Origin of the sequence: Nonomuraea terrae (assembly GCF_004348995.1) — a bacterium.
Classification (GTDB): Bacteria; Actinomycetota; Actinomycetes; order Streptosporangiales; family Streptosporangiaceae; genus Nonomuraea; species Nonomuraea terrae.
The window spans coordinates 1-57,671 of record NZ_SMKQ01000007.1; the positions used below are offsets into that span (position 1 = coordinate 1).

Consider the following 57,671-nt stretch of genomic DNA (forward strand, 5'->3'; position numbering starts at 1 on the left):
CCGCCACCCCAGGAACACCGATCCCCGAGATCGCCGGACCCCGTAAGGAGATCATGGCCGAGGCGGGCCGGCTCCTCGGTGCCCGCCGAGGCATCAAGGTCGTCGGCGTCGACGGGGCCGGCATCCCCGACGCCGAGATCGCCGCCAACGGCGGGTTCCTGCCCAGCCCCCATGCCAGGCTCGCCGGACCCACTTTCCAGGAGTGGCTCGAGACCCAGCCCTGAGCTGACCTTGCCCTTGTTCTCGGAACTCCACCACCCGGGGCCCGGAGAACAAGGGCTCCCCCCCGAACCTCACTCTCGGGGACTCAGCGGCTGCCTTTCCGGACGACATCTTCGGAAGGGGGGCTCGCTCATGCCCGTCACCACGATCGACACGACGACCGCACGCGTTCTCGTCGATCCGCAGAACCTCGTCGTCGGCCTCCCCATCACCCCCACCGGCTCGGAGGCGGTGGGGGGTGCGGTCGAACTGGCTGACGCCTTCCACCACCACGGTGCTCCGGTCGTCCTGGCCCGCCTCACGGCCAGGGCGGACGGATCAGATGCCGCGCCCGCGAGCGGCTCGTGCCCGCGTACGTGATCTGCCGCTATGAGGACGTCCGCCAGGTGCTGGCGGATCCGGCCCGGTTCAGCAGCGCCCTGACACCGTTCGCGGGATCCGGGCAGATGAACGCCGACGAGCTGGCCACGATGCGGGCCGGGCAGCTGATCGGGTTCGATCCGCCCGAGCACACGCGGTTGCGCCGGATGCTCACCCCCGAGTTCACGGTACGGCGGATGCGCAGGCTGGAGCCGCGGATCAACGAGATCGTCCAGACGGCTTCGGATGATCTGGAGAGGGCCGGCAAGCCGGCCGATCTGGTGGCGCACTTCGCGCTGCCGGTGCCGTCGCTGATGATCCGCGAGGATCCGGCGCGGGTCGAGCCCGCCGTGGAAGAGCTGTTGCGCTGGCTGTCCGTCGTGCAGTCGCTGCCGCCGCGCACGACCACGACGGATGTGGAGATCGCCGGGCACGCCATCCCCGCGGGATCGCTCGTGATCCGCTCGTTTCCCGCGCCAACCGCGACCCCGGCTTCGTCGACGATCCCGAGACACTCGACGTCACCCGGGGAGCCGCCGGTCACGTCGCCTTCGGCCATGGTGTGCACCACTGCCTCGGGGCGCCGCTGGCGCGGATGGAGATGCGCATCGCCTTCCCCGCACTGCTGCGGCGCTTCCCCGGCGTCGCCCTGGCCGATCCGTACGAGCAGGTGGACTTCCGAGTCTTCAGCCTCGTGTACTGCGTACACACGCTGCGGGTGACCTGGTGAGAACCGAGCCCGACAGCCGTCGGGCTCGGTTCTGGAGGCTCCACCGCGCGTCGCCTCGGCGCACCGCGCTTTCGATACGCCGATGTGACGTCGATCTACGAGACGTGCTCGTCCCAGTTCGGCTCATCCGGATTGCTGGCCGCCGGCAGGCCCAAGGTTGGACCGGCCGAAGGAGGCACCCGCTAACGGGACTTTTCGTTCGGATGCTCGTCATGCCCCAGCACCACGGCAGATGCCGCCTCCAGCCTTCCGGTGGTCAGTCGCTACTGGCCGTTCCGGTCCTTTCGGGCCATTTCGGTTGCTCAGGCGAAATCAGCCGGCGGGCTTGCCGAACCAGCGGGAGAGGTGGTCGTCCAGGTCCTGCTGTTCGTCGCCGATCCAGGCGACGTGGCCGTCGGGGCGTAGCAGGACGCACGGGACATCCAGCACCGCAGTGGGATCCGCGAGGTAGTCGACCTGGTCTGACCAGCCGCCGACCGTCAGGCGTTCGGTGCGGTCCAGCAGCAGGCCGCGGCCGCGATGCAGCAGACCGTAGAGGTGGCCCTGTTTGACGTCGATGTCGCGCAGGCGGCGGCCGAGCAGGTCGGGGCCTTCGCCGAAGTCGTAGCGGATGCCGATCGCGGTGATCTTCTCGATCAGAAGGCGGTTCACCTCGTCGAAGTCCATCAGTTCGGTGAGCAGCCTGCGCACGGCCTGCGGGCCCGGTTCGGGCGACAGCAGCTCCGTCTGGGCGCGGGTGTTGTCCAGCACGTCCTCGGCGACCGGATGACGTTCGGCCTGGTAGGTGTCCAGCAGTGTTTCCGGGGCCCAGCCGCGGACTTGTGCGGCCAGTTTCCAGCCGAGGTTGAAGGCGTCCTGAACGCCCAGGTTGAGGCCCTGTCCGCCGATGGGTGGATGGATGTGTGCCGCATCGCCGGCCAGCAACACCCGCCCGACCCGATAACGTTCGGCCAGCCGGGTGGCGTCCCCGAAGCGGGACATCCAGCGCGGGGAGTGCACGCCGAAATCGGTTCCGGCGATGGCGCGCAACTGTTGTTTGAAATCCTCGAGGGTGGGCGGTTTCGCGCGGTCGCTGACTCCCGCGGCGGGGACTACGACGCTATGGACGCCTTCGCCGAAGGGCTGGAGCCAGAATCGCTGATAGGGCTGGCGGATCTCGCTCACCTTGGCGGCGATCTCCTCCTGCGGCACGCCCACTTCCATCTCGCCCATCAGCGTCTCGGTCCGTGAGGGCTCGCCGGGGAAGCCGACACCGAGCAGTTTACGCACCGTGCTGCGCCCGCCGTCGCAGCCGACGAGGTAGCGCGAACGCAGCTGTTCCCCGTCGGCCAGCTCGACGGTCACACCCTCGTCGTCCTGCTCGAACCCGGCGACCGCGCAACCGCGCCGGACCTGCGCACCCAGTTCGATCGCATGTTCTTCCAGCAGACGTTCGATCACCGGCTGCGGGATGCCCAGCAGATAGGCGTACGCGGAATCCAGGCCCTTGGGCGCGGGTTTGGGGATGGCGGCGAAGAAACCGCCGGCCGGACGCTGTCTTCCGTGCTGGAGAATGCGATCCAGCAGTCCGCGCATGGCCATCAGCTCGAGACTGCGAATATGCAGACCGACTATGCGGACGAACGACGCGGCCTGGGTTCTCTTCTCCAGAACGAGTACCCGCACATCGTGCAGCCGCAGCTCGGCGGCCAGCATCGCACCGGTCGGCCCGCACCCGGCAATGATCACATCGAAGATGAAGGGCGCGCGATCGGCGCCGGAGGCCGGCGACCAGCGAACTCCGGGGACGTCGCCCACCGTGGAGTCACGCTCGACCCTGTCGTTCGACGGCGGCTCGGCGGTGACCTGCTGAGAGTGCATAGGTGTTGCCTTTCGGGAGTGCCTGGTTGGCGAGGCGCTCCCGGCGACACCTACGTCAGTCGCCCGATCGTGACGGGAAGGGGGAGCACCCACATCGATACAGCGTTCATGGGTCTCACCTCCTCGGGCGGTGTCACGGTCGCCTGCAAGCTACAAGCCCGTGCATCAGCCCGTCCAATCCTTTTCCAGCCACGTGATCACGACTCCGAACGGGCCCGTGCGGTCGCGGAGCGAATCCGGCGTGACGGCCCGGCCGCCCCCAAGGCGGACCGGGATCTCCGTAGGCGCCGCCCTGATGAGGTTCACTTGTGGCCGCTACGCGAACTGGTCGTAGGCGAGCTTGACGACCAGCGCGATGACGAATCACCAGTCCCAGGCCGAATGGCGTGAACGGCCCCAGGCTAGAAATCTACAATGTAAAGGGCAGCATCTTGGATAAGCCACACTAGGTCACACTCACAACACATACGAACGGGCTTCGCCCGTACGCCTCCGACAACCCAGAGCCCCACACGCCGTGCCTGGCGGGCTCGGCGCCGTGCGGGAAACGGTGGGCGTCGTCCACGAGGGCTGTATCCCGGGCCCGTGACGGCGCAGAGGTCGGGTAGCCGCGCGCGGGGAGTGGCCATGACGCTCTCCCAGGTGTTCCAGCGCCGGCGATGAAGGCCTTTCCTGTATGGCTTTGTACGCACTCGCCGTGGTGTGTGGATTTCGACGTATAACGAGGTGGCGGCTCCGCTCTAACGTCTGGAACGTCCGAACGAGACGACTCCGCAGCGTTGAGAATGGGAGCTTCGATGAACACCATGCAGAAGATCGGCGACAAGGGCATTTCGTGGCAGCGCGTGGCCGGCCGCGCGGTGATGGGCGTGGCGACCGCGGCTTTGGCCATCGGCGCGATGTCGGTGCCGGCCGGAGCCTCGGCCATCTCCGCCTCCACTGTTTCGACCCTTTCCACTGGTTCCACGGCCTCGGCGAGTCAGGCGAGAAGCTACTACTTCGCCTCCGTGCTCCTGGGCAGGAACGAGGTCCGCGAGAAGGGCAAGAAGGTGAACGACCGGAACGGGCTGGCTGTCGCCAAGTTCCGTATCCAGGGCAACCGCCTGTACTTCCTCGTGCAGTGGAAGAACGTCGCCAGGCCCACCGCGTTCCACATTCACCGCGGCAAGGCGGGCGTGAACGGCCCCGTCGTGATCGACCTGCTGGCCAACGGCAAGACCCGCGGTAACACGAGCGTCGGCTCCGTCGTCGTCAAGGATGGCGGCGTGCTCAACGGGATCAAGGCCAATCCGAAGAACTGGTACGCCAACCTGCACACCAAGCAGTTCGCCGACGGCGCGGTTCGCGGGCAGCTCGTCAAGGGCGGCCGCTGGTAGGGACCGCGAGTTCGGGCGCGTCCATGAGGTCAGGGGTGCTCGCCGGGATGCCGTACGGCATGGGTCCAGGTCCTACGATTCCGTCATGAAAAGCGAAATATTAACGATCGTCGGATATGTGATCGGCATGATGGTCACTCCGGTCGTCGGCGGCTGGGCGAGCACGTGGTTCGGCGGGAGTGCGGTCTTCGTCATGGTGGACTTGTTGTTCGGGCTGGCTCTCCTCGTCGCCCTCGTACGGTTGCCCTTCCGCTTCTTGGCGGCACGGAGGGCCAAGGCGTCCGCCGCGACGCCGGTGTCCTGACGCGCTAGTCGTCGGGGAGGCCGCGTAGTTCCTTGCGGGACGGCACGCCGAGTTTGCGCAGCGCGTTCGCGACGTGGCTTTCCACCGTCCGTCGCGACAGGTACAGGACGTCCGCGATCTCCTGGTTCGTCTTGCCGGTTGCCGCGAGCCGGGCCACCTCGCGCTCCCGTACGGACAACGTCTGCCCGTGGGACGGCCGACCACCCCGCCACGGGTACGGGATCGGCACCCCGTTGCGGCGCATGATCCGGCAGATGCGGGCGATGTCACGATCGGCTCCCAGCTCGCCGTACGCCCGTAGCGAGCCCTCCAACAGCGGTCCGCCGCCGGGTGCGCCGCTCTCGCAACGCCGGCGGCCCAGGCGTTCGCCGGCGAGCGCCTCCTGGTAGCGCAGCCCGGCTTCCCGCAAGGTCGTACGGGCTTCGTCCAGGAGTGCGTCGGCGCGAGCGGCGTCCGGAGGGCCTGCCAGGACGGCGAGGGCGGTCAGCAGTGCCGCGCGTGCGAGCGGCGCGTCGGCCCCGTCGATCCCGGCGCGCAACTCCTCGGCTGCCGCCTTGGCCACCGCCTTGGCCACCGCCTCGGCGTCTGCCTGGTTCGGCCCGCCGCGCGCGTGGAGGGCTTCCACCAGGCACAGTACGCTCTCGGCGCCCCACACCCAGGTGCCCTTGGCGCGGACGAGGGCGAGCGCGGCGGAGGCGTGCGCGACCGCAGCCTCGGTGTCGTCCAGGGTGAGCGCCAGCCGTGACAGCGCCGTACGGGCGGCGACCAGTGGCCAGACCGCTCCCACCTGTCCGGCGACCTCGACCACCTCGTCCAGGCACGCCTGGGCTTCCTCGGCCGGGCCGGTCGCGGTCAGCAGCGCGCCGCGCAGCAGCCGTGAGTCCAGCGACGCGGCGGGGAACGCGGACGTGGCCCGGACGAGGCGGGCGGCGCGGCGGTGGAGGCCGTCCCAGCGTCCGGCGGCGTGCTCGACGGCGGTGCTGACCAGCTCGGCGACCTGCGCGACCCGCAGGTACTCGGCCTGGTCCGCGACCTGGCGGCCTTCGGCGAGCAGCGCCTCGGCGCGGTCGAGCCGGCCGATGTGCAGGGCGGCTTGGGCCCAGTTGAGGCAGGCGCGGGCGTGCTCCCTGGGGTTGGCCCGTAACCGGTTGTCGCGCAGCAGTTCGTCGATCAGTCGCCAGCTGTCCGGGTCGCCCTGCTCGACCAGGAGCGACGCACGGGCGATCCGTACGGAGATGAAGGCGTCGCCGTCGCCGCTGCGGCGGGCGGCCTCCTCCGCCTGGTCGCAGCGGGCGGTGTGCTCGCTGACGTGCCGGTCCGCGACCGTTTCCGGCGCGGCCAGCACGGCGAGCGCGCGCGACAGCAGTTCGGGCCGGGTCGCGAGGTCGTCGATGGCGTTCTCGATCTGCAGGTAGCCCGCCCGGGCCTCGCCGTGCTGGCGCAGCAGGCGGCCGAGTGCGAAGCGCAGCTCCCCGCGTACGGGGGCGGGCAGGGGTTCGGTGGCGAGCAGGCACTGCAGGATGGGGACGGCCTCCTCGTGGGCCAGCCCGTCCACTGCCGTACGGCCGAGTTTGACGGCGAGCCGGACGCGGACGTCGCTCGCCAGTTCCCGGACGTTCAGCGCTTGGAGGAGGAAGCGGGCGGCTGTGGCGTCGTTGCCGTGGGAGAGCGCGGTGTCGGCGGCGGCCTCGGCGTTGGTGACGAAGTCGGCCGTGCGTCCGGCGTGCCGGAAGTGGTGGGCCAGCCGGGCCACGGGGCGGGGGCCTGGGCCGGACTCGAGGGACCGCGCGGTGCGTAGGTGCAGCCAGCGGCGGCCGGGCATGGGGACGGACTCGTACACGATCTGCCTGGCGAGTGCGTGCCGGAACCGGCAGTGGCCGTCTTCCTCGTGCAGCAGCCCGACCGCCTGGGCCTTGGCGAGGGCTCGCGCGACCTCGGGCGGGCTGTGTTGGCTGACCTCCGCCAGGATGCGGTCGTCCGGTGTCATGCCGATGACGGCGGCGGCCGTGAGGATGTCGCGGGCCGGGTCGTCGAGGGACGACAGGCGCTGCAGGACGACGTCGCGCAGCACGGTCGGCACGGCGAGGTCGGCGAGCGCGCCGGGGTGAGCCGGGATCTCGCTCGCGGGCAGGCGTTCGAGCAGTGTGCGCAGCACCTCCTCCACGACGAACGGGATGCCGCCGGTCTTCTCGTAGAGCGGTTCGGCGAACGTGCGGGGGAGGTCGGTCTTGAGGATGGCGCGCGCGAGCTGCTGAACCTCGGGGAGCTTCAGGGGCGCGAGGCTGATGGTGCGCGCGGGTCCGGACGGGGCCCGGGCGAACGCCTCGCGGATCGGCAGCACGCCGGACTCGGTGCGGGCGGTGAGGATCACCGTCAGGTCGCGGGGCATGTGCGCGGCGAGGAAGGCGAGGAAGTCATGGGTGCTGCCGTCGGCCCAGTGCACGTCCTCCAGGACGAGCACCAGCGGGGCGAGGTGGTCGAGCAGCGCGACGGCGGCGCGGAACACCCGGTGTCGCTCGGCTCGTTGGTCGGGCAGCGGGGGAAGGGGTGGGGGCAGGTGCGCGGCGATCTCGGGCAGCAGCGGCGCGAGCGCTCCCATGACGGGGTTCGGCGGCTTGGAGTGTGCCAGTTCGGCTTCGGCGAGGCGGAACGCGTCGAGCAGCGGTGACAGCGGCAGCGGTTCCTGGAGTTGCTCGCACTGGCCCACGATTCGTCGCGTCCGGGTCAGGTCGGGCGTCGCGAGCAGTTCGGCGACCAGGCGGCTTTTGCCAATGCCCGCTTCGCCCTCGACCAGGGCGAGGGAGGGACGGGAGCCGGCGGTCGCGCGCAGGAGGGACAGCTCCGCGCGCCGGCCGACGAGGGCGTCGGAGAGTGAGCCCGTGGGGGCGGGGCCCGGGGGCATGCAACCACCCCCAACCTGAGCTCTTGGTGGCGTATCAGCTCGAACAGGTTACCGGATCTTTGGCTTCCGTTAAGTACCGCCCAAAAATCCGTATGCGGTACGGATGCCGCATACGTGTAGCGCTCCCTAGCCTCAGCGATCGTCCGCGTGACGCGCGGAGACGCACAGAGGGGCGACGATGCATCAGTCCACATCCCCGGCAATCCCCAAACGGCTGGCGGTGACCGCGGCCTTGACGGCGCTGGTGGCGTCAGGGCTCGCCTGGCCCGCACCGGCCGGCGCGACGGCCGGCATGACGGCCGGCGCCGAGGAGCCGAAGACCTATATCGTGCAGATGGCCCCCGAGCCTGTCGCGACCTACGAAGGCGACGTGGCCGGGCTGGCCAGGACCAAGCCCGAGCAGGGCGAGAAGATCTCGCCCCGCTCCGCGAAGGTCCGCGACTACGTCGGCCACCTCAAGGGTCGGCACGACGCCGCGCTGAAGCAGACCGGCGGCAAGAAGATCTATGACTACGTGTACTCCTTCGGCGGGTTCGCCGCCCGCATGACCGCCGCGGAAGCGGCGGAGATGCGCGCGTTACCCGACGTGGTGGCGGTCACCGAGGACAAGAAGGTCTCGGTGGCGACCTCCTCGACACCGTCGTTCCTCGGCCTCGACGCCCGCGGCGGCCTCTGGGACCAGCTCGGCGGCCCGAGCGGCGGCCAGAAGGGCGGTGCCGGCGAGGGCCTCGTCATCGGCGTGATCGACAGCGGCATCTGGCCGACGAGCGAGAGTTTCGCCGACCCGGCCCCGCACGGCAAGCCGTACGCGAAGCTTCGCGACTTCACCGGCACGTGCGACGAGAGCGGCCCGGACAACTCCTGGGACGCCTCCCTGTGCAACGGCAAGATCGTCGCGGCCCGGCACTTCAACGAGGCCTGGGGCGGCGACCAGGGGCTCAAGGAGTTCATGCCGTGGGAGTTCGCGTCGCCGCGTGACTACAACGGCCACGGCACCCACACCGCCTCGACCGCCGGAGGCAACCACGACGTGCGGGTGACCGGCCCCGCGGCGGGCTTCGGCGAGATCAGCGGCATCGCGCCGCGCGCCCGGATCGCCGCGTACAAGGCCCTGTGGTCGGCCGAGGACGCTTCCACGGCCAATGGCTACACCTCCGACCTGGTGGCCGCCATCGACCAGGCGGTCGCCGACGGCGTGGACGTCATCAACTACTCGGTCTCCGGGACGAGCACCGACTTCCTCGACCCGGCCGAGATCGCCTTCCTGGCCGCCGCCGACGCGGGCGTGTTCGTCTCCGCGGCGGGCGGCAACAGCGGTCCGGCCGCGTCCACGGTGGCGCACCCGTCCCCGTGGATCACCACGGTGGCCGCGGGCACGCACAACCGCTCCACGCTGGGTTCGGTGAAGCTGGGGAACGGCGCCACGCTCAGCGGCGCCTCGCTGGCCCCCGCCGCGGCGGGCCCGGCGCCGCTCATCGACGCCTCCGCGGCGGGGCTGCCCGGCGCCGACCCGGCGAAGGCGGCGCAGTGCTGGGCCGCCCGCGACAACGGCGGCACGGCGGTGCTCGACCCGGCCAAGGTCAACGGCAAGATCGTGGTCTGCGACCGTGGCGTGACCCCCCGGGTCAACAAGAGCGTCGCGGTGTCGGAGGCCGGCGGCGTCGGCACCGTCCTCGTCAACATCGCCGAGGAGGAGTCGCTCAACACCGACCTGACCGGCATCCCCACCGTGCACCTGGCGATGAAGGACCGGCAGGCGATCAAGGACTACGCGGCCACCAGCGGCGCCACCGCCACGATCCAGCAGGCCGTCATCACGACCACGACCCCTGCGCCGTACACCGCCGAGTTCTCCTCGCGCGGACCGATCACCGCGGCCGGCGGCGACGTCCTCAAGCCGGATGTCATCGCGCCCGGCCAGGACATTCTCGCGGCGTTCGCCCCTCCGGGCGCGAACGGGCTGGAGTTCAACGTCTCCAGCGGCACCTCGATGGCCGCTCCGCACATCGCCGGCCTCGCCGCGCTGCTGAAGGACCTGCACCCCGGCTGGTCGCCGATGGCGATCAAGTCGGCCCTCATGACCACCGGCACCGACGTCAAGGACGGCCCGGCCACCGAACCGTCGGTGATCTTCAGCCAGGGTGCCGGTCACGCCGCCCCGAACCGGGCCGCCGACCCGGGCCTGGTCTACGACAGCGGAACCGACGACTGGATCGCGTTCCTGTGCGGCACCACGAGGGGTGTGACCCAGGAGGCCTGCGACGAGCTGAAGGGCGAGGGTCACTCGTTCGACGCGAGCGACCTGAACACCCCTTCGGTCGCCGTCGGCCGCTTGCCCGGCACGCAGATGGTGACCCGCAAGGTGACCAACGTCGGCCGTTCGACCGCCACGTACACCGCCTCGATCACCGGCCTGCCCGGGATCAAGGCCGAGGTGTCGCCGGGCAAGCTGAGGCTCAAGAAGGGCGAGACCAAGTCGTTCACCGTCACGTTCACGCGCACCAGCGCGCCGCTGAACGCGTACGCGGGCGGCTACCTCACCTGGAACGAGCACGACAAGCACGCCGTCCGCATCCCGATGGTGGTGCGCCCGGTCCAGGAGAACTGGGCGGCCTCGTACGGCGTCACCGGCGGCTCGGACTCCGGCGAGTTCGTCGTCCTCGACCCCAAGGGGGAGCGGGTTTACGTGACCGGCGTCAGCTACGGCACCTCGCCCGGGCAGCTCAGCCCGTCCATCGCCACGATCGCCTACGACGCGGCGACCGGTGTCGAGGTGTGGCGCAAGAGCTACGTCGGCCCGGCGAAGGCGTACGACGAGCCGTCCGGCCTGCGGATCAGCCCTGACGGCAGCAGGCTTTTCGTCGTCGGCGGCAGCAGCGGCACCGATTCCGGCATCGACGCCGTGACGATCGCGTACGACAGCGCCTCCGGCGAGGAGCTGTGGACGCGCCGGCACACCGAGCAGGGAGCCTTCTCCGACCATGCCGGCGACGCGGCCGTCTCGCCGGACGGCAGGACGGTCTACGTCACCGGCATGACCTCGCCCGGCGAGGGTGACAAGAACGACTACTTCACGGTCGCGTACGACGCCGCCACCGGCGAGCAGTCCTGGTTCGTCCGGTACGACGGCAAGGGGTCGAGCACGGACGACGCGCGCAAGGTCGTTCTGACGCCGGACGGGTCCAAGGTCTTCGTCACCGGTCAGAGCGCGGGGCCGGAGGGCACCGGCCTGACCGACTGGGGCACCGTCGCCTACGACGCCGCCACCGGCGAGCAGTTGTGGGACGCCGGCCACAACGGCGACGACAACGGCCTCGACATCCCCTCCGCCATGGCGGTCACCGCCGACGGCAAGGCGGTCGTCGTGACGGGCGCCGGCAGCAACCCCGGAACGCTGACAGACTTCGAGACGATCGCCTACGACACCGCCACGGGCCGGCAGCTCTGGACGGACCGTTACGACGGCCCGGCGCACGAGAGCGACACCCCGCACGACATCACCGTCGCGCCCGGCGGCACGGTGTACGTCACCGGCAACAGCACCGGCGAGGGCAGCGGGGGCGACTACACCACGATCGCCTACAACCCGGCCACGGGGGAGCGGCTGTGGCTGCAGCGCTTCGACGGCCAGGCGAAGAACGAGGACTACGCCTGGAACGTCCGGGTGACGCCCGACGGCGGCAAGGTCGTCGTCGCCGGCCAGAGCTCGGACGACCAGTCCAAGGGCACCGACTACGTGACCGTCGCCTACGACGCGGTCAGCGGCGAACCGGTCTGGACGGGGCGTTACGACGGTGAGGTCGCCGCGGCCGACGCCGCGCGCGGCCTGGCCGTCGACGCCACCGCGAAGGACGGTGTCCGGGTGTTCGTGACCGGCTCCAGCGGCACGGGCGGCACCCCGCCCAACGCCACGGAGGTGGACATGGTCACCGTCGCCTACTTCAAGCCCTGGTCCTGACCGAGGGTGTGACGGAACCCCGCGCGAGTAAGCTCGCGCGGGGTTTCGCGTCTCGCGCGGGATTGCGCTGACTCAGCGTGCTCGGTCCGTACGACTTGCCGACCACACGTGCTCCGCCACCGCGAGCAGGACGATGACGGCGACGACGATGACGAGATGGACGCCGTAGGGCAGCGGGAGGATGGAGGGGTTGCCGGCCCGCCGGCCCAGCGCCGGCACGGTCGGGAGGGTGGCCGCGGCAAGTGTTCCCGCCAGGATCAGGGTGGTCCGTACGGGCCGGGGCCAGCGGCTGGTGAACCTCGCGGCGACGGTCTTGATGATCATTGGCGTGTTTCCGCTCGAAGGGGACGACGTACGGACCAGCCGATCAGCACGGCCAGTGCGGCCGCGGCGTAGAAAGCGGTCGCGGGGCTGTCGGTGGCTGCCGGTCCGGTGGCGTAGGCGATGGCGCCTGCCAGGGCCGCGCCCAGCCATTCCCACCGCCCGTCCATGGCGGCCAGCGCGACGACCAGGAGCGCGTACCATGAGTATCCGGGTGTGAACAGCAGCAGGAGCGAGCCGCTGACCAGCAGCGCACCTTGCCAGGGCCGCTCCGCGTCGCCGTACCGCAGGACGGCCAGGACGACCAGGGCCAGCAGCAGGGCTGCGGAACAGGGGGCCCAGGAGTCCGGCATGAGCAAGCGCAGGACGGCGTAGCGGTTGCCGCCGCCGACGTAGCGTTCCTCCTGCAGGTAGCCCGGCAGGTAGCCCGCCACCGACGCCTTCGACAACAGCACGTACGGCAGATAGGACAGCGTGACCACGAGTGTGGCGGGCACGACGATGCCGAGCAGGCGCCGCCACGCCACCCCGTTCGCCAGCACGCCTGACAAGGCGCCGGGCAGCGCCGTGGCGGGCAGCAGCTTGGCCGCGACGGCGGCCCCGAGTAACGCGCCGCGAGAGCGAACCGCGCCGAAGGCCAGCACCACCAGCAGCACGCCGAGCATGTCGACGTGCGCGTTGTTCACGGCCTCGACCGGTACGGCCGGGCACCACGCCCAGTACGCCGCCCGCCGCGCGCCCGCGAGCCGCGACAGCGCCAGCAGCGTGAGAACGGCCATCGCCCAGCCGCCGAGCTGCAGTGCTTTGTGCCGGGAGCCCTCCGGTGACAGCCAGTGGACCAGCAGGAAGTAGCCCTGCGCGAGCGGAGGGTAGATCGTGGGCACGGTGGGACGGTTGATCCTGGTGCAGCCACCGCCGGGCAGCGGCCACAGGACGGGGCCCCCGCAGTCGGCAGGGAAGAGCCAGTCGTCGCGCAGTCCGGCGAGCGCCGGGTCGGCGGGTGGATGGTCGTAGGGCGAGATGCCCGCTGCCTGCACCCGGCCGTCCCAGGCGTACCGGAAGGAGTCGGTGCTGCTGCTCGGGGGCGTCACCAGCCCGATTGTCGCCAGCACGATGCCGCCGACGACGACCAGGGGGCCCAGGCGCCGTTCCGGCACTCTCCGGGCCCACCACACAGCGGTCGCGAACAGCGCCCAGGCCAGCAGGTACCAGCCCAGCACGGGCGGTCCCGCCACCATCCTGGTCACGACGGCCGCCAGCGCGACAAGCATCGTCCCGGCAACGAACAGGTCCCGTCTCACAGTGCGCAGCCAACCACTCCGGGCCCGGTTCGTGGCCGTCACGGCGTCCGCCGTTCGCCGTCGGTAAGAACCCTTACGAACCGAGAACGTCGCCACGGCCCGCGAGTGGGCGGATGCCGTCGGATCGCTCGTGACGAGTGGGCCCTGGCGCCTCGAATCCGGTCGGGGCAGAACGTCTGGTGATTCTCTTTCTGCGGGGGTGTCGAATGGCGTCGAGCCCGTTCGTAGTCAAGGTGAGAGGCCGGCGACGGGCCGGTCGCCACTCACCGGAGGTCCACGATGTCCGTCGTCACCGTCGCTCCCGCGCAGCCGCTGATCACCGGTGGGGCGCGCCTGGAGCGGGAGGCCCGAGATGAGAGGACAAGGGGCGTGCACACCAGGGACCAGGAGAGCGTGAGCGCCACCCTGACCGTCGCCGCGCCCGCCGCGAGGGTGTTCGCGGTGCTGGCGGACCCGACGGCCCATGCCGCGATCGATGGCACCGGCTGGGTTCAGGAAGCTGTCGACCGGGCGCCGCTGACCGAGGCGGGGCAGATTTTCCGGATGGGCATGTATCACGCCGACCATCCGGACCATGACTACCAGGTGGTCAACAAGGTCGAGGTGCTCGACCCGCCGCGCGCCATCGGCTGGCTGACGGGGGAGGAGAAGGGCGACGGTCACCTGGAGTTCGGCGGCTGGCTGTGGCGTTACGACCTCGCGCCGCTGGGTCCGTCCGAGACTGGGGTCACGCTCACCTACGACTGGTCGGCGGTGCCGCAGGCCATCCGGGAGTACATCCAGTTCCCGCCGTTCGGCCCCGAGCATCTCACCAACTCCCTGCACCACCTCGCCGAGCTTGTCGCGGCCGCAGGCCGGTGATATGCGCGGACAGCTCACCGCTGCCGAGGCCGCCGAGCGGCAGGCGGCGCATCCGGGGCGGCCGGACTCCAGGAGTCCGACGGCGATGAGTTCCGCCGTGGTGTCTCGTCTGTATCGACACACCCGATCAACCCGCAATCGAGGAGAGCATCATGCCCGCTACCTACACCTTCGACGTCTTTTCCAGCCTTGACGGCTTCGGCGCCGCCGGCGGCGACTGGACCGGTTACTGGGGCAAGCAAGGCCCCGACCTCCTGAACCACCGCCTCGCCCTGTACGGCGAGGAGCAGCAGATGGTCTTCGGGGCCAACACGTATCGGGCGTTCGCGCGGATGCTGGCCTCGAGCACCGAGGAGTCCGAGGTGCGTGACCCATGGGTCACCCGGATGAGGAGCCTGCCGGCAACGGTGGTGTCGACCACGCTGGAAGGACCCCTCGACTGGCCGGACGCGACCGTCGTGAGCGGTGACGCCGTCGATGTCGTCGCGCGGCTCAAGGAGAAGTCCGAGGTGCCGTTGCGCTCGCACGGCAGCCTGTCGATGAACCGGGCGCTGATGGCCGCCGGCCTGGTCGACCGCGTCCAGGTGACGCTCTTCCCGGTGATCACCGGTCAGACCGGACTGGACCCGATCTTCCGGGGTGCGGCCGACTTCGACCTCGAGCTGATCGAGAGCCGGACGCTCGACGGCAACATCCAGGAGCTCATCTACCGGCCCACTCTGCACGTCTGAGTCCGTCCACGCACCCCCACCCCGTCACGTTGCCGCCGACCGACATGCCGACCGCTCTCCTGGCCGCTGGTCACGCGGCTTGCTGATCACCTCCCGATTCGCCGGGTCGACGTGGTGATGCCGAGAGTTCGCGGATGCGGTCGGATCGCTCGCGACGAGCAGGCCGTACTCGCCTCGGACGGGGCGAGTACGGCCGAGCGGGGGACCTCGCCGAGCGCGGAAGGCCTTGGGCGGGTGCGGAGGCGGTGATGGCGTAGAACCCGGTCAAGGAGTGCACCTCCAACACTGATGGTCGATCGATTTGATGTGTATCACCCTGTTCGGCCTCCCTAGTGTTGACCTCATGACGACCGTGACACCGTTCTTCTTCGTCGACGTCTTCGCTGAGCGCCCGCTGACCGGTAACCCGCTGGCGCTGGTGCCGGACGCGGACGGACTGACTTCGGACCAGATGCGCGACATCGCCCGCGAGTTCAACCAATCCGAGACCACCTTCCTGCTGCAGCCCACCCAACCGGGGGCCGCATGGCGGCTGCGGTCGTTCACTCCGATCGGCGCCGAAGTCGACGGTGCCGGGCACAACGCACTCGGCGCCTGGCTGTGGCTCGCCGACCAGGGACTGACTGGAGACGAACCGTCACGGACACTGATGCAGGAGATCGGCGGGGACGTGCTGCCGGTCGAGGTCGTCCGCCAGGCCGGAAGGGGCGTCCGGATTGTGATGGAACAGTCCTCACCCGTGTTCGGGCCCGTAGTGGAAGACGCACATCGCCTCGCTGCCGCACTCGGACTCAGGCCCGAACACCTTTCCACCGATCAGCCGGCGCAGGTCGTCTCCACGGGAGTCGCCCACTTGCTCGTCCCGCTGGCCGATCGCCGGGCCGTCGACGTCACCGCCGCCGATACGCGGGCCTTGGCTGCGATCCTGGCCGAGGTGGGCGCCGAAGGCTGCTACGTCTACACCAGCGCACCCGGGGAGCCCCAGGCGGACGCCTACAGCCGGTTCTTCAATCCCACCGTGGGCATCGTCGAGGATCCGGCCACCGGCACGGCCGCGGGTCCGCTCGCCGCCCTGCTCGCCCGTACCCAACGGATCGACGGGGGTCTGGTCGTCATCGAGCAAGGCCACAAGCTCGGGCGGCCCAGCCGGATCCAGGTCGAGGTCGACGGCGACCGCGTACGGATCTCCGGGTCCGGGATCATCACCGCTCGCGGAGAGCTCAGGCTCGTATGAAGCCCCGAGAACCACGATGGCCGTCGACAGCCGCCCTTGTCGCGGGCCAGAATCGGGTGGCGCATCCACGCAGCGGCCGGAGGAGGTGTTCTTGATCTGCCCCGCGTCGCTCCCGCCGGGGCCGTGCTGCCGCCGTCGAGCGCGTTGAGCACCGCGGTGTAGGCCCTCTCCGCTCCCGAACGTGTCCCCAGCCGCCCGGTAGGTGCGTGACCCCTATTGAGCGGGGCCGAGGCTGTGGCGGAGACATTCGAGGTCGGCGAACGGGGACCGGCAAAGCGGGGCGGGATCTTCGCTCCTGCCTGCCACTCAGTCGAGGCAGAACTCGTTGCCCTCAACGTCCTGCATGACCAGGCAGGACTCGTTCACCTCATCGGCGGGCAGGAGCCGCACGCGCTGCGCGCCGAGCGGGATCAGCCGCGCGCATTCGGCCTCAAGGGCCGCCAGGCGTTCCTCGCCCACCAGCCCGGTGCCGACCCGCACGTCAAGGTGCAGCCGATTCTTGACGACCTTGCCTTCGGGAACGCGCTGGAAGTACAGCCGCGGCCCCGCGCCCGAGGGATCGCTGCATACGAACCATGAATCCCGCTGCTCAGGCGGCAGCGTGCGATTGAAGTCGTCCCAACTGGCGAACCCCTCCGGTGGCGGTGGTGCGACGTACCCCAGCACCTCGCACCAGAAACGACCGACGTGCTCAGGTGATGCGCAGTCGAAGGTGACTTGAATCTGCCTGACTGATGCTCCCACGGACCAATCGTCCCATAAGTTGCCATACGTCCCGAATCGCCACTCGGAACGTCGGGCAGACCATACGATCGCCAGGGTCGATCACGGCGACCGTTCTTGATCGCGCACGACGTTGTTCCCCCCAGGGTGTCGGGACTGCACCGTTTGTCGACATGCGCTGCGCGCGTCCCATGAAGTCGTTGGAGGCAGGAAGGCCGATCGGCAGGCGGCGGCTGCTGGCCTTCCTCGCCAAGGACCGCCCACGGATGGCGCAGGCTGAGTGGTGCGGCAGGTGGGTGCTCGGGAAAGGCGGGCATCCGGGCTTGGTGCGCACCTGTTCGTCGGCGCCGTGTGAGTGATCGCTCCTATCGGTCTGTGGTCGTCGAAGACCGAGCGTTACAGGGCTCAGGCGATGGCCGTAGCGAGCTCATCGCCTGGTCGACCGTTTGTTCGGGCCAATCTCCGATCTCCTACCGGATCCTGCCCAGCCACGCCTCCAGGGTGAGCATCTCCGGGTACCGCTCGCGGAGCGCGGCGATATTGGCCTGGTACCCCTTCCCGTTCAACCAGTCGAACATGTTCGCCATCTCCTCCGCCTCGGCCCGCAGTTCCTCGATCGGCTGCCGCTCGAAGCGGGTCGGAATGCCGTCGGCCTTGGTGAACACCTCGGCGATCTGCCGCATGCTCAGCTCGTCGCCGGCGATCTCTATCTTCTTGCCGATGAACTCGGCCGGCTTGTCGAACGCGTCCGCGGCGATCCGGCCGATGTCGACGAGCGCGATCATCTGCAGCGAGGTGTCGGCGTCCAGCGCGATCGAACCAACCCGCTCGCCGTTCTCCGCCTCCGGCACCATGTACAGCCAGTTCTCCATGAAGAACACCGGCCGCAGCACGGTCGCGGGCACGCCGATGGCATCGATGTGCGCCTCGATCTCCGCCTTGGTCTCGAAGTGCGCGACGCCGGACTTGCGCCCGGCGGCGCCGACGGAGCTGTAGACCAGGTGCGTGACGCCCGCGGCTTCGGCCGCGTCGGCGACGTTCCTGCCCTGCCGCACCTCGATCGCGGGGTTCGGGTCGGTCAAGTCGACGGGCTGCACGCTGAAGACGCCGTGCACGCCCCGCGCTGCCGCGCGCAGCGACTCGGGGCCGTCGAGGTCACCGGTGACCAGTTCCGCGCCGAGCGCCTTGAGCTCCTTGGCTCCCTGCTTGTCCGGGTCACGGACGAGGGCGCGCACCGCCCAGCCGTCGTCGAGCAGCCTGCGGGCAACGGCGCCGCCCTGGCCGCCAGTCGCGCCCGTGACCAGGACGGTCCTCTTGTTCGACACTGCGAGTTCCTTTCGTGGATGTCATGGTGAAGCCGGTTCCGGCGGAAGCCGGCGGGGGGTGGGGGCATGCTTGAGCCGATCAGGGGCAGCCCCGCGAGCGGTCGGACGCAGGCGGGTCACGCGGAGTGAGCCGGATGACGCACCAGCCCGGTGACCTCGTGGCTGCGCGACAGTGCCTCAACCACTCGGCTGCCCACGTTTCCGACCGCGGTGACACGCGTCGTTCTCAGCTCCCTCGGACACCTCGCCGTTCCAGCGCCCACAGCACGAACATCCCGCAGGCCAGCACGCCCCCCAGGACGCTCACTGCCGTCCAGCCGCCACGCACCCACGCCACCGCGGCCAGTGCCGAGCCTGCGGCACCGCCGGCGAAGAAGGCCGTCATCAGCGCGGAGTTCAGCCGGTTGCGGACCTCCGGGCGTAGTGCGTAGATGACGTTCTGGTTGCTGTTGAGCACGGCCTGGTGCGCCATGTTGAGGACGATCACCCCGCCGAGGAGCCACCCAAGCGAGCTCTCGCCCGCGCCGATCAGCAGCCAGGACGCGGCAAGCGCGGCGCTGCCGATCCCGGTGACCCGTTGCACGTAGCCGCGGTCGGCCAGCCGGCCGGCCACCGTCGTTGCCACCGTGCCCACCGCACCCACCAGCCCGAGCAGCCCGATCGCCCCCTCGGACCAGCCGTACTCCGGGCCGGCGAGCAGGAAGGTCACGGACGTCCACAGCACGTTGAACGATGCGAGCGACAGGGCGGCGATGCCGGCCCGCCACCGCAACACGGGCTCATGGCGGAACAGCGCGATCGTTGAGCGCAACAGCGCCGGGTACGACAGCCCGATCGGGGTGTGCAGGGGCGGTAGAAAGCGCCACAGCAGCACTGTCACTCCGGCGATGAGGATCGCGCTCACCCAGTAGACCGTCCGCCAGCCACCGAGTTCGGCGAGCCCTCCCGCGACCGTACGGGACAACAACGCGCCCAGCATCAGCCCGCTCGTCACCGTGCCGATCACTCGGCCACGCTGCGCCGGTGCCGCGAGCGTAGCGGCGTACGGCACCACGACCTGGGCCGCCACCGAGGTCAATGCGGTGAGCACGGTTCCGGCCAGCAGCAGTGCTCCGTTGGGCGCGGTCGCCGAGACCAGCAGGAACACCGCGGTGGCCGCGTACAGCATGACAGCGAGCCTGCGGCGTTCCACCAGGTCACCGAGCGGCACGAGCAGGATGAGCCCCAGCCCGTAACCGACTTGCGCGGCCGTCACGATCATTCCGGCCATCGTGGTGCTGAGCTGTAGTTCCCGGCCGAGCAGGTCCAGCAGTGGCTGGGCAAAGTAGTTGTTCGCCACCGAAAGCCCCGTCGCCGCGGACATCAGGAGCAGCAGCCCGCGGCTCAGCGGCGCGCCACCGTCTGGTGCCTCGGCGGCCTTGTGGTGTGTCGTGAGGCGCGGAGCGCCTGATCCGGCCGCGTTCGTCATGCCCCTAGCCTCGGCCATCGACGATCAATGAGTCCAATGCATGTTTGTCACGCCAGCGATCGTGATTCAAGATGAATACGTGGAGCTACAGCAGATGCGCTATGTGGTCGCCGTGGCGGAGACGGCGAACTTCACCCGTGCCGCCGAACGTTGCCGGGTCGTCCAGTCCGCACTGAGCCACCAGATCGCCCGGTTGGAACGAGAACTCGGTGCCCGGCTCTTCGACCGCACCAGCCGCCGGGTCAGACTCACCCCCGCCGGCGAAGCGTTCCTGCCCGCTGCCCGGCAGGCTCTCGACGCCGCCGAACGGGCGCGTGCCGAGGTGGCGGCGGCCTCGGGGGAGCTTCGCGGCCGGCTCGCCATCGGCACCATCCCCACCGTCACGGCGGTCGACCTGCCGGGCGCGCTGAAAAGCTTTCACGTGCGCCATCCGCAGGTGCGGATCACTCTGCGCGTGGGTTCGAGCGACGAACTGGCCGAACAGGTACGGCAGAGCACGCTGGACATCGCGTTCCTCGGGCTGCCGCCGGACGTACAGCCGAAGGGCGTCCGAGGGCGCGCCCTGGCGCAGGGTGAGCTGGTCGCGGTGGTGGCGCCCGGCCACCCGCTGGCTGACGCGGCCGACGTGGATCTGCGCCGGCTGTCGAGCGAGGTGTTCGTGGACTTTCCCGCCGGTACGGCCGCGCGCGCTCAGTCGGACGAGGCGTTCGCCGCTGCCGGCGTCAGCCGTGAGGTCGCCTTCGAGATAACGAACGCGGACCTCCTGGCGCGGCTGGTCCGGCTGGGTCTGGGCATCGGCATGATGCCCGCCGCCTTCGCACCCGAACTCCGCGATGTGCACGTCGTCGAGCTCCGTGATCCACCCACCCGGGTGGAGCACCTGATCTGGAGCCGCCTGCGCACCTCACCGGCCGCCGCCGCGTTCCTGGACGTTTTGCACATCCCGGCAGACCAGATACGCGAGAGGCGGAATACGGAAGGTACGGATCCGCGACAGGTCCCGCCCCAGGGATCACCAGAATCCGATTAGTCCGAATCACAGAGCGCTGCCAACGCTCGTGATCACACGGATTCGCTCGGGCTGACGACGAACCAGGCCACGCACCAGCATGCCTTCCGGATCGTGGGCGACGAAGATGCCCAGCGCGCCGTGGTGCCAGCGCGCCGACGCGATCTCACCCCTCACCTAGCCCGTCCGCTGCCGATGGTCGGCGCGGGGCACGATGGCGGCATCATCGAGGGGGTGCCTGCGCCGGATGGCCGGCACCGTGGATTTCCTGTGCCGGGAGGAGACTGATCCGTACCTCGTCCTCGACGGATACCCGGCAATATGCTCTATTTCGGTGCGTGGAAGCCGCCGATCTTCTGCTCGAGCAGTTCGGCCAGCCGCAGCGGGGTGCGGTCCTCGAACATCGGACCGATGAGCTGCACTCCCACCGGCAGACCCTCGGGGGACCGACCCGCTGGTACGGCGGTGGCGGGCAGGCCGGGCATGGTGGCCAGGCCGGCCCAGACGAGCTGGTCGAAGTACGGGTACTCGACGCCGTCGATGTCGATGCGCCGTTCCAACGGATTGGGGTCGTGGTCGTGCGGGAACGCGGGCGTCGGCGTGATCGGGCACACCACGGCGTCGAACTCGGCGAACAGCTGCCGCCAGCCGTGGCGGTGGACCTCGCGGCGGTTGTTCGCCTCAATCCAGTCGCGGTGGCTGAACAGCATGGCGCGCAGCCGCACGGCGTCAAGACTCTGGTCGTCCGCGCTCAGTCCGGCGGCGCGGGTCCGCAGCTGCTCGTGCGGTTCGATGGGAAAACGCGCAACGGAGCCCGAAATCAGCAACTGCATGTAGAGCGTCGCGGCTTCGGTCAGATCGGGCAGCAGCGGACTGTGCCGTCCGACGCGGGCGCCGCCGTCGAGGAGCGCGGCGGCCACCCGGTTCACGCCCGCCCGCACGGCGGACCCGGTCGGAATGAGCGGATGCTCGTCGAGGACCAAGACCCGGAAATCGCAGAGCCGCTCGTGGCGGGCGGGCGGCAGTGCCGAACGGTGCGCCACCCCGAGCGTCAGCGGGTCCGGTCCGGCCATGACGTCGAGCAGGAGCGTGAGGTCGCGGGCGGTGCGCGCCATCGGACCGACGACGGCGAGGTCGAGGTCGACCGGCAATGCCGGCTCGGACGGCGGGACCATACCGCGGTTGGCCGCCAGTCCGAGCGTCGGCTTGTGCGCGTAGACGCCGCAGAAATGCGCGGGGGTGCGCAGCGAGCCGGCGATGTCGGAGCCGATGGACAGCGCGCCGAACCCGGACGCCAGGGCCGCCGCCGACCCGCCGGAGGATCCGCCCGGCGTGCGACCGTGATCCCACGGGTTGTTGGTGGTGCCGTAGATCTCGTTGAAGCTCTGGATATCTTGCAGCCCCAACGGCACATTGGTCTTGCCGAGCACCACCGCGCCCGCGGCCTTGAGTCGCGACACCTGTACCGCGTCCTCAGCCGGCACATATTTCCGGTGCGGCGGCATGCCCCAGGTCGTCGGCAGCCCGGCGATGTTGTACGACTCCTTGACCGTCACCGGAATGCCGAGCAGCGGCCGGTCCTCACCACGCGCGCGGGCCTGGTCGGCACCGCGCGCGGCGGCCCGCGCACGGTCGAAGTCCGGCACGCAAATAGCGTTGATCACCTTGTCGTCCCGCTCGATACGGGCGATCGCCTCGTCGGTCAGTTCCACCGAGCTCACTTCACCGGCACGCAATGCAGCTGCGAGGTCTTCGGCCGCCCGAAAATTCCATTCCATGGAGTTGACTTTAACGGCCTGTCGCAAACGCTTGTCCCCACACGCGTCGCCCGCATTCGCCGGAAAAGCCGAAACGGTCACGTTCACTGGCCGAAGTTGCGCACTCGTTTTGCCGTCCAAAACGGTCCACCCCAGGTCAGCGGGGTCGGCGGCAGGTCGACTCCACTGGCAAGGGCATGGAATGCCGCTTCGCGCAACGAGATAGACATCTCAATTCTCATCATGTATCTCTCCGGCCACTGACTATTTGCTCGACTGCTGGCCATAGCGTGCGGGGATTGTCCAGTAAAAGGGGTAACTCATTTTAGATCGGTTCTATCGAGATGGCTGAGGGTCAGCGGCCTTCGAAGCGGGCGCGGCCGGCTCATGCACCCGGACGCGCCGCGTCGGCCATCACCGCGGACCGAAGCTCGCGCCGGGGGCGGCTCAGGGCGTCATTCCCAGCTCGCGCAACTGCGCGGGGAGGGGCTCGTGCGGGAGTCCCTTCGCTGCCTCGCCAAGGTGGGCGGGGGCAATGCTCGCCGAGTCGTCGGCCGATCTCCTCGAACTCGGACCGCCATGCTCCAGCAGTATGGGTCCATCATCGCCCCGCAACGCCCTTCGCCTCCCTTAGAGATCGATCTTCACCGGCAAAGCATCCTCGGCGGGATGCTGATCCTGAGCTGTGACTCATGTCTCCCCTTGAGGGCCGATGAGCTTCCGGGTGGTCCTGTGTCAACACCTTCGGACAAGGAAGGAAATGACCATGCTGAACTTCCCGCAGGGTGACGTGCGATTGCTGGAAACGGACATCGCGCAGCGCCTGCTGCACTCGACGATTCCCGCACGTCTCGCGTACGTGGCGACCGACGGGACACCTAGAGTGATGTCGACCTGGTACGTCTGGGTGGACGAGGAACTCGTCATGGCGACGTACGTCAAGTGCCCCCCCATGGGGATCACCCGCCCGGCCCGGCGGCTGCGTGCCCTGCGTGCCAACCCCGACGTCGCGATCACCATCGACACCGAGCCCCAGCCCCCGGACGTGCTCCTGTTGCGCGGTCGCGTCTCCATCACCGAAGTCGACGGCATGGTGCCCGAGCAGGCTCAGGCGGCGCACCGTTTCCTGGGAGAGGAAGGCGGGGCCGGCTACGTCGCCCAAGCCGATCACCCCGAAACGAGGATGGCCCGCATCGCCCTCCGCCCCACTTGGGTAGGCGTCCTCAACTACCAGGCCCGCCTCCCCGGCATCATGGGCGCCTGACTGCGGCAGGAGGGAGTTCATCGTGCTGCCCCGGCCTACGCCTCCGCTTGGATGATCTACTCCTCCAAGCGGAGGCGTAGACCGGGGCAGAAGAAGGCCGCTACTCAAGATGAAAATGCTCAGTACTGTACGCCTCCGGCGAGATCGACACGGATACCTGTAGCGAGGCCCGCGAACGCCTTGCCGCCCACCGCCCGAGGCCCCGGTGAGCGGACTTCGTGGCCGCCGGCTGCCGCTGATCGTGCTGGTCGCCTCGATCGCCGCGCTCATCGCCTCTGTTGTGTGGGTCGCGGGCGCCGGCTTCCCGTGGCGGCCCGGTCCAGGGGTGATGGGTGTGAAATCGGGCGAAGGACCGGTGCGCACCTTGCCTGATGCCGACCGCGCCGCGAGCCGCTTCGCCGACAGGTGGCGCACGCCTTCATCGAGGCTCCCGTACGGGAGTGGATCACCCATTTGATCTACTTCTCAAACAGACTCCAGAGCGGCCGGTCCCGCGCATCCGGACGGCAAGGCGCCATTGACCGGTTTGCCGGAAAAGTTTACTTTGATGGCCTGGAAAGCGCTTTCTGATCAGATTCTCCCCCGAGAGCCCCCCATCCATCGGGAGCGCCATGAGACGCCCTGTCCGGAAATCCCCCTCCGTGTTCACCGCCGTCCTGCTCGTCCTCGCCCTCGTGCTGGGGCAGGTGACGCCCGCCCAGGCCGCGGCCGCGCGGTTCCGCGTGCTGGTCTTCTCCAAGGTCACGAACTTCCACCACGACTCGATCCCCGCCGGCATCGCCGCGATCGAGAAGCTCGGGGCCGACCACGACTTCGAGGTCGAAGCCACCGACGACGCGGGCGCCTTCACCGGCGACAACCTCGCTCGCTTCCAGGCCATCGTGTTCAACAACACCAACTCCACCCCGGAGTCGGGCGACCTGCTGAACGCCGACCAGCGCGCCGCGCTGCAGAAGTTCGTGCGCGATGGCGGCGGCTGGGTCGGGCTGCACGCCGCGTCGGCCAGTGAGCGCGACTGGCCATGGTACGAGGGTCTGGTCGGCGCGATCTTCGACCAGCACCCGGCGATCCAGGTCGGCCGGGTCAAGGTGCTCGACCATGCCCACCCTTCGACCAAGGACCTGCCGGACCTCTGGGAACGCACCGAGGAGTGGTACAACTGGCGGGCCAACCCCACAGGAAAGGTCCACACGCTCACCCAGATCAAGGTGCGTGACGGGATCAACGGCCTGGACGAGGGCGTCGACCACCCGAGTTCGTGGTGCCAGAACTACGAAGGCGGCCGTTCGTGGTACACCGCCCTGGGCCACGCATCCGACGCGTACTCCGAGCCGGCGTTCCTGAAGCACCTGCTCGGCGGCATCGAGTGGGCCGCGGGGGCGGCGCCCGGCGACTGCTCGGCGACCGAGACCGGCAACTTCCAGCGGGTGCCGCTCGTGACCGAGGACCTCGCCGACCCGTTCGAGCTCGCGGTCGCGCCGGACCGGCGGGTCTTCTACGCCCAGCGCACCGGCGAGCTGAAGGTGATCGACCAGGACTCCCTGCGGGTCACCACCGCGCTGGACTTCGACTACTCCCCGGAGATGACCAGTCAGTCGGACGGCCTGCTCGGGCTGGCCCTGGACCCGAAGTTCGCGGAGAACAACTGGCTGTACCTCCTGCATTCCGACAAGGTGGAGAACCGGCTCAACCTCTCCCGGTTCACCGTGTCCGGGAACACGGTGGACCCCGCGACGCAGAAGGTGCTGCTGACCATTCCGACGTGGCGCGGTGAAGGCCGGGCCAACGTCCACATGGCCGGTTCGCTCACCTTCGACACCAAGGGGAACCTCTACGCGGCGACCGGTGACAACACCGACCCCTTCGCCTCCGACGGCTTCGCCCCGATCGACGAACGCGAAGGACGCCGCGCCTGGGACGCCCAGGGCACCGCCGGCAACACCAACGACCTGCGCGGCAAGATCCTTCGCATCACCCCGCAGGACGACGGCACCTACGACATCCCCGAAGGCAACCTCTTCGCGCCCGGCACCGACAGGACCCGGCCCGAGATCTACGCGATGGGCATGCGCAATCCGTTCCGGATCACCACCGATCCGCTCAGCGGCGCGCTGCTCGTCGCCGACTACGGCCCGGACGCGCGCCAGGCCGCTCCGAACCGGGGCCCCGAGGGCACGGTCGAGTTCAACCGCATCACCAAGGCCGGCAACTTCGGCTGGCCCTACTGCATCGGGAACAACACGCCGTTCAACGACTACGACTTCGCAACGGGGACCTCCGGCGCGACGTTCGACTGCGCGGCCCCGGTCAACGACTCGCCCAACAACACGGGGCTGCGCGAGCTGCCGCCCGTACAGCCCGCGCTCGTGTGGTACGCCTACTCCGCCTCGGCGGAGTTCCCCGAGGTCGGCACCGGGGGCGGCGGCCCGATGAGCGGTCCGGTGTACGACTACGACCCGGACAACCCGAGCAAGACCAAGTTCCCCGAGTACTTCGAGGGCAAGTGGTTCGCCTACGAACTCACCCGCAGGTGGTTCAAGACCCTGTCCATCCAGCGTGAGGATCAGACCTTCACCGACCCGCGCTTCGCCCCCGCGCGCGCGGGCGACCTGCAGTCGATCAACACGATCTTCCCCGACATGTCGTGGATCCAGCCGTTCGAAGCCGACTTCGGGCCGGACGGCTCCCTCTACGTCATCGACTTCGGCGAGGGCAGCGGCACCGGGCGCGGCGGCAGCAACGAAGGCGCGGGCATCTACCGGATCGACTACGTGGCGGGCGGCCGTCCGCCGGTCGCGAAGCTCTCCGCCACCCCGGACTCGGGTCCCGCGCCGCTGACGGTGACGTTCTCCAGCGAAGGCTCGGAGTCGCCCGAGGACGTGCCCCTCACGTACGCGTGGGACTTCGACGGCGACGGCACCACCGACTCCACGGAGGCCGAACCGACCCACACCTACACCGCGAAGGGCCGCTTCACCGCCCGGCTGACCGTCGAAGGCCCGGAGGGCCTCACCGGCGTCGCCGTGCACGACATCACGGTCGGCAACAGCCGGCCCGAGGTGCGGATCCAGGCGCCGCCGGACGGCGGCATGTTCGACTTCGGCGACACCATCACGTTCACGGTCAAGGTCAAGGACGCCGAGGACGGGCGCGTCGACTGCGGCCGGGTGGTCGTGCAGTCGCAGCTCGGCCACGACAGCCACCTGCATCCGCTGGACAACTACACCGGCTGCGAGGGCGAGATCGTGACCGACCCGGGCGAGAGCCACGGCCCGGGACAGAACCTCTATTACGCGATCAGCGCGCAGTACGAGGACGAGGGAGCCGCGGAGGCGCCGAGCCTCGTCGGATCAGCGTCGCTGACGCTGCGGCCGAAGTTCCGGGAGGCCGAGCACTTCACCACGACCGGCGGCGCGAGCGACGGCGTCCAGATCGCCGACCGTGCGGACGCCTCGGCGGGTAAGCGGCTCACCGAGATCGAGCACGGCGACTGGATCACCTTCGACCCCGTCCACCTCAAGGGGATCGACTCGGTGACCCTCGGCGTGGCCTCGGGAGGGCTCGGCGGGGACGTCGAACTCCGGGCCGGCTCACCCGACGGGCCGCTGCTCGGCAAGGCGACGGTGCCGAACACCGGTGGCTGGGGCAACGTGATCTCGCCGACGATCGACCTCACCGACACGGATCTTGCAGCAGGGGAGACCGTACGCCTCTACGCGGTGTTCACCAACCCCGGCTGGTCGTCGGCCCAGCCCGACCTGCTCGCCCTCGACTGGCTGCACTTCAACGGCAAGGGCGTCGAGAAGCGCCCTGGCGGGGAGGTGGCCGTGACGGCCGCTCCGGCCGACGGCCCGGCTCCGCTGGCCGTGTCCCTCCAGGGCCAGGCGAAGTTGCCGAGCGGAAGGACCGCCGTGAGCTGGCACTGGAACTTCGGCGACAACACCGCGGCGGACGGTGCCGCCACCGCCTCCCACACCTATGCCAGGAAGGGGACCTACACCGCGCATCTGACCGTCACCGACGACAAGGGTGACACGACGACCGGCTCGGTCGAGATCACGGTCGGCTGAAACGCCCGGCGAGGACGGTGGCCGGGAGCGACGACCCGGCCACCCCGCCCTCACCCGCTCACGACTTCTCACACGCTCACACAGGAGTTGAAGCCATGAACGACCCGACTCGAATCGGCTGGCCCGGGAGCGGCATCAGCCGGCGTTCGTTTCTCGGCGGCGCGCTGGGCGCCACAGCGGCGGTCACCGTGGTCGGCGGCGCGGCGGCGCCGGCTCGTGCCGACGACCTCGCCGGTGCGGAACACGCCAAGCGGCGTATCCCGCCGAGCGGTATCGGCATGCACCTGTACACCATGCGAGGACCGCTCGCGCAGGATTTCGAGGGCACGCTCGAGCAACTGGCCGCCATCGGTTACGCCACCGTCGGGGTCAGCGGACGCCACGGATACGACGCCGCCCAGATCCGCGGCATGCTCGACAGGACCGGCCTCAAGGCGGTGCTCGAGCACGTCGGCTACGACGCCATCACGAGCGGGCGCTGGGAGCAGGCCATCGACGACGTACGCACGCTCGGGGGCAAGTGGATCGTCATCCCGAGCCTGCCGTCATCGATGCACAACCCGGCCGGATACCGGGAGGCCGCACGGCGGTTCAACGAGGCAGGGCTGACCGCCCGCAGCGCCGGGCTCAAGCTGCTCTTCCACAACCACGAACCCGACCACAGGGTCGTGGAGGGAGAGTTGCTCTACGACATCCTGGTGAGCGAGACCGATCCGGCGCTCGTCGGCTTCGAGTTCGACCTCTACTGGGCGGCCAAGGGCGGCGGTGATCCGGCGAGCTACTTCCGGGAGCACCCGCGCCGCTTCCCCGCCCTGCATGTCAAGGACATGGCACCCAACGGCGACTTCGCCGACGTGGGTTCCGGCGTCCTCGACTTCGCGGGGATGTTCCGATACGCGCGCAGGGGCGGCGTCAAGCAGTGGCTGGTCGAGCACGACGCACCGGCCGACCCGTTCCTGACCGCCCGCAACAGCTACGCCCATCTGGCCGCCCTGCGGTACTGACGCCCGGGTCGTGGCGTGCCGGAAGCCTGGCACGCCACGAGCCGGTCACTGGGGGCGGGCCGCCAGGACGTCGACGGCGAGTTCGCGCACGACCGTCTCGTCGACCTCGACGCCGAGCCCCGGGCCGTCGGGCACGTGGGCGATGCCGTCCTCGATCCGGACGGTGGGGCCGGCGTACGGGGACTCGATGAACTGCCGGCCGTTGAGGTCGACCGGCGTGTCGATCCCGAAGGCGGCGAACAGGTGGAGCGACGCGGCCAGCCCCAGGTCCGAGTCGGTGAGGCCGGAGCCCATGAGCTGCACCCCGCTGTCCTCGGCGAGCGCGCACAGTCGCCGCGACAGGGTCAGACCGCCGCTCCGCTGCACCTTGGCGATCGCGATGTCCACGGCCTCGAGGCGGACGAACGTGGCCAGGTCACTCGGGTGGCGCAGGCTCTCGTCGAGCGCCACGGGAACGGGGGAGGAGTCGCGCAGCCGGCGCAGCCCGGCCACGTCGTTGGCGGGCAGCGGCTGCTCCAGCGCGGTGACGCCGAGCGGCTCCAGCCGGCGGGCCACCCGCAGCGCGGCCGGCGCCGTATAGCCCTGGTTGGCGTCGACCCACAGCGGCGCGCCGGGCGCGTGCTCGCGTACCGCGGCGGCGACGGCGACGTCGGTGTCCTCGTCGTGCAGCCCGATCTTCACCTTGAACGCACGGTAGCCCTGCTCGCGGCCCTCGGCGACGCAGTCGCCCACCTCGGCCGGCGACTGGCCGGAGACGATCCAGCCCAGTTCGACCGTCTCGGTGCGGCGCCGGCCCCACAGCACCCCGAGCGGCACGCCCGCGGCCCGGCCCAGCAGGTCGTGCAGCGCCGTGTCGACCGCGCTCTTCGCCAGGGGCGCGCCGATCGTGAAGCCGCGGTTGATCGCACGGTCGAAGGCGGCGTCGACGCCGTCGAGATCCCACGCGGGCATGCCCAGCACCGCGGGGGCGAGATAACGGTCGATGGTGGTGACGATCGACTCGGCCGTCTCGTACGTCCACGCGGGGATCGGCGTCGCCTCGCCCCAACCGTGCACGCCGTCGGCGCTGACCTTCACCAGCACGCGGACGCTGGGCCGGCCCGCCACCGTGACCGCGCCGCCCGAGACGCCGAACGAACGGCGGGTGGGCAGCGCGACGGCGAAGGTCTCGACCCGGTCGATGGTCAGGTCGGTCAGCCGGCTCATACGGTGCTCCAAACTCTCGGGAATCAGGGTGGGGCGGTGCTGGCGCGCAGCACCACCTCGCCGCCGAAACGCGCGACGCGCGAGCGCCGGTGCGGCGGTTCCCGCAGCGCGAGGGCCATGACCGCCTCGCCCATCTCGGCGAGGGGCAGCGCCACGGTCGTGAGCGGGGGGCTGAGGTCGCGCACGATGGGGATGTCGTCGAAGCCGGCGAGCGACACGTCCTCGGGGACGCGCAGCCCGTGGTCGCGCAGGGCCGCGAGGGCGCCGATCGCCATCACGTCGGTGATGGCGAAGACACAGGTCGCCCGGAGCCCCCGCTGGAGCAGGCCGGAGCACGCGTCATACCCGCCGTCCCGGGTGAAGGCCCCCTCGACGATCTGGTCGGGGGCGAGGTCGACGCCCGCCCGCGCCAGGGCGTCGCGGAAGCCGCCAAGCCGGTCCGACACGGTGGTGAGCGCCCGCGGCCCGGTCAGCACGGCGAAGTCGCGGTGCCCGAGGTCGAGCAGGGCGCGGGCGAGCGCCGCCCCGCCCGCGCGGTTCTCCGGCAGCACCGTGTCGACCCGCAGGGTGCGATGCCGGCTCACGACCGCCACCCGGCCGCCGCCGCGCAGGTACGGGTCCAGTTCGGCGCTCATCGCGCGCTCCCACGCCCGGTCCTGGAAACCGGAGCTGATCAGCAGGATCGCGCGGGCCTGCTGGGCCCGGAGCGTGGAGACGTAGGCGATCTCGCGGGAGGGGTCACGGAAGGTGCTGGCCAGCATCATCAGCAGTCCCCGCTCGGAGGCGGCCCGCATGACGCCGCTGGCGATCGCCGCGAAGTAGGGGTCGCTGACGTCGTGGCAGATGACCCCGACGACCTGGCTCGAGGCGCTGGCGAGCGCCTGCGCGTGGGCGTTCGGGATATAGCCCAGCAGGTCCGCGGCGGCCAGCACCCGCTCCCTCAGCTCGTCGCGGACCCTGGTGGTCCCGTTGAGCACGCGCGAGGCCGTCGCGGGGGAGACGCCGGCGTAGCGGGCGACGACCTCGAGAGTCACGTGGGCCGGTGCTGCGCGCTCGCTCACCATGTACCCCCGATCAAGGCAGTGGCACGCTTCGAGACAACGGTGCGGCTATTGACCTCATTCGATGTGATCTTTACGTTATCAGAAAGCGCTTTCAGAAACCGCTTTCCAGCCGCCCCCGGTGGCGAAGGGACGGTTTTCCGACGGCAGAGGAGGTCATCGTGGAGCACGGCAGGACACCTACGGTGCCGGCGGCCTCCGCGGCCACGGTCGCCGGCGTGGCCGAACGAGCCCGGCCGGGCATCGCCGACCGCGCCCTCGAAACGCTCGCGCGGTCGTGGCGGCCGCTCGCGCTGCTCGTGGCCTGTTTCGCCGTCTGGTGGGTGGTCTCGGCGGCTCGCCTGGTGGAGCCGTATCTCGTGCCGTCACCGGGCTCGACCCTGCAGGTGATGCGGGACAAGGCCGGTTACATCTGGCACCACGGCTGGGTGACCACCTACGAGACGCTCCTGGGATTCGCGATCGCCGTCGCCGTCGGCGTCCTCGCCGCGGTGATCATGGTGTACTCGTCCACCGTCGAGAAGACCCTCTACCCGGTGCTGCTGTTCGCTCAGGTGGTCCCCAAGATCGCGATCGCTCCGCTGTTCATCGTCTGGCTGGGCTTCGGCATCGCGCCGAAGATCGTGGTGGCCGTGCTGATCGCCTTCTTCCCTGTGGTCATCTCGATGGTCACCGGCCTGAAGTCGGTCGACCCCGAAATGGTGCAGCTGTCGGCGACCATGGGCGCCGGGCCGCTGCAGACCTTCGTGAAGATCCGCTTCCCGGCGTCACTGCCGCACCTGTTCTCCGGCCTGAAGGTGGCGGTCACGCTGGCCGTCACCGGAGCCGTCGTCGGCGAGTTCGTCGGCGCGAACGAGGGTCTCGGATTCGTGATCCTGCAGGCGAACGGCAACCTCGACACCCCGATGCTGTTCGCCGGGCTGATCGTCATGTCGCTCATCGGCGTGGTCCTCTTCCTGCTCGTGGAGATCGCCGAAAAGCTCCTGCTCCCGTGGCACGCCAGCCGCCGGGGCGACGCCGTCACCACCACCTACTGACCACCGCCTCCTACCCCGACCGAGGAGCGCCCCACCATGAAACTCCGCACCCTCGCCGCCGGCCTCGTTCCCCTGCTCGTGCTCACCGCGGCATGCGGCGGAGGAGGCTCCGAGAAGACCACGAGCGCGTCGGGCAAGGAGCTCGACCGCGTCACGCTGACGCTCAACTGGTACCCGTACGGAGAACACGCGCCCTTCTACTACGGGAAGGAACAGGGCATCTACGAAAAGCACGGCATCGACCTGCAGATCCAGGCGGGTCAGGGCTCGCAGAAGACCGTGCAGGCCACCGGTGCGGGCCAGACCGACTTCGGCTGGGCCGACACTCCGGCCCTGCTCGCCGGCGTGGGCCAGGGCATCCCCGTCAAGAGCCTCGGGGTCTTCCTGCAGATCACACCGGCGTCCGTGCAGTTCTTCACGGAGAAGAACATCAAGACCCCGGCGGACCTCAAGGGCAAGCTGATCGCCGGCACCGCGGGCGACGCGCTCTCGAAGACCTTCCCGGCGTTCCTGCAGAAGAACGGGATGAAGGAGACCGACGTCCGGGTCCAGAACACCGACCCCGCCGGCAAGATCGCCGCGGTGATGTCCGGCCAGGTCGACGCGCTGCTCGGGTATGCCAGCGACCAGGGTCCGACCATGCAGGACAAGGCCGGCAAGCCGGTGTCGTACCTGCGCTTCTCCGAGCTCGGCCTGAACTTCTACTCCAACGGTCTCATCGCCGGCGAGCGCGTGTTGCAGAGCGATCCCGACCTGGCCAAGCGGATGGTGACGGCGACCAGTGAGGCATGGGCGGCGGCGGAGCGGAGCCCACAGCAGGCGGTCGACAGCATGCAGGGCGCCTCGGAGCAGTTGCCGCCGGCGAAGGTGCTCACCGACCAGTTCAACACCACGCTGACGCTCCTGCGCACCGATGCCACCCAGGGCAAGGCGCCCGGCGTCAACACCGAGGCCGACTGGCAGGAGACCATCGACGTCTTCGCCCAGGCGGGCGTGATCCCCGACCCCAAGCCGCCCGCGGACTACTGGGACGCCGGCGCGGCGATGAAGGGCTGACGATGACCGAGGAGGTAGAGCAGACCGTCGCCCTTGCCGAAGGCGGCGGGGACGCGGCCGCGGTGGACGTCGACGACGTGGCCGTCCGCTTCCGTACCAGGAAGAAGGACGTGCTGGCGCTGCGGCAGATCTCGCTGAGCGTCGCGACGGGCGAGTTCGTGGCGATCGTCGGGCCCTCCGGCTGCGGTAAGTCGACCCTGCTCAAGCTCGTGGCCGGGCTGCTCAAGCCCTCGTCCGGCGCCGTACGGCTGCACGGCGACGCGGTCACCGGCCCGCGCCGCGACATCGGCTATGTCTTCCAGCGCGCCGCGCTGCTGGAATGGCGCAGCGCCCGGCGCAATATTTTGCTCCAGGCGGAGATGCGGCATATGCCGGGTGCGGCGGCGCGCAAGCGCGCGGACGAGCTCATCGACATGACCGGCCTGCGCGGCTTCGAGGACGCCTACCCCCACGAGCTGTCGGGTGGCATGCAGCAGCGCGTGGCGCTGTGCCGCGCGCTGCTGCACCGGCCTCCGGTCCTGCTCATGGACGAGCCCTTCGGAGCGCTCGACGCGCTGACCCGCGAGCAGATGAACATCGAGCTGAACCGGATCTGGCGCGAGACCGGCACGACCGTGCTGCTGGTCACCCACTCGATCGCCGAGGCCGTCTACCTGGCGAACCGGGTGGTCGTGATGAGCGCCCGGCCCGGCACCGTCACCGAGATCATCGACGTCGCGCTGCCTGCCGAACGGGACTACGCCGAGACCATGGGGCTGGAGGAGTTCTCCAGCGCCACGACGCGGATCCGCCGCCTGCTCGGCGCCGCGCCAGGCGCCGAGTGACCAGACCCGGGACGACCCCGGCCATGGGCACACCACCGCGGACATGGCGCGACTCGGCCGGCGCCTGGCTCGGCCTCGGCGCTGCCCCCGGCGCGCTCGTGCTCGGGGCGCAGATCGGCGGGCGGCACGACGGGCACCTGCCGGTGCAGGTGCTCGCGGCCGGCGGGATGGTGATGGCCCTGCTGCTCGCCGTGCAGGGACGGCTGGGGCTGCGCGCGCCGCTCGGCGAGGACGCGACGCTGTCGGAGCTCACCCCGCGCTACCTGCCGCGCACGGCCGACCACGGCGTTACCGCGCTGCTCGCGATGGCGATGATCGGCTGGTTCGGCTTCAACGTCGGGCTCGGCGGCGGAGCGGTGGCCGCCTTGCTCGGGCTGCCTGACCCCCTGGGTGTCCTGCTGCTGGGCGTACCGGTCACGAGCATCCTGCTGGTCGGCGCCGGCCGGTGGAACGCGGTGGCGGTAACGGCCACGATCAGCGCGATCGCGCTGATCGCCATCGTGGCCGTCCGGCTGCCGCCGCCGGAGCCCGTGCTCACGACCGGATACGAGGGCGGCGGCCGGTTCGCGGCGGATGTGGCCGTCTACCTCGGGTATGTGGCGGTGTTCGCTGTACGGGCACCGGACTTCACCGTCGGCCTCGGCCGGCGGCGCGATCTCGCATGGTGTGTGGTCCTGCTGGTCGGTGCGGCGCTCGCCGCAAGCGTGGTGGGCGCCGGGCTCGCGGCGGCCAGCGGCTCCACCGACGTCGTCGCCGTGCTCGCCGGCCCGGACGGGCTGCCCGCCGCCAACCTGTTCGTGGCGGCTTCCGTGGTGGCGCCCACGCTGACGACGATGCACTCAGGTGCGCTCGCCGTCCGCAGATTCGGCCGGGTATCGCACCGGTGCGCGATCCTCGCGATCGCGCTGCCCGGTCTGGCGCTGGCGTTGCTGCGTGTGGACCGGCTGATGGTCGCCTGGCTCTCGCTGCTGGCCGCGGTGCTGCCCGCCCTCATCGTGCCGTTCGCGGCCGAGGCCGCCCGGCGGCGCCGTGGCCGCGCGCCGCGCCAGGTGCCCACGTGGACCTGGGCGCCCGCCTCGGCTCTCGCGCTCGGTCTGACCGTCGCCGCGAGCCCGGTGGCGGCGGTCGCCGGCGTGGGCGCGGCGGCCGCAGCGACCGCCGCCCACATGTTTTCGGTGTGGCGGGCGGGCTCGGCCGGGAGGAGGCGGGATACCGGCATCGGATCTTGATCAGTTCCGGGGGCGTGATCGACAAGCAGCCGGGGCGCCGTATCGAGCCGGGGGAGGACTTAATGGATCAAGGTTGCACACGCCGGCGTTTCGTCATCGGAGCCGGGCTGACGGCGGCCGCGCTGGCCGGCCAGTACGACAGGGCCGGCGCCGCAGACGGCCCCTCGACCGCCGCCGGCGGCGCACCGGGCGTGGGTGCGCCGGCGCCGTACAAGGCGCTCCGCTCCTACTGTCCGTTATCCCGGGGCCGCCAGGAGGTGCACGAGGCCGACGAGAAGGGATGGATGCTGCAACACCGAAAGACGCGCCCCCGGATGGGGACGCCTGGCCGGATCAGGTCCCCGTGGGGCCGCGACGGCGGGTATCGGAGATGCAGACCAAGCTTCACCGTTGGGCGGCGGCCGATCCTGGCCACAGGTTCGACGACTTGTTCAACCCCGTGTGCGACCCGGCGCTCAGGTTGGAGAGGCCTCAACGCCGATTCCCCCCAGCGCCTACGCTACTGACCTGCGCCATCCAGCTGGAAGGCTCAGCGATCCGCCGCGGGATCGCTCGCCAGGAGCGTCACCTTCCACCGCTCCGGACCGAAGAGATATGAGCCGCGACGTCACCATCGGCCTAGAGTTCAAACACGACATCGACTTCGTGGAAATCCTCGATCGGCTCGCCCGGGCGGGTTGGGAATTGCTCCGCGAAGAAGACGCCATCTGGTATATGACCGGCTACGACCGGAAGCACCTGCCGTAGGACGGTCTGGCCAAGGCGAAGCGCGACATGCGCACCTCCTATGAGGCCGGGGAGGCGGTAGGCATGACCAGCACGCTGCCCGACGGGGAGACCTGCGCGAACGTGCTGTTCCACGAGGAAAGGGCGTCGGTCTCCGTGATCCCCCTGCTGGAATACCGCACCATCGCCCGCATGCCGGAGTTCGATGATCTCGGCTGGTATCTCGAGAGGTTCCTGGCGCCATGCAGAGATCTGCTCATCGTACGAACGGAAGCAGGCGACCATCGGTGACGATGCCGGACGGGCCGGCCCACGAAGAAGACTGACCGCGGCGCTTGATCAGCTCGGCCAGATGGGGCCATGGTGTGATGAGGCAGCGAACCGGAGGCGTCGTCTTATCCCGCCCGCCCCCTACCGCTACTGACCTGCATCATCAGGTTGGAAAAGGCTCAATAATCCACGGGACACTCCCTAGGACGGGCGGGCCGCCAGGACCGCGGCGGCCGCGCGGAGAACCAGGTCGGGGAGGGGCTCGCCGGTCGCGCCCGCGCGCAGGGCCTGGCCGGCGACCGCGATGACGGCGCCGATCAGCGCGCCGGTCAGGATGTCGGCGCCGGTCCCGTCGAGGTCGTCAGGGTAGGCGGCGACCAGCGCCGCGCTCCACTCCGCCTGCAGGGCGGCGATCTCCAGCAGGGCGCGGGCGCGCAGCACGGGCACCGAGGCGATCAGGCGGGCGCGGACGGGCACCAGGTCTCCGCCTGGCGTCACGCTCCACGCCGGCGACTCCAGCGCCTGACCGACGGCCCGCAGCAGCACCTCGGCGGGCGGCTCTCCCGGGGCGCGCTCTTCCAGGGCCCGCGCCAGCACGCCGGCGTTGACCAGGCGGTCGGCGAAGACCACCTCCTCCTTGCTCGGGAAGTAGTTGAAGAACGTCGCCGGCGAGAGCTCGGCCGCGGCGGCGATTTCCGCCACCGTGGTCGCGTCATACCCCTGCGCGTCGAACAGCCGCAGCGCCGCCTCGGCCAGCGCGCGGCGCGTGCGTTGTTTGCGCTGCTCCCGCAGCCCCACCACCATGGACCGATCTTATATGAACAATAAGTTTAGACAATCTCTAAGTTTGCGGGTTACGGTGTGGGCCTATGAAGAACCTCGCAGGAGCCACGGCGTTCATCACCGGCGCGGCCCAGGGTATCGGGCTCGGCATCGCCCGCGCCCTGGCGCGCAAGGGCTCGAAACTGGCCCTGACCGACATCGACGACACCGCGCTGGCCTTGGCCGCCGCCGAGCTGTCCGCGCTCACCGAGGTTGCGACCTTCCGCCTTGACGTGCGCGACCGCGCCGGCTACACCCGGGCCGCCGACGCTGCGGAGGAGCGGCTGGGGCCGGTCTCGGTGGTGTGCAACAACGCCGGCGTCGCCTTCTCGGAGCGATTGGCCGACCTGGCGTACGAGCTGTGGGATCTCGCCCTCGGCATCAACCTGGGCGGCGTCGTCAACGGCGTCCAGACGTTCCTGCCGCGCATGCTCGACCGGGGCGCGCCCGGTCACATCGTCAACACAGCCTCTGCCGCGGGCCTGATCGGGGCCGGGGTCGGGCCGATGTACACCGCGTCCAAGTTCGCCGTGGTCGGCCTGTCGGAGTCGCTGAGGGCGCAGCTCGAAGCGGGCGGCCACCCGATCGGCGTCACGGCCCTGTGCCCCGGCGGCGTCACCACCAACGTGGCGCGGACGGGGCGGGACCTGGTGGCCGCCCAACCGGGTACGGGGCCCGCACTCGAACGGACTCGGGCCCGCGCCGACGAATTGGCCCCCGCGATCGAGGCTACGTTGAGCAGGTACGGCGTCGCCCCGGACGCCGTGGGCGAGCTTGTCGTCGAGGCCATCAAAGCCGACCGGCCGTACGTCCTCACCGACCGCGCCGGCCTCGGCCTCATCACCGCGCGGACCGAGGCCATCCTGGCCGCCATGCCGGCCACCGACCCGGCCGCCGAGGGCTTCACCGGGTTCGGTTCCTAAGGTCGGGTCGCCCGCGGGTGGAGGATGTCAAATGCCAGTGATCGTCCACTGGTTGTCGGTGCTGTGTTCGGTGTCCGCTTGGCCAGGGTGGAGCCGGCGGTGCTGCTGCCCATGCCGTCCAGTGAGGTGTCGGTGCTCCGGTTAGTGATCTAGTGGCGGCTGTTGCCCGTGCCGTTGAGGCGCCACTGCTGGTTGTCGCGGCCGTTCCACGCTGCCTGCCGGGCATTGGTGCCGTTGGCGGAGTCGCCTCAGCCGTCAATCACCAGGCCGTTGCCACCAGCACGCGTGCTGGTGGCGCCGACAGCGGTCAGCCCGATAGGTGCTGGACCGTATGCCTTCCAGGAGGACATCACCGGCGGAGCACAGCGACGCGTTGGCCACGGGAACACTCCGCTCTGGCGGAGGCGAACAGGCCGGCGGGCACTTTGGTCATGCCGGTGCCCTCCTGCACCATGCCGCGTGCGCCGAGGTCGACTTGAGCAGGTATACGGCACCGCCGCACCGGGAAGTTTGTCAGGCCGGGTCGGGTGCGTCGTCGGGGAGCACGGCGAACAACAAGCGTGCCGGGGGCTGGACGATGCGGGTGATGTGGCCTCCCTTGATGTCCGCGGCGAAGGCGGTGTCGCCGGGGCCGAGCCGCCGCGTCTGCCCGCTGGTGTCCTCGGCCTCGATCACTCCGCGCAAGACGACGACGAACTGGCGGGCAGGCGCCGGATGCGCCGGAATGGTGATGTCGGCGAGAAGATCGATGAACTGCAGCGAGACCACTTCGGTAGGGGTGGTGGACAGCATGGGCGGCACACCGGGACCCAGGTCGGTCTCGTGTTGTTCAAGTGTCACCGAGCTCAATCTGCTGCCGCCATCGCCGTCGTTCTCCATCGCGGGAAGGTGCAAGGTCATTTCTCGTGCTCCTGTTCTTCGGCGGGCCGGGGTTGTGCTTCACGTGCCAGGGTGTGCTTCAGAAGTGGCGAGGCGCGGGAGCCATCAAGGCGACGGCTTGCCCTGGCGGGGTGCGCGAGCCGCCAGGGCGACGGCTTCGCCCCAGACGGGAGACGGAAGCCGTCAAGGTCGGGGCTTCGTCGCGCGTCAGGCGACAGGCGCTTTGAGGGCGGACACCGACCGAGAGAATCGCATGGCGCCGTCTTCCAGCGATCCGTGGCGCATCAGCAGCACATCCCGCAGGTAGTTCTGATGCAGCCGCCACGGTGCCGCGGGCCCCTGCTTGGGTAACGCGTCGATGCCGCGCGTGACGTATCCGGACTTGAGGCCTATGAATGGTTCGGTCGGCGGCACGGACGTGATCGGCGCGCAGAATCGGTAGCCCCGCTTGTCCATGTGATTGAGCAGCCGGCAGACGTAACCGGAAACGAGGTCGGCTTTGAGCGTCCAGGACGCGTTGGTGTAGCCGATGGTGAACGCGAAGTTCGGGACACCGGAGAGCATCATGCCCTTGTAGGTCGTCGTCGCGCCGATCTCGACGGCCGCGCCGTCGACACTCAGCGTCATCCCGCCGGCGAACATCAGGTTCAGGCCGGTGGCCGTGATGACGACGTCGGCCGGTAGCTCCCTTCCGGACGCGAGCTGGATCCCGTTCTCGGTGAACGTGTCGACTCTGTCGGTCACGATCGACGCGCTCCCCTCGTGCAGGGCCTTGAACAGATCGCCGTCCGGCACGACGCACAGCCGCTGGTCCCACGGGTCGTAGCGCGGCCCGAAGTGGAGGTCTGCGTCGTAGCCCAGCGGCAACTGACCACGGACGCGCTTGAGCAGCAACCGCTTCACCAGCCGGGGCCGTCGCCGGCTCAACTGATAGAACAGCAGGCCCGTCAGCACGTTCTTCCACCGCACGATCGATGCGGCGGCCTTTGCGGGTAACATGCCGAGCAGCACGTCGGCGACCGGGTCCGTGGACGGCGCCGACACGACGTAGCCCGGTGAGCGCTGCACCATCGTGACGTGCTCGGCCGCGTGCGCCATCGCGGGAACAAGCGTCACGGCCGTGGCGCCGCTGCCGATGATCACGACGCGCCTGCCTGTGTAGTCGAGATCCTGCGGCCAGTGCTGGGGATGCACGACGGGTCCGGTGAAACGCCCGGCGCCCGGGAACTCGGGTGCGAAACCCTGGTCGTAGCGGTAGTAGCCGGTGTTGGCGAAGAGAAATCCGCAGGTCAGCCGTACGGTCTCGCCGGTGTCGAGGCGTTCGGCCTGGACCGTCCAGCATGCCTTGGCCGTAGACCATTCGGCCCGGGTGACGCGGTGGTGGAACCGGATCTTGCCGGCGACGCCGTGCTCTCGCGCGGTGCGCCACACGTATTCGCGGATCGACGCGCCGTCGGCGATGCCCTTGGCCTTGGGCCAAGGGCTGAACCGGTAACCCAGGGTGAACATGTCGGAGTCGGAGCGGATGCCGGGGTAGCGGAACAGGTCCCACGTGCCGCCGATTGCCGCGCGGGCTTCGAGAATGGCGTACGTCCTGCCTGGGCGCTTCTTTTGCAGATGGCAGGCGGCGCCGATGCCGGACAGGCCCGCCCCCACGATCAGCACGTCAACGTGTTCGAGTGTCATGGCTCTCGCCCTTCAGCCGCCGGTGGCCGCGTGTACGGCACTGAAAGTATCGACGCCATGTCGATTGTGTCAACATTGTGTCGAGTACGTCGACTATATGTCGATAGCCTGCTGCCGGGTCCGCTAGGGTGAGGCGCATGACGCTCGACAGCACCGCGAAGCCGCGCGCGAGCCGTGGTCGCCGGCCTTCCCGGCCCACGGGCGACGATCGAGAGCTGGCCATCCTGTCCACTGCGGAGAAGCTGCTCGAGCAGCACGCGCTGAGCGAGATCTCGATCGACGACCTCGCGCGCGGCGCGGGGATCTCCCGCCCGACCTTTTACTTCTATTTCCGGTCCAAGGACTCGGTGCTGCTCACCCTGCTCGACCGCGTCATCCAGAAGTTGGACCAGGCCGTGGTCGGCCCGAGCGAGCGGCTCAGCGAAGATCCGGTGCGCTACTGGCGTGAGTGCCTCGAAGCGACCTACACGACCTTCAGCGCGCACCGCGCGGTGCTGACCGCCACCGTTCAGGTTCAGCACACCAACGCCGAGATCCATCGCTGGCGTGCCGACCGGGCGGAGAGGTGGGTCACCCGCATCTCGCAGGCCATCGAGGCCGAGCGCGCCCGCGGTGCCGCACCACCCGGGCCACGAGCCCGCGATCTCGCCATCGCACTCAACCTGATGAACGACCGGGTGCTCTACTCCACCTTCACCGGCGACGAGCCCGCGGTGCCCGAGTCCGACGTGATCGACGTCCTGCTCAACATCTGGCTCACCACCATCTACCAGACCACCCAGCCCATAGCCGGCTGACCTCCCCGCGCACGGGCAGGTTGGCACCGGCAGCGGAACCAGCCGTCTCCGGTAGCGGAACCCTCGCAGCGGACCGCATCGAGCCGCTGCGCCGGAGTTCGCCGCGGCCAGGTACGCCGCGTTCTCCATCATGATGACCGCGGCGCGGCTGGCGGCCAGGTTCGGAGGTGCCGCTGGTGCGCTGCTGCGGGCTGCTGGCGGCCCTGGGGTTGGCGCTGCTCGGCGGGCATCAGGGGGCGGGTTCCTGTCCGGAGCCGTCTGATGACGGGCGATGACGTGGAGGGTGTGGACGACTGTGGTGCGTCGTAGGTCGAAGAGGTTCTTGCGGGTGTCTGGCGGCGGGCGCGGCGGTGTTGCCAACAACCGATGTGGGCCGGCCGGCCAGCCATGGTGCTCGCCACAGCTCCACACGCGTCCGGGAGTCGGCGAAGAGCGCACCTTCCTCAGCTGATGTTGATCACGACCTTGCCGCGGCTGTGCCCGCTGCCGACGTCGCGCTGTGCCTCCGCGGCGTCGTCGAGGGTGTATTCCGCTCTGATGTGCACGGAGATCTGGCCCTTCTCGTGGTAGGAGAGCATCTCGGTGAGACCTTCGGCGCTGCGGACACCGGTCCAGTCGCGGATGCCGAGGGCAGCGATCTCGTCGGAGAAGACCATGGTCACCACGCGTTCCGGGTCGTGGGCGACTTCGAGTGCCGCGCGGAGCCCGTCGACCTCGGAACCAAGAGCGGCGTCGACGCCGTTCGGGGCGATGGCGCGAAGCCGTTCCACGAGCCCGGGCCCGTAGGCAACCGGGACCGCACCAAGGGATCGCAGGTAGTCATGGTTGGCCTGGCTGGCGGTGCCGATCACGGTGCTCGCCCCCATCGCCTTCGCGAGTTGGACCGCCATCGTCCCCAGCCCGCCGGACGCGCCGTTGATCAGGACGACATCGCCGTTGGTCACGCGCATCTGATTGAGGGCGTTGCGGGCACCCTGTGCGGCCCCGGAAAACCCGCCGGCGATCTGCCACGGCATGTCGGCCGGCTTCGGCGCGACCTGGTCGTACGGTACCGCGATCCATTCCGCGTAGCCGCCGAGCGTGCTGAAGCCGAGGACGGCGTCGCCGACCGAAAATCCCGTGACGCCCGCACCGACCCGGTCGATCGTGCCGGCGAACTCGTTACCCGGCACGATCGGGAAGTCGCCCACGAGCGTGCGGGGGAAGCGTCCTTCGCGGACGCCGCAGTCGAAGGGCTGGACCCCGGCCACCTTGATCTGGACACGTACCTGCCCTGCTTGAGCATCGGGCTCGTCCAGCTCGACGGTGCGCAGCACCTCTGGGGGTCCGAACGAGGACAAGGCGGCGGCTTTCACGGGTGTCTCCTTCTGTCGACCTTCACTCGGATTGCTGGGCGCCGCCTGCGGGAGGCACCCATCTCATGGCGAACAGCTCGTATCCAGGCGGCTGACCGGGCACCGGCCCCGCGGGAACGGCCCTGAGGCCGTCGAGCGCGATGGCGATGACGCGTTCTCTTGCGTTCCTGGCCGCGTCGTACAGTTCGGTCCGTCCCTGCCGTTGCAGTTGTTCCTGAAGCGGGGACTTGGAGAGTTGCTCGATGAGCAGCTCGAGATCGACCGGGGTCACTCCGGCGCGGAGCACTTTGGCCTGGTGTGCGCGCTCGACGAGCCGGGCCACTGCGCGGTCGCCCTGCTCGGCCAGGTCGGTCATCTCGTCGGTGGGCTCGAAGGTGCCGGCCACCGGCGCCAGCGAACCGGGGCCCGAGCGGATCGACGCCATCGCGTAGTGCATCAGGCCCTCCCACGGATCGTCCATGGCCAGGCCCTCCGTCGCCGCGTCGAGGTATTCCCGCAGCGCGATCAGGCAAAGCCGCTGGAACAGCTCCTGCTTCGTGCGGTAGCGCCGATACAGCGACCCCACCCCAACCCCGGCCCGGGCCGCGATCGACGCCACCGACGCGTGCACGCCGTCCACCGCCAGCACCTCGCGGGCTGCTCGCAGCAACGCTCGGTCGTTTCGGGCGACCTCCTCGCTGCGCCATGAACGCGAACTCGTCATGGCGGCAGTCTACACAGTTGCGGAGTGATTCGCTCCGCAATTATCGTACGATGCGGAGCGAAACGCTCCGCAACAAAGGAGGCGGCATGTCCCCCAGCACATCCGACATCGGTGACATCGATCCGGCACCCAGGCACGCCCGACTCCCACGGCCGCTCCGGCCATTCCGGACGGGCCAGTACCGGCTGCTGGCCACCGCGCTCGGTCTGAGCCTGGCCGGCAGCGGCATGTGGGCGGTCGCGGTGGTGTGGCAGGTGATCGCGATCGGCGGGGGTCCGTCCGAACTCTCCCTGATCGGCACCGCGGGCGGCGTCGGACTGGTCGCGACCGCCCTGCTGGGAGGCGTCGTCGCCGACCGCGCGTCCCGGCGGCGCATAATCCTGCTCGCCCAGTCCGCCAAGGCGATGGCCGCCGGCTCGGTGGTCGTCACCGCCACCATGGACCTGCTCACCCCCGGACAGCTCATCGTGGTCGCCGTGGTGCTCGGGATCGCGGACGGATTCTTCTACCCCGCCTACTCCGCGCTCGTCCCCGCTGTCGTCCCACAAGACGATCTGCTCACGGCCAATGGGATCGAAGGCATGCTGAGGCCGACGCTGATGCAGGCGGCCGGGCCGGGCGCCGCCAGCACACTCATCAGCGCCTTCGCGCCGAGCATGGCGTTCGCCGGCATCGCCGGCGTGCATCTCCTGGCCGCCACGTGCGCCGCTATCATGCGCGAACCCGAGGCGCGCGACCGTACGGCGCGGCCGGGCAGCCCTGTCCGGTCGGTAGTGAGCGACCTGCGGGCCGGGTTCGCCTACCTGCTCACGACGCCGTGGCTGGTCGGCACGCTGGCGTTCGCCGTCACGCTCGTCCTGGTCACCATCGGACCGATCCAGGTCCTGCTGCCGTTCACGATCCGCGACCAGGGAGTTGGCGGGCCTCAGGCGTACGCGCTGGCCCTCGCCTGCTACGGCCTCGGCGGGGTGATCGGCTCGCTCACGATGTCGGCGCTGACCCTTCCCCGGCGCTACCTGTCCGTGATGCTCCTGACCTGGGGTGGAGGCTGTCTTCCGCTCGCCGTCCTCGGGGCGGCCGACCAACTGTGGGCTGTGATCGCCGCGCTTTTCCTGTGCGGCGCCCTTACGTCCGGCGCGGGCGTCATCTGGGGAACACTGCTGCAACGTCGCGTCCCGCCCGCCATGCTCGGCCGGGTCTCCAGCCTCGACTTCTTCGTCTCGCTCAGCGCGGCTCCCCTGTCCATGGCGCTGGTCGGCCCGGCGGCAGCCGCCTGGGGTAGCCGGCCTGTCTTTCTCGTGGCAGCCGTCGCCCCGCTGACGGTCGCCGTACTGGCCATCGCTCTCGCCCGCCTCCGGCGTGACGAGATCGACCACCCTCTCACCCGCGCGCGATGAGCAGGATCATGTACGGGCATCAAGGCCGGCGGGCGCTGTGCCGTCGCGAAGCGCCTTCAGCGCGCCGCCCCATGCGACGACCTCATCCAGCATGGCGCGGACCGCGCGCTCTTGGTGAGCGGCCGGTTTGAGGACGCTGAAGTTCTCGAAGTCGGTGGCCAGGGACAGGGCGACCTGGGAGTCGGGCGGTGTCACCGCGCGAACTTTCCGATCGTGCTGGTCAGCGACCAGGTGCTGGACGCGCGGGTCCTGCACATCGGCATCCAGAACAGACAGGTCTCCCTCGCGGTAGTGCGTCACCTGCTGAGCGCGGGGAGGCGGCGGCTGGACGCGGATAGACGGGCAGCAAACGCTCGAGGAGCACCTCGACGCCGGGCGGTCGATGCCGGACGCCATCTTCGCCACGAACGACTCGCTCGCCTTCGGCGCGCTGCGGGCACTGCGCTCCCGCGGCGCGCGGGTTCCGGAGGAGGTCGCGGTGGTGGGCTTCGACGATGTCGAGGGGCACGCTTCACGACGCCCTCGCTGACCTCGGTCTCCGCTGACGTGGAGGCGCTGGCTTTTCAACGCCGTCGCGATGCTCCACGAACAGATCACTGGCAAGCCCGGTGGACGCGGGCCGCGCATCACGGTGGATCTCGAGCTGAAGCTGCGAGTCGAGTCAGTGAGGCGGGACCTCGAAGATAGCCCGACGTGTTTGATCACCACGTGTCAGCCCGGAGCGCTGCGTGCTCACGTCCAGCCGTCCATGCGCCAAGCGGGCGCGTGTCCAGGCGTATCCCGTCACGTGTCGAGCAGTTCCGCGTCGTCCGGGTTCAGGGCGGTGCCCAGTTCGAACTCGGCTTCGAAGCTTGCTTCACCGAGTGCCGCGCGTAGCGCCGCGGTGATCCGGCCCACGTCACCGCGTTCGGCAGCCGGCAGCGGCGCGTCCACCGAGGCGCGGGCCGCGGAGGCCACACCGAGCAGGCGTGTGGCCCGCAGAGGGTGACCGGCGAGTGCCCACGCCCCGGCGAGCCCCTCCAAGGCCAGGGCGATCGCCCGAGGATCGCCGGTGTCCCGGGCCGCAACCAGCCCTTCCCGATGCAGCTCCAGTGCCGTCTTCGCGTCCCCGCGCAGTTCCGCGACGAAGCCGAGCTCGGCCAGGATCAGCGCCGCCCCGTACTCCGCGTCGAACTGCCGGTTCCACTCCAGCCACCGGCGCAGATACGACTCCGCCCGGTCGAGCCGGCCCTGCCGGCGCGCCCCCAGGGCGAGCCCGAGCTCGGCGTACTCCTCGGCCGGTTGGTCTCCCTGCTCAATGGCGAGGCGCCTGGCCCGCTCGTGGAATTCCTCGGCCCCGGCGTGGTCGCCGGTCAGCAGGGTGATCCTGCCGAGCTCGGACCAGCGCATCGAGGCGTCGGTCCACAGCCCCAGCTCCTCCGCCATCCGCGCCCCCTCCCGGTGCAGGCGGGCGGCCCGCGGATAGTCGCCCTCGATCTCCGCCAGCCGTCCCAGCACGGCCGTGGCCTGCAGTTGCCCCCACCGGTCACCGGCCTCGTGGAAGAGCTCGAGACTCTCCTCGCCGTCACGCCGGGAACCCTTCAGATCGCCGCAGACGTAGGTCTGCATGCCGCGGGTGCTGAGCCCCGCGGCGAGGCCCCAGCGATCGCCGAGCGCACAGGACTCAGTGAGCATCCGGTTCAGCAGTTCCGTGCCCACCGCGGAGTCGCCGAACCTGGTGACCGCGTAAGCGAGCAGCCAGCCCGCCCTGACCCGCTCATGGGGGTCGCGGATGCCCTCGTACACTTCCAGGACGGCCTGGCTGTGGCGTGCCGGTCCGTCCGGGGCGCCGGACAGCAGGCTCATCCCGGTGTGCCAGGCCACGGTGCCCGACCGGTCCGGTACCCGGCCGGCCGCAGAGTCCGCCTCGCCCTCACCGCCGCCGGAGGAATCGCCGGGCAGGGCGAGGGCTATGGCGAGGTAGCGCTTGGCCTCGCTGAGACGACCGCGCAGGAACCAGTACCAGGCCATCGCGTGGACGAGCCGGCGCATCAGGTGGCCGTCGCCGTCCGCGGCGGCGCTGTCGAGCGCGCTGCGGATATTGGCGCTCTCGGCGTCCAGAAGCCGGAGCCGGCGCTGCTGATCGGCGCCGCGCAGTAATGGATCCGTCCGTTCGGTGAACGCCACGTAGTAGTACGCGTGAGCGCGCCGTACCCGCTCATGCTCGGTTTCCCGCAGCCGCTCCAAGAGGTACGCCGACACCGACTCGAGCAGCCGGTACCGGGTGCCGTCCGCATCGTGGGCGACCAGCACAAGAGAACGGTCGACCAGACGGGTCAGCAGGTCCAGGACCTCGGCGGGCTTCACACCGGCACCGGCGCAGACTGCCTCGGCGGCCTCCAGCGTGCAGCCATCGGAGTGGATGGCGAGCCGGCGCAGCACTGCCTGCTCGGCCGCGGTGAGCAGTTCCCAGCTCCAATCGATCATCGCGCGCAAGGTCTGCTGCCGTGCGGGGACGCCCCGATGACCGCCGGTGAGCAGCCGGAAACGGTCGTCCAGACGCTTGGCCACCTCACGCACCCCGAGGACCCGGACCCGGGTCGACGCCAGCTCCAGGGCCAGCGGAATGCCGTCGAGCCGGCGGCAGACGGAGGCGATCGCACGGGCGTTGTCGTCGGTGAGGGCGAAGCCGGGCGAGGCCGCCGCAGCGCGGTCGACGAACAACCGCACCGCGCTCGACGCGCGCAGTACCGCCTGATCATCCGAGTCCGGGGGCAGATCAAGCGGGGGCACCGGCCAGACCTGCTCGCCCGAGATGCTCAGCGGTTCCTGGCTCGTGGCGAGGATCCGTACGCCCGGGGCGTCCCGCAGCAGCGCCTGGGCCAGGCCGGCGGCGGCCTCGATGACGTGCTCGCAGTTGTCGAGGACCAGCAGCAGGCGTTGGGTGCGGAGCGCGTCGGACAGACGGTCGAGCAGCGTGCGCGGTAACGGGCCGGAGCGGCCAGGGTCGTCCCGGACCCCCAGCGTCGCGGCCACGACCTCGGCCAGTTCGTCACCCGTGGTGGTGGCGCCGGACTCGGTGGAGAAGGTATGGGCGGCCAGCTCCACCAGCCAGACACCGTCCGGGTGGGAACCGGTCAGGCCGGACGCCACCTCTACCGCCAGCCGCGTCTTGCCGACTCCGCCGGGCCCGGTCAACGTCACCAGGCGGCCCGTCGCGACCAGGGCGCGGACCTCTGGCACGGAGTCCGACCGCCCGACCAGGGCGGTGGCCGGGACAGGCAGGTTGGTGTGGCGGCGCGGCGCGGACATGGGTGCCGGGACGGCCCGCAGGGTCGGGTCCTGCCGCAGGATCTCCCGTTGCAGGGCGGCCAGTTCAGGACCCGGCTCAAGGCCCAGTTCCTCCTCCAGGCCGCGGCGCAGATCCTGGTAGCTGTCCAGGGCCTCGCTCGCCCGGCCCGCGCCGTACAGAGCTCGCATATGGGCCGCGCGCAGCCGCTCCCGGAGCGGGTGACGGCGGGTCAGGTCGCCGAGCTCCCCGGCGAGAAGACCGTGCTCGCCCAGTTCGAGGCGGGCCTCGGCCTGTTCCTCCAGGGCCAGCAGGCGCTGCTCCTCCAAGCGCGTGATAGCCGGGCGCGCGAACTCGTCGTCGGCGAAGTCGGCGAAGGCGGGGCCGCGCCACAACGCCAGCGCCGCGGTGAGCAGTTCGGCGCGTTCGCGGGGGTCCGTGGCGGTACGGGCCCGTGTGGTGAGTGCGGTGAACCGACCTGCGTCCATGGCGTCGTCCGCCACGTCGAGGACGTAGCCGAGGGCCCGGTGCACCAGGACGCGCTGGCCCCCGGCACGGCCAAGCACCCGCCGCAGCCGCGACGCCAAGGTCTGCAAGGCAGCCGTGGGATTCGCCGGCGGCGCCTCTCCCCACAGTTCGTCCACGAGCCGATCAGCGGAGACCACCTGCCCCGGGGCCGTCAGCAGAGCAGCGAGCAGTGAGCGCACCTTCGTCTCCGGCACCACCACGGCTTCACCGTCCGCCGACCAGACGGCCAGAGGACCCAACACCCCGAAACGCATGAACTCACCGTACGGCCACGCGGTCATCCTCCGGCGTGTCAGCGCACCGCAAGCAGACCGACAGAAAACCGCGAGCCCAGGCCCGCACTCTGTGTGGTGCACCGGTCGGAGCCGGCGCACCACACACCTTGTAGGAGTCGATGATGAGCAAGTTCGCAGGCAAGAAGGCCGTCGTCACGGGCGCTACCCACGGAATGGGCCTGGCTATCGTCGAAGCGCTCTTGGACGGCGGGGCCGAGGTCGTCCTCACGGGCCGCAATGAGACGAACATCGAGCAAGCGCGTACCGAGCTGAAGCCGCACTCCGCGCACGTCGTACGCTCTGACGCGGGGAACATGGCCGACATCCGAGCCCTCGCCGGCACCGTGCGGGACAGGCTCGGCCGGATCGACTACCTGTTCGTCAACCACGGCATCGCCGAGGTTCAGACGCTTGAGGAGGTCACCGAGGACTCCTGGGACCGACACTTCGCCGTGAACGCGAAGGGCGCCTTCTTCACGGTGCAGAGCCTGTCGCCGCTGATCAACGAGGGCGGGGCGATCGTCTTCACCACCGTCGCCAACGATCTGATCTTCACCGGCCTGAGCGCCTATCCGGCTCCAAAGAGGCGGTACGGGCGATCTCCCACGTCCTCGCGGCCGAGTTCCTGCCTCGCAAGATCCGCGTCAACGCCGTGGCCCCCGGCTACATCAAGACCCCGACCATGGGTGTCGCGGGGCTGACCGAGGAAGAACGCCGCGAGTTCGAACGGCAGGGCAGCGAGACCACTCCGCTCAAGCGCAACGGCACCGTCGAGGAGGTCGCCGCGGCCGCGCTCTTCCTGGCCGCCGACGCGACCTTCACCACCAACGTCGAGTTCCCTGTCGACGGAGGGTTCGCCCAGGGCCTCAGCAGCGCGCACTGAGGCAGGCCCCGCTTCCACCGCTGCCCCGCCCATGTGCGGGGCAGCGGCCCATGAACGAAGAACCGAAAGGTCAGATCCATGACGTCGATTAGTGCCGTCGGCAGCAAGGCATCAGGGCGTGAGCTCGCGGTCGATGCGGGGTTCGCCCAGGGCATCACGGCGGGAGACCAGTGATGTGGGACGACGCCGCTGACAGCCCCGACCGCTCGGTCGCCGAACATGTCCGCCGCTACCTGGCCACGGACGGCCGTGACGGTTACCTGGAAGGAGGGGTGACCAACCTTGTCCTCACCGTCAAGGGCAGGAAGTCGGGCCGGTGTCTGCGCACGGGGCTGTTCTTCGAGGAGGACGACGGCCGCTACATCCTGGTCGCGTCCGGCTCGGCCGTCACGCAGACGCATCCCGCGTGGTATCTCAACATCGTGGCCAACCCGGAGGTCGGCGTGCAGATCCTCGGCGAGCCCTTCACCGCCCGCGCGCGTACCGCTGAAGGGCCGGAACGGGAGCGGCTCTGGCGCATGATGACCGAGCTCGCGCCGGTCTACCACACCTACGAGGCCAGGAGCCGCAGGCAGATCCCCGTGGTCGTCCTGGAGCACATCTGACCAAGGCAGGCGGATCCGGTCATCCGGCGACAGTGAGCACGATCTTTCCGGTGGTGCGGTTGGTCTCGCCGAGCTCATGTGCCTTGGCCGCCTGCTCGAACGGCAGGACGGTGCCGACCTCCGCGCTGAGATGTTTGGCGAGTTGCACGGCCAGATGGCCGACCCCGCCGCCCGCGGCATGGATCAACACGCGCTGGCCCGAGCGCACGTTCGCGGTGTCGTACAGGACCTGTCACGCGGTGAGCGCCGAGAGCGGCAATGCGGCTGCGTGCACGTGGTCGAGGCCGGCCGGCTTACTGGTGAAGTGCCGCGACGGGGCGGTCACGTACTCCGCGTAGCCGCCCGCCTTGTGGGGGAGCGCGGCATGCCGAAGACCTCGTCACCAGGCCGGAAGTGCGACGCGTGTGACCTGAACCTGGACCAGCCTGAGCCGGTCGATCTCATGCGATTGCGGCCTCACCAGGTGACCGGGAGTTCTTCAACGCCGTAGACGACGGCGTCCGGTTTGAACGGCACCTCCTCGACCGGTACGGCGAGCCGCAGGGCAGGGATGCGGCGGAACAGTGTGTCGAAGACGATCTGCAGCTCCATCCGGGCCAGGTGCTGGCCGAGGCATTGGTGCGGGCCGAAGCCGAAGGCGAGGTGGTGGCGGGCCCCGCGCTCGACATCCAGTTCGGCCGGATTGTCGAACACTGCGGGGTCCCAGTTGGCCGACAGGCTGGAGACGATGACGCCCTCGCCGGCCGTGATTCTCGCCCCGCCGATCTGCACGTCCTCGGTGGCCACCCGGGCGGCGACCGTGTCGGTGATGGTGAAGTAACGCAGCAGTTCCTCCACGGCCATGGGCGTCCTGCTCGGGTCGGCCGTGATCAGGGCCAGTTGTTCCGGGTGGGAGAGTAGCCCGATCACGCCGAGGGAGATCATGTTCGCGGTGGTCTCGTGTCCGGCGGTCAGCAGGAGGAAGGCCAGGCTCACCAGGCCCGCGTGGTCGAGGGTGCCGTTCTGGCGTTGCCAGGCGATCTGCCGGCTGACCAGGTCGTCGCCGGGTTCTGACTCCTTGCGGGTGATCAGATCATCGATGTAGGCGCGGAGCTCGGCGAAGGCTCTTTGGCGGTCCTGCGGCGACGAGGTCCGCCGCACCGCCACGGCGGTGCGGCCTTGGAAGAAGTCGTGGTCGGTGTAGGGCGCGCCGAGCAGTTCGCTGATCACCAATGACGGCACCGGCAGGGACAGCGTCCGCACCAGGTCGACAGGGCGCTGCTCGGTGGCGAGCAGGTCGTCGATGAAGTGGTCGACGATGTCCTGGATGCGCGGGCGCAGCGCGGCCAGCCGCTTCGCGGTGAACTCGCTGATCACTGGACGCCGGGTCGCGGCGTGTTCCGCGCCGTCCATGCCGATCATCAATGGTGGTTGGCTGCGGACCTGCCGCAGGGTCGTCGCATCGACGTTCAGGATCGGGAAGCCGTCCTTGCGCCGGTCGGAGGAGAAGCGCCGATCGGCGAGTACGGCACGGCTTTCCTCATGCCCGGACACCCACCACACCTCGGTGCCGCCGGTCAGGTGGACCTTGCTGATCGGCGCCCGCTCGCGCAGCCGCTCGTACTCGGCGGGCGGGGCGAACGGGCAGCCACGCTCGACCGGCAGTTCCTGTCCGGCGAGTTCGCCGGCAACGCTCTTCGTCATGAAGGACCTCCCAGTAACAGATCTGGCTGAGTCGTTCCGGTCGTTCAAGCTCGGCGTTCGCCAGCCGCCTTCGTGGGGGACGAAGACGGCTGCGAGAAGTGTCACCTCGGGCTTTTGCGGGGTCGCCGGCAAAAGCCCGAGGCACCGCTCACCAGGCGACGGGGCCAAGGCGATCGAGGAAGATCCCGGTCGGTCCGTCGGCGTCGATCGTCGCGAGCTTGACGATCGGGTCGGTGCCCTCGGTGACGGTCAGCTGGCCGGTGTGATTGTTCATGTCGGTGGCGGTGAACTTGTGGTTGGCGACTTCTCCGGGAGTCATCATGTTGAATTTGATGTTCGGGAGTGCCTGGGCGTACCGGACGGTGATCATGTTCAGCGCCGTTTTCGACGAGCTGTAGGCGAGCTCGTGGATTCTCGAGGCGGGCTGGTCCGGATCCGTCACGACCGCGAAGGTGCCGACGGCGCTGGACACCATCACGACCCGCGGATTGTCCGCCGCCTGCAGCAGGGGAAGGAACGCGTGCGTGACCCTGATCGGTCCGTACACGTTGGTGTCGTAGACGGAATGAATCTCCTCAGCCGTCGCGTCCGCGGGCGCGATGGCCCGCCCTGACGCGCCGGCGTTGTTGATCAGTACATCCAGCCGGTCGGTGTGCTTGCGGACGAGCCGCTGGGCGTTGGCCACCGACTCGTCTGATGTCACGTCCAGGGGGACCATGACCACGTTCGCGCCGTTGTCAGTCAGCTTGTCGGCAGCCGCCCGTCCTCGCCCTTCGTCGCGCGAGCCGAGAAAGATCGTCCATCCGAGCTCCCCGAGCCTCCGGGCCGCTTCGAAGCCGAGTCCTTTGTTGCCTCCGGTGATCAGCACCGAGGTCTGTTCCGAGTTCGCCATGCCCTCTTCGACGAAATACCCCGATCGGCTGTGACTCGGTGTGAGCGACCTCACAGTCGAGACCATGTGGACCGGTCGCTGGACGAGGTGTCAGCTCATGGCCCGGCGGAAGAACTCTTCGGCGCTGGTCGCGGCCTGACGCCGAGGTAGCGGTGGTTGTGGAGCGGGTCGAGCTTGCCCTTCCCGGTGGACATGACCAAGGTGTACTGCAGAAGGAGGTAGGCGAACGGGTCCGGGGTTGAGGAACCCAGGAACAGCCGTTGGCGGTAGGGTCGGGAGCTGGCGCGGTGGCGATCATGGTGGACGTAGGGCCTGGGGCCTGTCTTCCGCCGGTTTCCCGGTCGGCTGTGCTCTCCCCAGTGACCGTGGTCGCGATCGTTCCGTTTCCAGCTCCCGCCGCATCGAACCGTGCATGCCGTTCTCCAGCACACGGCTCACCGACGCCGTTCACCGCCGGTATTCAGCTTCTCCCGCCAGGGCTTGCCTGCCCTGGGCGAGACGACGATTGCAGTCAGCTTGATCAGGCCGCACTGGTCCGGCGAGCTGTAGGCGACCACGTTGATGCCGAAGCGTCGTCCGCGTTTGTGTCGCTTCCCGATGAAGATCGCCAGCCGTTGGATCGCGTAGTGCCTGACCTTGCCGACGCGGATCGTGGAGTGTCCGTACGTGAAGTACATCGCCCATCCGCAGCCGCGCGCTTGGGGCGGAACCCGAAGCTGCACGGCAGGAAGCCCACCTCGAAGACCGGCTCAAGCACGATTTTCAAAGCGGCCTGCACGACCCGATCCCGAACTGCGGAGATCGAGCGTGTGTTGCAGGGCACGCACCTTATCCAAGGGAGTCTTCAGCAGGGCGGCGGGACTAGGGTCGCGGCCTCTGTGATGCCCAGGCTGTGGAGCCACGATTGATCGGGGCTCTCAAGCCGCCCCTTCACGGACACGAGGTAGCGGGCGGCGTCCGCACCGTCCACCAGTCGATGGTCGTAGGTCAGGGACAGATAGGCCATCGAGCGGATCGCGATCAGCTCGTCGCCGTCATCGCCGTGCAGAACCACAGGCCGACGCGTCACGGAACCGAGGCCGAGGATCGCCGACTGGGGCGCGTTGAGGATGGGCGTGTCGAACAGCGCCCCCCGGCTACCGGTATTGGTGATGGTGAAGGAGCCGCCCGCGAGGTCGTCGGCGGTCGCCGAACCGTCCCGGGATCGGGCCGCGAGGTGAGCGATGTGACGGGCGAGCGCCCCGACGGTGAGGTCCTCGGCGCCTCGGATGACCGGGACGACCAGTCCGTCATCGGTGTCCACGGCGATCCCGAGGTCCACCCGGCGAAGGTAGGTGACCGTTCCGGCGGCGAGGTCCAGCTCCGCGTTGATCACCGGGTGATCGGCGAGGGCACGTACGGCTGCCTCGGCCACGAACGGGAACACGGACAGGGAGACGCCGTATCTGCTGCGGAACCCGTGCTTCGCCGCCTCGCGGATCTTGACGACGTGTGTGAGGTCAACCTCGATCACTGTGGTCAGTTGAGCCGACTCCTGGAGCGACCGGTGCATGCGTTCGGCGATGACCTTGCGCCGCCGGGAGAGCCGCTCGACCCGGCCACGTGCGTTGGACGCCCCGGCGTGTGGAGTTCCCGGAAGGGGCGGGCGGCTGCTGACCGCGCCAGGATGTGACTGCGCCGGGATGGACGCCCGCTCGGCCGCTTCGCGCACGTCGGCGACGGTGGCCCGTCCGTGCGGTCCCGATCGCCGTACCACCGTGAGGTCGACGCCGTGTTCGCGGGCGAGCCGGCGCACCCGGGGACTGTCCCGGTGCCGATGAGGGCGCGCCGCCGGCGTCGCGACCCCGTGGGGACGCGGTGCGGAGCCTGGCCCGCTGAGAGCCGTGACCGGCGGTGACCCGGGGTCCTCGGCGGCGGCGATGTCTGCGAGGAGCGCGAGGACGGTGCCGACGGGTACGGTCATGCCCTCGGGCACCAGGATCCGCCGGAGTACCCCGTCCGCCGGGGCGACCACCTCCGTGTCGACCTTGTCGGTGGACACCTCGAGCAGCGGATCGTCCGCGGCGACCGGCGCACCCTCCGTGCACAGCCAGCGCGTCACGGTGCCCTCGGCGACCGTCTCGCCGAGCTGCGGCATGGTGATGTCGATGTCGCTCACGCCTGCATCGCCTTCTCGATCTCGGCCACGATCCGGTCCACCGACGGGATGACGAGGTCCTCCAGCGAGTCGGCGGAGGGCAGCGGGACATGCGGTGTGGTGATCCGCACGATCGGTCCGTCGAGGTCCCAGAAGGCCTCGTCCCCGACGATCGACGCGACCTCGGCGCCCCAGCCCAGTGCCCGGGGGTTCTCCTCGACGGTGAACAGCCGGCCGGTACGGGCGACCGATTCCAGGATCGTCCGGGCGTCCAGCGGGATGAGCGAGCGCACGTCGATGACTTCGCAGCTGATGCCCCGGCCGGCGAGCCGCTCGGCGGCCTCCATGGCCCGGGGCACCATCAGCCCGAGTGCGGCGATGGTGGCGTGGTCGCCCCGGCGGCGGATCTTGGCCGTGCCCAGCACGTCCTCGACGGTGCCGTCGGGGACGTCGCCCTTGCTGGCGTAGAGCCCCTTGTGCTCGAAGAACAGCACCGGGTCGTCGCTGCGCACCGCGGCGGCCATCAGCCCCACGACGTCCTCGGGGCACGACGGGGTGACGACCTTGAGCCCCGGCACCGCCATGGCCCAGTTCTCGATCGACTGGGAGTGCTGGGCGCCGAAGCGGAGTCCTCCGCCGTTGCCGCTCTTCACCACCAGCGGGATCGTGACCTGCCCGTTGGTCATGTAGCGGGTCTTCGCCATCTGGTTGACGACGATGTCCCAGCAGACGGCGAAGAAGTCGGAGAACATGATCTCCGCGATCGGCCGCAGACCGGTCATCGCGGCGCCCATGGCGGCGCCGAGGATGGCCTGCTCGGAGATCGGGGTGTCGATGACGCGGCGCGGCCCGAACTGCTCCAGGAGCCCGACGGTGGTCTTGAACACGCCTCCCGCCCCGGCGATGTCCTCCCCGATGAGGACCACGCGCTCGTCCCGTCTCATCTCCTGCGCGATTCCGCGGGCCACCGCCTCGCGGTAGGTCAGTTGCGCCACGAACTTCCTCCATCCGCCCACACGTCGGTGTACGCCGATGCCGGAACCGGCATCGGACCGTTCTTGGCCGCCTCGGTCGCCGCGTCGACGGCTCGGCCGACCTGTCTCTCGATCTCGTCCAGCTCCGCGGACGGGACGCCGAGCCGTTCCAGCCGGCCGCGATAGATCTTCAACGGGTCGTAAGCCAGCCAGGCCTCCAGCTCGCCCGGAGGCTTGTACTTGCCCGGGTCGGCCCGGGAGTGGCCGCCGTGGCGGTAGGTCAGCGCCTCGATCAGGACCGGGCCGCGGCCGGAACGGGCGTGTTCCAGCGTGTCGCGCGCGGCCAGATAGCAGGCGTCGGCGTCGTTGCCGTCCACGACCACCGGTTCGAGACCGTAGGCACCCGCCCGGTCGGCGGCCGGGCGGGGCACCGCGGTGATGTCGGAGATGGCGGTGTACTCCATGTACAGGTTGTTCTCGCAGACGAACACCACCGGCAGGGCGAAGACCGCCGCGTAGTTGAGCGCCTCGTGGAAGGCGCCGATGTTGGTGGTGCCGTCGCCGAAGAAGCAGACCGCGACCTGGCCGCTCCCGCGGTACTGCGCGGACCACGCCGCCCCGTTGGCGATGGTGAGGTGCGCACCGATGATCGCGTACGAGCCCATCACCCCGTGCTCGACGCTGGTGAGGTGCATGGATCCGCCCTTGCCGCCGAGCAGCCCGTTGGCGCGGCCCAGCAACTCGGCCAAGACGCCTTCCATCGCCACTCCGCGGGCCAGGGTGTGCGCGTGGCCCCGGTACGTCGCGAACGTGTAGTCGTCCTCGCGCATCGCCGTGCCGAACCCGGCGGCCACCGCCTCCATGCCCAGCGAGAGATGGGTGGTGCCCTTGACCAGGTTCTGCATGAACATGTCGTAGGCGCGCTTCTCGAACTGGCGTAGCTCGTGCAGGCGCCGGTACATCAGCAGCCGGACGTCCCGGTCGATGGGCGCGGCGTCGTGGGTTGTCTGGCTGTCCGGCGGCAGCACGATAGCGTGCCCACCGTACTGGTGCCGTTCGAGGGGCAGCGTCATGCCCGGCCTCCCGGCGTGTTCAGGTGCGACTGCGACTCCCGCGTGGTGGGCAGCATCCCGCCGGTCGTGTAGTACGGCCGGCCGGCGACGAGCAGGTCCTCGGCGGGGAACTTCGTGATCACCTCGCACCCGTCGGCGGTCACGACGATCTCCTCCTCGATGCGGGCCGCCGACCAGCCGTCCTTGGCGGGCCAGTACGTCTCCAGGGCGAAGACCATGCCCTCCTCCAGGGTCTCGGGATGTTCCAGGGACACGAGCCGGCTGAAGATCGGCTTTTCCCAGATGGACAGTCCGACGCCGTGGCCGTACTGGAGGCCGAACGCGGCCTCCTCGCCGGCGAAGCCGAACTCCTGCGCGGTGGGCCACACCGAGACGATGTCGGCGGTGGTGGCACCGGGCTTCACCAGGGCGATCGCCTGGTCGATGTACTCGCGGCAGATCTTGTAGGCGTCCCGCTGGGCGGGTGAGGCGCTGCCGACCGCGAAGGTCCGGTAGTAGCAGGTCCGGTAGCCCATATGGCTGTGCAGGATGTCGAAGAACGCGGGGTCTCCGGGCCGGATGAAGCGGTCGGAGTAGACGTGCGGATGCGGCGAGCACCGCTC

General features: G+C 69.8%; 50 protein-coding genes and 3 pseudogenes (1 of these 53 running past the window's edge). 25 read left to right on the forward strand and 28 right to left on the reverse strand.

Translation table 11 applies throughout. The annotated features are described in order from the left end of the window. Together E1286_RS04290 and E1286_RS04295 are read left to right on the forward strand one after the other, a co-directional pair. A pseudogene (locus tag E1286_RS04290) lies at positions 1–224 on the forward strand (hypothetical protein); the annotation flags it as partial. Between the two features lie 130 nt (positions 225–354). Then, positions 355–582 (forward strand): cysteine hydrolase family protein, encoded by a 228-nt coding sequence (locus tag E1286_RS04295; protein ID WP_132608968.1) that lies wholly within the window; start codon positions 355–357, stop codon positions 580–582. Positions 583–589: 7 nt separating this feature from the next. On the opposite strand, the gene E1286_RS49850 is transcribed toward E1286_RS04295, so the two are convergent. Further along, positions 590–1,141 carry a hypothetical protein gene (locus E1286_RS49850; protein ID WP_246074436.1) on the reverse strand — a complete coding sequence of 184 codons (552 nt, stop codon included), beginning with the start codon at positions 1,139–1,141 and terminating at the stop codon, positions 590–592. Between the two features lie 36 nt (positions 1,142–1,177). Here E1286_RS49850 and E1286_RS51140 point away from each other — a divergent pair, with 36 nt between their 5' ends. Beyond that, positions 1,178–1,312 (forward strand): hypothetical protein, encoded by a 135-nt coding sequence (locus E1286_RS51140; RefSeq protein WP_281282621.1) that lies wholly within the window; start codon positions 1,178–1,180, stop codon positions 1,310–1,312. Positions 1,313–1,624: 312 nt separating this feature from the next. Here E1286_RS51140 and rox read toward each other — a convergent pair whose 3' ends face one another. Further along, complete coding sequence (gene rox / locus E1286_RS04305) at positions 1,625–3,049, reverse strand: rifampin monooxygenase (RefSeq protein ID WP_223189557.1); 1,425 nt, start codon at positions 3,047–3,049, stop codon at positions 1,625–1,627. A gap of 920 nt (positions 3,050–3,969) precedes the next feature. Here rox and E1286_RS04310 point away from each other — a divergent pair. Beyond that, the gene (locus E1286_RS04310) at positions 3,970–4,548 is read left to right on the forward strand and encodes a CHRD domain-containing protein (protein WP_132608970.1); all 579 of its coding nucleotides are present in this window, start codon (positions 3,970–3,972) and stop codon (positions 4,546–4,548) included. A gap of 85 nt (positions 4,549–4,633) precedes the next feature. Beyond that, the gene (locus E1286_RS04315) at positions 4,634–4,852 is read left to right on the forward strand and encodes a hypothetical protein (protein WP_132608971.1); all 219 of its coding nucleotides are present in this window, start codon (positions 4,634–4,636) and stop codon (positions 4,850–4,852) included. A 4-nt stretch (positions 4,853–4,856) separates the two neighbouring features. Here the strand turns inward: E1286_RS04315 and E1286_RS51145 are convergent, their stop codons facing one another. Continuing rightward, positions 4,857–7,754 (reverse strand): helix-turn-helix transcriptional regulator, encoded by a 2,898-nt coding sequence (locus tag E1286_RS51145; RefSeq protein WP_132608972.1) that lies wholly within the window; start codon positions 7,752–7,754, stop codon positions 4,857–4,859. Between the two features lie 178 nt (positions 7,755–7,932). Between E1286_RS51145 and E1286_RS04325 the strand changes: the two genes are divergently transcribed. Beyond that, positions 7,933–11,712: a S8 family serine peptidase gene (locus E1286_RS04325; protein WP_132608973.1), complete on the forward strand. Its 3,780-nt coding sequence runs from the start codon at positions 7,933–7,935 to the stop codon at positions 11,710–11,712. Between the two features lie 72 nt (positions 11,713–11,784). Here the strand turns inward: E1286_RS04325 and E1286_RS04330 are convergent, their stop codons facing one another. Both E1286_RS04330 and E1286_RS04335 read right to left on the reverse strand, forming a co-directional pair. Further along, the gene (locus E1286_RS04330) at positions 11,785–12,036 is read right to left on the reverse strand and encodes a hypothetical protein (protein WP_132608974.1); all 252 of its coding nucleotides are present in this window, start codon (positions 12,034–12,036) and stop codon (positions 11,785–11,787) included. Beyond that, positions 12,033–13,334, reverse strand: a complete 1,302-nt coding sequence (locus E1286_RS04335) for a glycosyltransferase 87 family protein (protein ID WP_132608975.1) — start codon at positions 13,332–13,334, stop codon at positions 12,033–12,035. Before E1286_RS04335 ends, E1286_RS04330 begins: the two co-directional genes overlap by 4 nt. A gap of 279 nt (positions 13,335–13,613) precedes the next feature. Here E1286_RS04335 and E1286_RS04340 point away from each other — a divergent pair, with 279 nt between their 5' ends. The 3 genes from E1286_RS04340 to E1286_RS04350 all read left to right on the forward strand — a co-directional run bounded on the left by E1286_RS04340 (position 13,614) and on the right by E1286_RS04350 (position 16,160). Next, entirely contained in the window at positions 13,614–14,195 is a 582-nt protein-coding gene (locus tag E1286_RS04340) for an SRPBCC domain-containing protein (RefSeq protein WP_223189536.1), read from the forward strand. Positions 14,196–14,347: 152 nt separating this feature from the next. Further along, positions 14,348–14,926 (forward strand): dihydrofolate reductase family protein, encoded by a 579-nt coding sequence (locus tag E1286_RS04345; protein WP_132608976.1) that lies wholly within the window; start codon positions 14,348–14,350, stop codon positions 14,924–14,926. Between the two features lie 343 nt (positions 14,927–15,269). Then, positions 15,270–16,160 carry a PhzF family phenazine biosynthesis protein gene (locus E1286_RS04350; protein ID WP_132608977.1) on the forward strand — a complete coding sequence of 297 codons (891 nt, stop codon included), beginning with the start codon at positions 15,270–15,272 and terminating at the stop codon, positions 16,158–16,160. A 306-nt stretch (positions 16,161–16,466) separates the two neighbouring features. Here the strand turns inward: E1286_RS04350 and E1286_RS04355 are convergent, their stop codons facing one another. From E1286_RS04355 to E1286_RS04365, 3 genes are all read right to left on the reverse strand, one after another. Further along, complete coding sequence (locus tag E1286_RS04355) at positions 16,467–16,904, reverse strand: VOC family protein (RefSeq protein WP_132608978.1); 438 nt, start codon at positions 16,902–16,904, stop codon at positions 16,467–16,469. A gap of 449 nt (positions 16,905–17,353) precedes the next feature. Further along, entirely contained in the window at positions 17,354–18,208 is an 855-nt protein-coding gene (locus E1286_RS04360; RefSeq protein ID WP_132608979.1) for an NmrA/HSCARG family protein, read from the reverse strand. Positions 18,209–18,434: 226 nt separating this feature from the next. Continuing rightward, complete coding sequence (locus E1286_RS04365) at positions 18,435–19,676, reverse strand: MFS transporter (protein WP_132608980.1); 1,242 nt, start codon at positions 19,674–19,676, stop codon at positions 18,435–18,437. A gap of 40 nt (positions 19,677–19,716) precedes the next feature. Here E1286_RS04365 and E1286_RS04370 point away from each other — a divergent pair, with 40 nt between their 5' ends. Further along, entirely contained in the window at positions 19,717–20,706 is a 990-nt protein-coding gene (locus E1286_RS04370) for a LysR family transcriptional regulator (RefSeq protein ID WP_187368115.1), read from the forward strand. Positions 20,707–20,712: 6 nt separating this feature from the next. On the opposite strand, the gene E1286_RS47515 is transcribed toward E1286_RS04370, so the two are convergent. Further along, positions 20,713–20,862 (reverse strand): hypothetical protein, encoded by a 150-nt coding sequence (locus E1286_RS47515; protein ID WP_165969560.1) that lies wholly within the window; start codon positions 20,860–20,862, stop codon positions 20,713–20,715. A gap of 149 nt (positions 20,863–21,011) precedes the next feature. Further along, positions 21,012–22,550: an amidase gene (locus tag E1286_RS04375; protein WP_223189538.1), complete on the reverse strand. Its 1,539-nt coding sequence runs from the start codon at positions 22,548–22,550 to the stop codon at positions 21,012–21,014. Positions 22,551–23,208: 658 nt separating this feature from the next. Between E1286_RS04375 and E1286_RS04380 the strand changes: the two genes are divergently transcribed. From E1286_RS04380 to E1286_RS04390, 3 genes are all read left to right on the forward strand, one after another. After that, entirely contained in the window at positions 23,209–23,706 is a 498-nt protein-coding gene (locus E1286_RS04380) for a pyridoxamine 5'-phosphate oxidase family protein (RefSeq protein WP_132609057.1), read from the forward strand. 611 nt (positions 23,707–24,317) lie between these two features. Further along, entirely contained in the window at positions 24,318–27,776 is a 3,459-nt protein-coding gene (locus tag E1286_RS04385) for a ThuA domain-containing protein (RefSeq protein ID WP_132608981.1), read from the forward strand. A 95-nt stretch (positions 27,777–27,871) separates the two neighbouring features. Then, the gene (locus E1286_RS04390; RefSeq protein ID WP_132608982.1) at positions 27,872–28,780 is read left to right on the forward strand and encodes a sugar phosphate isomerase/epimerase family protein; all 909 of its coding nucleotides are present in this window, start codon (positions 27,872–27,874) and stop codon (positions 28,778–28,780) included. Positions 28,781–28,825: 45 nt separating this feature from the next. On the opposite strand, the gene E1286_RS04395 is transcribed toward E1286_RS04390, so the two are convergent. Continuing rightward, on the reverse strand, positions 28,826–29,986 hold the full coding sequence (locus E1286_RS04395; protein ID WP_132608983.1) for a mandelate racemase/muconate lactonizing enzyme family protein: 1,161 nt from the start codon (positions 29,984–29,986) through the stop codon (positions 28,826–28,828). Positions 29,987–30,009: 23 nt separating this feature from the next. Then, complete coding sequence (locus tag E1286_RS04400) at positions 30,010–31,020, reverse strand: LacI family DNA-binding transcriptional regulator (RefSeq protein WP_132608984.1); 1,011 nt, start codon at positions 31,018–31,020, stop codon at positions 30,010–30,012. Positions 31,021–31,208: 188 nt separating this feature from the next. Here E1286_RS04400 and E1286_RS04405 point away from each other — a divergent pair, with 188 nt between their 5' ends. The 6 genes from E1286_RS04405 (at position 31,209) to E1286_RS04430 (ending at position 36,210) form a co-directional block, all read left to right on the forward strand. Continuing rightward, the gene (locus tag E1286_RS04405) at positions 31,209–32,084 is read left to right on the forward strand and encodes an ABC transporter permease (RefSeq protein ID WP_246074437.1); all 876 of its coding nucleotides are present in this window, start codon (positions 31,209–31,211) and stop codon (positions 32,082–32,084) included. Positions 32,085–32,120: 36 nt separating this feature from the next. Then, positions 32,121–33,140: an ABC transporter substrate-binding protein gene (locus E1286_RS04410; RefSeq protein ID WP_132608985.1), complete on the forward strand. Its 1,020-nt coding sequence runs from the start codon at positions 32,121–32,123 to the stop codon at positions 33,138–33,140. Positions 33,141–33,142: 2 nt separating this feature from the next. Further along, positions 33,143–33,964, forward strand: coding sequence for an ABC transporter ATP-binding protein (locus E1286_RS04415; RefSeq protein ID WP_132608986.1), 822 nt, complete (start codon positions 33,143–33,145; stop codon positions 33,962–33,964). 23 nt (positions 33,965–33,987) lie between these two features. Then, a complete protein-coding gene (locus E1286_RS04420) occupies positions 33,988–35,193 on the forward strand; it encodes an SLC5/6 family protein (protein WP_132608987.1) in 1,206 nt (401 codons plus the stop codon). Between the two features lie 594 nt (positions 35,194–35,787). Beyond that, positions 35,788–35,940, forward strand: a complete 153-nt coding sequence (locus tag E1286_RS47520; protein WP_165969563.1) for a hypothetical protein — start codon at positions 35,788–35,790, stop codon at positions 35,938–35,940. A 63-nt stretch (positions 35,941–36,003) separates the two neighbouring features. Then, positions 36,004–36,210 carry a hypothetical protein gene (locus tag E1286_RS04430; RefSeq protein ID WP_132608988.1) on the forward strand — a complete coding sequence of 69 codons (207 nt, stop codon included), beginning with the start codon at positions 36,004–36,006 and terminating at the stop codon, positions 36,208–36,210. A 180-nt stretch (positions 36,211–36,390) separates the two neighbouring features. On the opposite strand, the gene E1286_RS04435 is transcribed toward E1286_RS04430, so the two are convergent. Further along, entirely contained in the window at positions 36,391–36,993 is a 603-nt protein-coding gene (locus E1286_RS04435) for a TetR family transcriptional regulator (protein ID WP_132608989.1), read from the reverse strand. Between the two features lie 65 nt (positions 36,994–37,058). On the opposite strand from E1286_RS04435, the gene E1286_RS04440 reads away from it, so the two are divergent. Beyond that, positions 37,059–37,934, forward strand: coding sequence for an SDR family NAD(P)-dependent oxidoreductase (locus E1286_RS04440; protein WP_132608990.1), 876 nt, complete (start codon positions 37,059–37,061; stop codon positions 37,932–37,934). A gap of 513 nt (positions 37,935–38,447) precedes the next feature. Here E1286_RS04440 and E1286_RS04445 read toward each other — a convergent pair. Together E1286_RS04445 and E1286_RS04450 are read right to left on the reverse strand one after the other, a co-directional pair. Further along, positions 38,448–38,813 (reverse strand): cupin domain-containing protein, encoded by a 366-nt coding sequence (locus E1286_RS04445; RefSeq protein ID WP_132608991.1) that lies wholly within the window; start codon positions 38,811–38,813, stop codon positions 38,448–38,450. A gap of 207 nt (positions 38,814–39,020) precedes the next feature. Continuing rightward, positions 39,021–40,478: a flavin-containing monooxygenase gene (locus E1286_RS04450; RefSeq protein ID WP_281282618.1), complete on the reverse strand. Its 1,458-nt coding sequence runs from the start codon at positions 40,476–40,478 to the stop codon at positions 39,021–39,023. A gap of 158 nt (positions 40,479–40,636) precedes the next feature. Between E1286_RS04450 and E1286_RS04455 the strand changes: the two genes are divergently transcribed. After that, the gene (locus tag E1286_RS04455) at positions 40,637–41,296 is read left to right on the forward strand and encodes a TetR/AcrR family transcriptional regulator (RefSeq protein ID WP_132608993.1); all 660 of its coding nucleotides are present in this window, start codon (positions 40,637–40,639) and stop codon (positions 41,294–41,296) included. A gap of 443 nt (positions 41,297–41,739) precedes the next feature. Here E1286_RS04455 and E1286_RS51150 read toward each other — a convergent pair whose 3' ends face one another. Then, positions 41,740–42,612: an NADP-dependent oxidoreductase gene (locus E1286_RS51150; protein WP_281282619.1), complete on the reverse strand. Its 873-nt coding sequence runs from the start codon at positions 42,610–42,612 to the stop codon at positions 41,740–41,742. A gap of 61 nt (positions 42,613–42,673) precedes the next feature. Continuing rightward, positions 42,674–43,354 (reverse strand): TetR/AcrR family transcriptional regulator, encoded by a 681-nt coding sequence (locus E1286_RS04465; RefSeq protein WP_132608995.1) that lies wholly within the window; start codon positions 43,352–43,354, stop codon positions 42,674–42,676. Positions 43,355–43,440: 86 nt separating this feature from the next. Here E1286_RS04465 and E1286_RS04470 point away from each other — a divergent pair, with 86 nt between their 5' ends. Further along, the gene (locus E1286_RS04470; protein WP_132608996.1) at positions 43,441–44,751 is read left to right on the forward strand and encodes an MFS transporter; all 1,311 of its coding nucleotides are present in this window, start codon (positions 43,441–43,443) and stop codon (positions 44,749–44,751) included. A gap of 6 nt (positions 44,752–44,757) precedes the next feature. Here the strand turns inward: E1286_RS04470 and E1286_RS04475 are convergent, their stop codons facing one another. Then, positions 44,758–45,051 carry a hypothetical protein gene (locus E1286_RS04475; protein ID WP_132608997.1) on the reverse strand — a complete coding sequence of 98 codons (294 nt, stop codon included), beginning with the start codon at positions 45,049–45,051 and terminating at the stop codon, positions 44,758–44,760. Between the two features lie 34 nt (positions 45,052–45,085). On the opposite strand from E1286_RS04475, the gene E1286_RS49005 reads away from it, so the two are divergent. Further along, entirely contained in the window at positions 45,086–45,280 is a 195-nt protein-coding gene (locus E1286_RS49005) for a substrate-binding domain-containing protein (RefSeq protein ID WP_281282620.1), read from the forward strand. A 254-nt stretch (positions 45,281–45,534) separates the two neighbouring features. Here E1286_RS49005 and E1286_RS04485 read toward each other — a convergent pair whose 3' ends face one another. Further along, positions 45,535–48,801, reverse strand: a complete 3,267-nt coding sequence (locus E1286_RS04485) for an AfsR/SARP family transcriptional regulator (RefSeq protein WP_132608998.1) — start codon at positions 48,799–48,801, stop codon at positions 45,535–45,537. A gap of 194 nt (positions 48,802–48,995) precedes the next feature. On the opposite strand from E1286_RS04485, the pseudogene E1286_RS04490 reads away from it, so the two are divergent. Both E1286_RS04490 and E1286_RS04495 read left to right on the forward strand, forming a co-directional pair. Further along, positions 48,996–49,705: pseudogene (locus E1286_RS04490) on the forward strand (SDR family oxidoreductase). Positions 49,706–49,878: 173 nt separating this feature from the next. Beyond that, on the forward strand, positions 49,879–50,310 hold the full coding sequence (locus E1286_RS04495; protein WP_132608999.1) for a nitroreductase family deazaflavin-dependent oxidoreductase: 432 nt from the start codon (positions 49,879–49,881) through the stop codon (positions 50,308–50,310). Between the two features lie 19 nt (positions 50,311–50,329). Here E1286_RS04495 and E1286_RS51870 read toward each other — a convergent pair whose 3' ends face one another. The 9 genes and pseudogenes from E1286_RS51870 to E1286_RS04535 all read right to left on the reverse strand — a co-directional run. Next, positions 50,330–50,416 carry a zinc-binding dehydrogenase gene (locus E1286_RS51870; RefSeq protein WP_425464737.1) on the reverse strand — a complete coding sequence of 29 codons (87 nt, stop codon included), beginning with the start codon at positions 50,414–50,416 and terminating at the stop codon, positions 50,330–50,332. A gap of 9 nt (positions 50,417–50,425) precedes the next feature. Further along, positions 50,426–50,703 (reverse strand): annotated as a pseudogene (locus E1286_RS51875) (NADP-dependent oxidoreductase); the annotation flags it as partial. A gap of 63 nt (positions 50,704–50,766) precedes the next feature. Next, entirely contained in the window at positions 50,767–51,993 is a 1,227-nt protein-coding gene (locus tag E1286_RS04505) for a cytochrome P450 (RefSeq protein WP_132609000.1), read from the reverse strand. A gap of 148 nt (positions 51,994–52,141) precedes the next feature. Beyond that, a complete protein-coding gene (locus E1286_RS04510) occupies positions 52,142–52,861 on the reverse strand; it encodes an SDR family NAD(P)-dependent oxidoreductase (protein ID WP_223189542.1) in 720 nt (239 codons plus the stop codon). Between the two features lie 458 nt (positions 52,862–53,319). After that, positions 53,320–53,562, reverse strand: a complete 243-nt coding sequence (locus E1286_RS04515) for a hypothetical protein (protein ID WP_132609002.1) — start codon at positions 53,560–53,562, stop codon at positions 53,320–53,322. Between the two features lie 167 nt (positions 53,563–53,729). Continuing rightward, a complete protein-coding gene (locus E1286_RS04520) occupies positions 53,730–55,043 on the reverse strand; it encodes a dihydrolipoamide acetyltransferase family protein (protein WP_246074438.1) in 1,314 nt (437 codons plus the stop codon). Continuing rightward, the gene (locus tag E1286_RS04525; protein WP_132609003.1) at positions 55,040–56,017 is read right to left on the reverse strand and encodes an alpha-ketoacid dehydrogenase subunit beta; all 978 of its coding nucleotides are present in this window, start codon (positions 56,015–56,017) and stop codon (positions 55,040–55,042) included. The genes E1286_RS04520 and E1286_RS04525 overlap by 4 nt, the downstream gene beginning before the upstream one ends. Then, positions 56,005–57,069 carry a thiamine pyrophosphate-dependent dehydrogenase E1 component subunit alpha gene (locus tag E1286_RS04530; protein WP_132609004.1) on the reverse strand — a complete coding sequence of 355 codons (1,065 nt, stop codon included), beginning with the start codon at positions 57,067–57,069 and terminating at the stop codon, positions 56,005–56,007. Before E1286_RS04530 ends, E1286_RS04525 begins: the two co-directional genes overlap by 13 nt. Continuing rightward, a protein-coding gene (locus E1286_RS04535; RefSeq protein ID WP_132609005.1) for a M24 family metallopeptidase crosses the window boundary here: on the reverse strand, positions 57,066–57,671 show its end. Its footprint extends 762 nt past the window's final position; the window shows 606 of its 1,368 coding nt (coding positions 763–1,368); the start codon falls outside the window, past its right edge — the gene reads right to left on this strand; the stop codon is at positions 57,066–57,068. Before E1286_RS04535 ends, E1286_RS04530 begins: the two co-directional genes overlap by 4 nt.

Coding starts and splice junctions, on each gene's coding strand:
- E1286_RS04295 (WP_132608968.1), top strand. CDS start 355: ATGCCCGTCACCACGATCGACACGACGACCGCACGCGTTCTCGTCGAT.
- E1286_RS49850 (WP_246074436.1), bottom strand. CDS start 1,141: ATGGCCGAAGGCGACGTGACCGGCGGCTCCCCGGGTGACGTCGAGTGT.
- E1286_RS51140 (WP_281282621.1), top strand. CDS start 1,178: ATGGAGATGCGCATCGCCTTCCCCGCACTGCTGCGGCGCTTCCCCGGC.
- E1286_RS04310 (WP_132608970.1), top strand. CDS start 3,970: ATGAACACCATGCAGAAGATCGGCGACAAGGGCATTTCGTGGCAGCGC.
- E1286_RS04315 (WP_132608971.1), top strand. CDS start 4,634: ATGAAAAGCGAAATATTAACGATCGTCGGATATGTGATCGGCATGATG.
- E1286_RS51145 (WP_132608972.1), bottom strand. CDS start 7,754: ATGCCCCCGGGCCCCGCCCCCACGGGCTCACTCTCCGACGCCCTCGTC.
- E1286_RS04325 (WP_132608973.1), top strand. CDS start 7,933: ATGCATCAGTCCACATCCCCGGCAATCCCCAAACGGCTGGCGGTGACC.
- E1286_RS04330 (WP_132608974.1), bottom strand. CDS start 12,036: ATGATCATCAAGACCGTCGCCGCGAGGTTCACCAGCCGCTGGCCCCGG.
- E1286_RS04340 (WP_223189536.1), top strand. CDS start 13,614: ATGTCCGTCGTCACCGTCGCTCCCGCGCAGCCGCTGATCACCGGTGGG.
- E1286_RS04345 (WP_132608976.1), top strand. CDS start 14,348: ATGCCCGCTACCTACACCTTCGACGTCTTTTCCAGCCTTGACGGCTTC.
- E1286_RS04350 (WP_132608977.1), top strand. CDS start 15,270: ATGACGACCGTGACACCGTTCTTCTTCGTCGACGTCTTCGCTGAGCGC.
- E1286_RS04365 (WP_132608980.1), bottom strand. CDS start 19,676: ATGACGAACGCGGCCGGATCAGGCGCTCCGCGCCTCACGACACACCAC.
- E1286_RS04370 (WP_187368115.1), top strand. CDS start 19,717: ATGTTTGTCACGCCAGCGATCGTGATTCAAGATGAATACGTGGAGCTA.
- E1286_RS04380 (WP_132609057.1), top strand. CDS start 23,209: ATGCTGAACTTCCCGCAGGGTGACGTGCGATTGCTGGAAACGGACATC.
- E1286_RS04385 (WP_132608981.1), top strand. CDS start 24,318: ATGAGACGCCCTGTCCGGAAATCCCCCTCCGTGTTCACCGCCGTCCTG.
- E1286_RS04390 (WP_132608982.1), top strand. CDS start 27,872: ATGAACGACCCGACTCGAATCGGCTGGCCCGGGAGCGGCATCAGCCGG.
- E1286_RS04395 (WP_132608983.1), bottom strand. CDS start 29,986: ATGAGCCGGCTGACCGACCTGACCATCGACCGGGTCGAGACCTTCGCC.
- E1286_RS04410 (WP_132608985.1), top strand. CDS start 32,121: ATGAAACTCCGCACCCTCGCCGCCGGCCTCGTTCCCCTGCTCGTGCTC.
- E1286_RS04415 (WP_132608986.1), top strand. CDS start 33,143: ATGACCGAGGAGGTAGAGCAGACCGTCGCCCTTGCCGAAGGCGGCGGG.
- E1286_RS04420 (WP_132608987.1), top strand. CDS start 33,988: ATGGGCACACCACCGCGGACATGGCGCGACTCGGCCGGCGCCTGGCTC.
- E1286_RS47520 (WP_165969563.1), top strand. CDS start 35,788: ATGAGCCGCGACGTCACCATCGGCCTAGAGTTCAAACACGACATCGAC.
- E1286_RS04430 (WP_132608988.1), top strand. CDS start 36,004: ATGACCAGCACGCTGCCCGACGGGGAGACCTGCGCGAACGTGCTGTTC.
- E1286_RS04435 (WP_132608989.1), bottom strand. CDS start 36,993: ATGGTGGTGGGGCTGCGGGAGCAGCGCAAACAACGCACGCGCCGCGCG.
- E1286_RS04440 (WP_132608990.1), top strand. CDS start 37,059: ATGAAGAACCTCGCAGGAGCCACGGCGTTCATCACCGGCGCGGCCCAG.
- E1286_RS04445 (WP_132608991.1), bottom strand. CDS start 38,813: ATGGAGAACGACGGCGATGGCGGCAGCAGATTGAGCTCGGTGACACTT.
- E1286_RS04455 (WP_132608993.1), top strand. CDS start 40,637: ATGACGCTCGACAGCACCGCGAAGCCGCGCGCGAGCCGTGGTCGCCGG.
- E1286_RS04465 (WP_132608995.1), bottom strand. CDS start 43,354: ATGACGAGTTCGCGTTCATGGCGCAGCGAGGAGGTCGCCCGAAACGAC.
- E1286_RS04470 (WP_132608996.1), top strand. CDS start 43,441: ATGTCCCCCAGCACATCCGACATCGGTGACATCGATCCGGCACCCAGG.
- E1286_RS04485 (WP_132608998.1), bottom strand. CDS start 48,801: ATGCGTTTCGGGGTGTTGGGTCCTCTGGCCGTCTGGTCGGCGGACGGT.
- E1286_RS04495 (WP_132608999.1), top strand. CDS start 49,879: ATGTGGGACGACGCCGCTGACAGCCCCGACCGCTCGGTCGCCGAACAT.
- E1286_RS04505 (WP_132609000.1), bottom strand. CDS start 51,993: ATGACGAAGAGCGTTGCCGGCGAACTCGCCGGACAGGAACTGCCGGTC.
- E1286_RS04515 (WP_132609002.1), bottom strand. CDS start 53,562: ATGTACTTCACGTACGGACACTCCACGATCCGCGTCGGCAAGGTCAGG.
- E1286_RS04530 (WP_132609004.1), bottom strand. CDS start 57,069: ATGACGCTGCCCCTCGAACGGCACCAGTACGGTGGGCACGCTATCGTG.